The organism is Streptomyces sp. NPDC006193 (assembly GCF_040613915.1).
Taxonomy (GTDB): Bacteria; Actinomycetota; Actinomycetes; order Streptomycetales; family Streptomycetaceae; genus Streptomyces.
This window is the reverse complement of the sequence record NZ_JBEXTB010000026.1, coordinates 1-55,325: the sequence shown is the minus strand read 5'-3', so window position 1 is coordinate 55,325 and position 55,325 is coordinate 1. Positions and strand designations below refer to the sequence as shown.

The following is a 55,325-nucleotide window of genomic DNA, read 5'->3' as shown; positions in this document are numbered from 1 at the left end:
GGGCGCCTCGATGTCCTTCTTCGACCTCACGAAGGTGCGGCCCTCGCCCCAGGGGATGCCGATGCCGGGATCCAGGGCGTCGACGTCGATCATCCGGCCTGGCCGGTACTCGCACGAGCACAGGTAGCTCATGCAGGTGTCGTCGCTCAGCGCCAGGAACGCGTGCCCGATCCCCTCCGCCATGAAGATGCCGGTCCCCGAGCGCGCGTCCAGCCGGGTCAGTTCGAACTCCCCGAAGGTCGGTGAGCCCACCCGCAGATCGACCACCGCGTCCAGGACCGCGCCGCGCACACAGGTGATCAGCTTGGCCTCGCCCGGGGGCACCGCAGTGGCGTGGATGCCGCGCAGGCTGCCTTCGCGGGAGACCGAGTAGGTGGCCTGGACGGGCGTGAACGGCCTGCCCGCCGCCGCGCCGAGCGCCTCGTGCCGGAACAGTTCGTGCACCGACCCGCGCCGGTCCCGGAACGGTTCGGGGTCGATCCGGAAGACGTCGGGGATCTTCAATGCCGTGAACCTCATGCGCCCCCGCCCGCCTCGACAGGCCGCCCGGCGGGCTCCGACAGCGCCCCGCTGTCCTCCAGCGCCAGCCACCACGGGTTGTCCCTGGCCCAGTCGACGGTGCGGCGCAGCCCCTCCTGCAGCGGGGTGACGGCCCGCCAGCCCAGCAGCGCGGCCGCCTTGCGGGTGTCCGGGATCCGCCGCTGCAGGTCCTGGTAGCCCGCGCTCAGCCGCCGCGCGGTGTCGACCGGCGCGATGGGCCCGTCGAAACCGGCCAACCGGGCGATCAGCGCCACCACGTCCGCCACCGTCGTCTCGTGCGTGCCGCCGAGATTGAAGGTCTCCCCGACGGCGGCCGGATCCGCGCCGGCGCGCAGGGTGCCCTCCACCACGTCGTCGACGTAGGTGAAGCACCGGGTCTGCGACCCGCCGTCGTACACGACCAGCGGCCTGCCGTTCAGCGCGCGGTGCACGCTGCGGCTGACGATGTACGCCGGCCGCTGGCCGGGACCGTAGGCGTTGAAGTAGCGGACGATGGTCGCCGCCAGGCCGTGCTGGCGGCCGTAGGCGAGGGTGAGGTGCTCGGCCAGGGCCTTGCTGGTGGAGTAGCTCCAGCGGTCGGCGGACGTGGGGCCCAGGACCCTGTCCGCCTCCTCCGACCAGGGCACCGCCGGGTTCTTGCCGAACACCTCGCTGGTACTGGCCACCACCACCCGGGCGTCCGCGCGCACCGCGAGGTCCAGGACGTTGCGGGTCCCGGTGAAGTTGACGTCGATCACGTCCAGCGGGCGGGCGAGGTACTGGTCGACCCCGACCACCGCCGCCAGGTGGTAGACGACGTCCACCCCCGGCCCGATCACCGACGCCAGCCGGCCGGCGTCCCGGACGTCCCCCGGCACGACGACGGCGTCCAGGCCCTCCAGGTTCCGCGCCCGCGAAGCGCCGTCGAAGACGACGACGTCGTCCCCCCGGGCGACGAGCCGCCGCACCAGACGGCTCCCGACGAATCCGCACCCACCGGTCACTACCACGCGTGCCATGCACTACCGCCCGATTCCTCGATAGACGTATCCGAGCTGCCGCAGCGATGCGATCTTCTGCTTGGAGTAGTAGGCCCGGCCGTCCAGGACGAGACACCGCCCGGCCACCGGCAGGGCGGCGAAGTCCAGCGACTCGAAGACGGTGTGCAGGGCCAGCACGGCCACACAGTCCGCCCCCCGCACCGTCTCCTCGACCGTGGCCGACAGCCCGAACCCCAGCAGCTTCTTGGCCTCCGCCGCATCCACCAGCGGATCGTGCACCCGCACCTGGACCCCGGCCGCGCGCAGCGCCTCCACCACGGCGGCCACCGGAGTGCCCCGCAGATCGCCGGTGTTGTTCTTGAACGCCATGCCGAGCACCGCCACGGTGGCCTGCGCCGGATCCTTGCCCAGCCCCCTCAGCTCGTCGAGGATCGTCCGCGCGGTGAACAAAGGCATGCCGTCGTTGACCCGGCGCCCCGCCGGCGCGGTCAGGATCTCCAGCGCCCGGCTCCGCGCGGCCTGCCACACCATCCACGGGTCCTTGGTGAGGCAGGACCCGCCGACCCCCGCGCTGGGCAGCAGGATGTTCACGTAACCGTTGTTCTTGGGGATGGTGTTGGCGGCCGCGATCACGTCCAGCACGTCGACGCCGTACAGCGAGCAGAACTTCGCCAGCTCGTTGGCCAGCGCGATGTTCAGGTCGATCCACCAGTTGTCCGCCAGTTTCACGATCTCCGCGGCCTCCAGCGAATCCTGCGGGAGCACCCGGACACCGAACGCCGCCGCCCAGAAGTCGGCGGCCGCCTCCGTACTGGCCCTGTCCAGGCCGCCCACCACGATGGGAAAACTGCGCAGTTCGCTCAGCGCGGTGCCCTCGGCGAGCCGCTCCGGGGTGAACGCCAGACGAAAGTCCGCGCCGGCCTTCAGCCCGCCGCCCTCCAGCAGCGGCAGCACCAGATTCCTCGTCACCCCGGGCGGCACGGTGCTCTTGAGGATCACCAGCTGGCCGCGCCGCAGGTGCCGGCCCAGCTCCGAGCAGGCGGTGCGCAGCTGCTCGTCGGCGAGCGAGCCGTCCTCCCACACCGGCGTCCCCACCGTGATCAGGACGACGTCCGCGGCGGAGACGTCCGCGTAGTCGGTGGTCCCGCGCAGTCTGCCCTCGCGCACCGCGCGCTGCAGCAGCCCGGCGAGGTCGCTCTCCTGGAACCGGCAGATTCCGGCCATCAGATTGCTGATCAGCCCGGCGTCCAGGTCCAGACCCACCACGTCCCATCCGGCGTCCGCCAGGGTCCCGGCGACACACGAACCGACGTACCCGAGACCGACGACGGCCACCGTGCTCTTGGCAAGCGCCTTCACTCCAGAACCACCGCCGATGCGTTCAGGCAGGCGAGCAGGGTGCGCGCCTGTATGCCGAGGTAATGGCCGTGCTGGACCAGCGAGCTGAGCTGGCCCATGGTGACCCAGCGGTAGTCCGACGGCGCGGCGAACGGCTCCTTGACGTCCACCACCATGTAGCGGCTCTGGGCGTTGAGGAACCGGCCGCCCTCCTCGGAGTGGATCGCCGAGTACAGCACCGCGCCCGGGTCCGCGGACCGCACCAGGTCCGCGAACGGGGGCAGCTGCTGCGGAGGGGAGGGATCGCCGGCGGTGTACTGCACCGTCGGCCCGATCTCCACGCCGTTGGCGAAGCCGCCCTCGGGCCGGGCGTGGGCGAGCACATGGACGACGCCCTCGACGCGGCAGGCGAGGAAACAGAACACGTCCTGGGCGCACGGCTGCAGCAGCGGCTGGGTCCACGAGGCCACCTCACGGCTGCTGGCCTGCACCGACACCCCGACCAGACGGAAGAACCGCTGGTCGCGGTGCTCGATGGACGTGTCGGTGCGGTGCCAGTCGGCGACCTCGTGCATCGGCGCGAGCCGGGAGTCCACCGCATACCGTGCCCGCACCCCGGCGAACCAGGACAGGACCTCGACGTCGCTGTGCAGGGCGCCCCGCTCCGCCCGCTCGACCGGGATGCACGACAGCACCGAGCGGGAGTCCATGTTGATGACGTCGTCGTGATGGAGCAGCTCACCGATCTGCCCCAGCGTCAGCCAGCAGAAGTCCTCGTGCAGCGGCACATCGTCCCACGTCTGCACGATCATGTTGCGGTTCCTCTTGTGGTAGAACCACTCGCCCTGCTCGGACTGGATCACATCGGCCAGCACCGTGCTCCTGGCGGTGTCCGCGAAGTACTCCACGTACTTGACGGGCGAACCGCGGTGCACACCGGTGTAGTTGCTCCAGGTGGCCTGCACGGTCGGCGACAGCTGCACCACATTGCAGTTGCCCGGCTCCATCTTGGCCTGCATCAGCACGTGGGGCACGCCGTCGAACTCCTTCACCAGCAGCCCCAGGATCGCCACCTCCGGCTGGTTGATGACCGGCTGCGACCAGGTCTTCACCGGGCTGCCGCCGACCCGGTCCTCGACCCGGGCGTGCATGCCCTCCACGGTGAAGAACCGCCCGCTGCGATGCCGCAGGTTGCCCGTGGCCTCGTCGAAGGCCCAGCCGTCCATCTCGGAGATGGGAATGCGCTCCACCCGGAAGTCGTGCGCCCGGGCCCGCTCCTTGATCCAGTCCAGGACCTGGGCCGTGGACAGGTGCGCCCCCTGCACGGTGGCGGCCGACACCGCCAGCCGGTGCGCCGCCGCCGGATCACAACGCCGGCGGAGCGCTGCTGCACTGTCCGGCCGCGCCGCGGGGCGACCGTTCTGCGAGGTACTGCTCTTCATACCGTCCATCCGGCTCTCTCTGGGTACGGAAGGGGAAGTCGGCGAGGTCACACGGCGGGCACCGCAGAAGAACCGGCGGGCAGGTCCGCGGCTGTCAGCCGCCCCTGACGCACCAGCCGCTCCAGCACGGGCACCAGCCGAGCCGGAGCCGGCTTGGCCTCGATGTCCTCGCGCAGCACACGGGCGGCCATGCGGAACTCCTCGGTGAGCACCGTGCGGGCGCCCTCCTCGACCTCCTCCGGCGAGGCGGTCAGACCCGGCACCGACACCAGCGCGCCGGTGGCCTCCATCCGACGGCCGAAGACGATCTGGTCCGGGCTCAGCGACAGCGCCAGCTGCGGCACACCGGCCGCGGCCGCGGTCATCGTCGCCCCCGCACCGCCGTGGTGGATCAGCGCGTCACAGCTCTCCAGCAGCGTGTGCAGAGGGAAGCCGCACAGCACCCGCACCCCGTCGGGCAGGTCGCCCAGCGCGGCGACCTCCTCCTCGCCGGCCGTGACGACGACCTCCCGGCCGAGCCGGGCCGCGACCTCGACGGCGGTGCGCAGCACCGGAACCCCGGTGCCGTACATGGCGGTGGCCGAGTAACCCCACAGCACACAGATCCGGCCCCGCCCGGCAGGAGGCCGAAGCAGCCACGACGGAACACCGCCGGGCCCGTTGTACGGCACGAACCGCACCGGCACCGGCAGCGTGCTGCCGTGCGGCGGCACCGCCGCGCTCGGCGAGGGATCGACCACGTATGCGATCTCCTCACGCCGGAACTCGGCGAGCCCGTGACGGGCGAACGACTGCGTCGGATCGTCCAGGCCCATGTCGATCGGCGGCTCCGTCTCGGCGGCGCCGTACAGCCCGAGCGAGTGGTACAGCGACGGCGCACCGGCCAGTTCGGCGGCGAGCGCCCCCTCGGGGGTGAGCACGTCGTACACCACCAGATCGGGACGCCAGGAGCGGGCCAGGCCGGCCGCCGCGTCGTAGCTGCGGCGCAGCGCCGCGAAGACCTCCCCCATGAAACGCTCCGACGCCGAGGCGACGTCGAACTCCTCCAGGGAGCGGACCGGCTTGCCGGTGTCCGGGTGCAGCGGCATCCCCGGCAGCGCCCGCCGCCCCTCCACCGCCTCCTGATACCGCGTCAGCCGCGCCCAGTACGTCAGGTCGGGACCGTCCAGCACGCCGACCGGCACCAGCCCGGCGCCCGCGACCGCGGCCGCCTGACCCGGCGGGCAGGCCACCCTGACCTCATGGCCGGCCGCCTGCAGCGCCCAGCCCAGAGGGATCATGCAGTAGTAGTGGCCTCCCCAGTCGGAGGCCGTGAACAGCACCCGCACGCCCCCTCCTCACCTCGCGTTTCGAGTTCTGCGCAGGTCCTCACGGAAGGCCAGGCACTGCTCGTACGTGGGGAGGATCCCGCGCTCCAGCGCCTCCTCCAGCGTCGGCGCCGCCCGGTACTTCTCCGCCACGATCGGCTCCTCGGCAAGCCCCCAGGGCAGGCCGATGCGCCGGTCGAACGGCGTGATGATGAACTCCTGCTCCGGCATGTACGACGCGGAGCACTGGTAGAAGACGCAACTGTTCTCCACCAGCGCCAGAAAGGCGTGGCCGAGCCCCTCGGAGATGTACAAGGAGTTGCTCGCCTGGGCGTCCAGCCAGGTCACCTCGTACTTCCCGAACGTCGGCGAGCCGACGCGCAGGTCCACCACCATGTCCAGCACCGACCCCCGCACACAGGTGACGATCTTCGCCTGGCCCGGCGGCACGTTCGTGCTGTGGATCCCGCGGATCCCGCCCCGGCGGGTGACCGAGCAGTTGGTCTGCTCGATGATCACGGGATGCCCGACGGCCTCGGCGAGCACGTCCCGCCGGAAAGACTCGTAGAAGTGGCCCCGCTCGTCCTCATGCCTCTCGGCCGAGACAAGGAAGACTCCCGGAAGGCTTCGTTCTTGGACCTTCATGCGCCGGACCCTAGGCGCTGCCGTTGGAGGGGTGATGGGGAAGCGGTCGAACCCCGCGCCGGGCGCCCGCCGACCGCTCCCACGCCTGCTCGAGGCGGCTTCGAGAGCCTGCTGCGATCCTCCGCGCCACACGGAGCAGGTACGGAGGAACCCCATGCGCGTGCTCTTCACCGTCGCCGGCTGGACCGGGCACTACTACTGCATGGTCCCGCTCGGCTGGGCCCTGCGCAGCGCCGGCCACGAGGTACGGGTGGCCTGCCCGCCCGAACTGGCCGACAGCGTCGCCCGCAGCGGGCTCACCCCCGTGCCGCTGCTGCGCGGCCCGGATCTGATGAGCCTGGCCCGCTTCTCCCACCTGCTGAAATCCGCCGAGGACCGGCGCGTGCTGCCCGGACTGCCGCTGCCCCTGCACCCGCTGACCGGACGGCCGCTGAACGACCTCGCCGACGTCGACGTCCGAGCGGTGGGCGCCGCCCTGTGGGAGGACCTCGCGGCCGCCCACCGCGCCAGCGCCGACGCCGCGGTGGCCCTCGCCCGCGCCTGGCGCCCCGACCTCGTCTGCTACAGCCTCATGTCCCAGGAGGGCCCGCTGGCGGCCCGGGCCGCAGGCGTGCCCGCCGTGTTCGCCTGCCCCGGCTACTTCGGAGCCGCCGAACGCGGCACGGAGCTGGACCTGGGCCCCGACGACCCGACCGGCTCCTTCGTCCGGCACGGGCTGCGGCCCTGGCAGCGCGAGCAGACCGAGTACGTCATCGACCCCACACCGCGCCGGCCCGCACTCGCCCACGGCGACGCGACCGTCCTGCCGGTCGCCTACGTCCCCTACAACGGGCCCGCGACCGCACCGCCGCCGTGGGCGCGGGAACCGGCACGCGGCCGGCGGGTCTGCCTCGTGTGGGGCAAATCCGCGCCGGCCATCTTCGGCGGCGACGTCCCCGCCCTGCGCGCGGCCGTACGCGCCGTCGCCGACGCGGGCGCGCACCTGGCCGTCACCGCGCCCCCGGAACAGGTCGCCGCACTGGGCGACCTGCCCGAAGGCACCCTCGTCGCGCCCGGCCTGCCCTTCCAGCTCCTCCTGGAGGACTGCGCGGCGGTCATCCACCACGGCAGCGCCTGCACCCTGATGACCGCCGCGGTGGCCGGGGTGCCCCAACTGGTGCTGCCGCTGTCCGACGACGCCATCGAGACCGCCCGGCGCGGCACCGCGAGCGGCACCTCGGTGTCCGTGCCCGCCCTGACCGCCACCGGGGAGCAGATACGCCACGCGGTGCACACCGTGCTCTCCCCCCCGCTGCGCACCGCCGCGCAGGCACTGCGCGACGACCTGCTGGCCAGACCCGCACCCGCCGCGCTCGTCCCCCGCCTGGAGGCGGTGGCCGCGCGATGACCTCCCCGCGACGCGACCCGGCCGCCCACCCGGACGACGCCCACCCGGACGACGCCCACCGGCGCCGCCGGGTGCTGGTGCTGGGCGGCACCGGCTACATCGGACGTCACGTCTGCGCGGCCTTCGCCGCGCACGGCCACCACGTCTCGGCCGTCGCCCGGCAGCTCCGCCCCCTCCCCGCCGGCTGCCGGCTGACGACCATGGACCTCGCCTCCGCCTCCACCGAGGCGATCGGCCGGCTCTTCGCACAGCAACGCCCGGACTGGGTGGTCAACGCCACCGGCATGGTCTGGGGCATGGACGAGCAGGCGATGCTGGCCACCAACACCCGCCTCACCGAGCGGATCGTGCAGGTGCTCGGCACCGCACCCTCCTCCCCGCGGCTGGTGCAGTTCGGCTCCACCCGCGAGTACGCCCCCGCCGCCCCCGGCACCTCCCTCGACGAGGACGCACCGCTCGGCCCCATCGACGCCTACGGCCGGTCCAAACTGGCCGCGACCCGGGCCGTCCTCACCGCATCCGCCTCCGGCCGGATAAGCGGCCTGGTCCTGCGGGTGGGCAATGTGGCCGGGCCCGGCGCACCCGCGGGCAGCCTCCTCGGACGGTGCGCCGGCCAGCTCCTCGCCGCCCTGGACAGCGGGCGGCCGCCGGTGCTGGACCTGCACCCGCTGCGGGCCCGGCGCGACTACCTCGACGTCCGGGACGTCGCCCAGGGCGTGCTCCTGGCCGCGCGAAGCCCCCTGAGCGGAACCGTCCTCAACCTCGGCAGCGGCACCGCCGTACCGGTACGGACCCTGGTGGACCTGCTGATCGAGGCCAGCGGCGTGCCCGCCCGGGTCGTCGAGCGGCTGCCCGACGGGTCCGGGCCCCCCACCCGCACCGACATCGTCTGGCAGCAGACGGACGCCGCACGCGCCGCCGCGATGCTGGGCTGGCGGCCGCGCCGGTCGCTGCGCGAAGCCGTCCGCGACTTCTGGCAGGAGGCGGTGACGTGCCCGGACCGGCGGCGCTGTCTGCGTCAGCCGTTCGAGGGGTAGAGGGACTCGGCCAGCCGGCGCTTGCCCTCCTGCAGCTCCCGGCGCCGCTGCGGCGCGAACCCGCCGGGCTCCGGCCTCGCCGGGATCATCGGCTCGCTCAGCAGCGACCAGCCGGAGCCGGCCTCGATCAGCGAGGTGTGCTTGACCCCGTAGTAGCCGGGGTTGATGTTCAGCGCGACGCCGCCCGCACCGCCGGCCGCGGCGACCAGATGCGGGTGGAACCGCGAGGAGATCCACGTCTGGCCGGGCGCCACCGGCAGACCCCCGGCGAGGACCTCCTGGAGCCGGTAGCGCCGCGACACCGGCAGGATCCGCTCGGCCAGCTCCAGGATCTTGTCGTCCTCACCGGGCAGACACTCCAGCACCCCGACCTCCTCCACCCCCCAGGCCCGCACGACACCGGCGAGGAAGCCCAGCAGCGGCTCGGACTCCACCTCCGACAGCTGCGACTGCACACTGATCATGACCGGCGGGGCGCCGTCCGCCGCACCGTACAGGTGATCGCCCAGAGAGAGGAACACATCGTCCCCGGTCGACGTGGTCCGCGCCGGCCCGAGCAGGGCCGCCGACGGCGCGTCACGGACGTCGATCACGTCGAAGTCGGCGGCGAGGGCCCGCAGCACCTCCCCGCTGCCCGGAGCCGCCGGGCACAGCCCCTGTCCCGTCATCGCGGCACGGCCGCCGGAATGCCGCACCGCGGCCGCCGCCGCGGCGGGCAGCCCGAGGAACGCCGGCCACAGGCCGTTCAGATATCCGCCGCCGACGATGTGGACCACGTCCGAGCGGCGCAGATCGGCGATCCCCTCCGCCAGATCCGCGGCCAGCTGCGGCTCGTCGATCACCTGCCGCACCCGGTCGGCCACCTGGCGGACGTCCGACGAACCGATGCGCAGGCACAACTGCCACAAGGTGTTGGTGAAACGCACCCGGGGGTGCAGCGCCGCCAGCCGCTCACGCGACCGCAACGGCTCCAGGCAGTCCAGGACGATCTCCGCCTGCGGCGCGGCCCGCTGCAGATGCCGCAGCCAGGTCGCGGCGATGAGCTCGTCGCCGTAGTTGGAGTTGCCGGCCGGGCTGACGAGGTAGTAGCGCTTCGCGGTGAGGGCCATGTGCTTCCTTCGGGGTCGGTCGGGTCGACGATCGGCTACCGGGGCGCGGGCGCGGCGGAACGGCCGGCCGGCAGGTCACCGGCCGCGGTGAGCCGGTCCAGCTCCCGCTGCCCCAGCCGGCCCGTCCGGGCCAGCTGCTCCAGGGCCGGGACCAGCTGCGCGGGAGTCGGCCGCGCCGCGATCTCGGCGGCCACCCGCTGCGCCGCCCGCCGGTAGGAGTCCTCCTGCAGGAGCGTGCGGACGGCGTCGCGCACCTCGCCGGCCCCGGCGGCCAGTCCCGGCAGGACCCGGGAGGCGCCGGTGGCGGCCATCCGGCCGCTGACCGTGCGCTGCTCGTCGTTGAGCGCCAGCGACAGCTGCGGGGTGCCGACGGCGGCGGCGTTCATCGCGGGGTTGGCGCTGCCGTGATGGATGACCAGGTCACTGAGGGCAAGCAGCAGGTGCAGCGGGAAGTTCCGCAGCACCCGGACGTTGTCCGGGAGCCCGTCCAGCGCCTCCACCTGCGCCGTGTTCGCCGCCAGGAAGACGGTCTGCGCCATGCCGGCGGCGGCGTCGACGGCGTGCCGCAGCACCGGCAGCCCGGTGCCGAACCCGCCGGTCGCCGAGTTGCCCCACAGGATGCACACCCGCTTCCCCGGCCCCGGGGACCGCAGCCAGTCGGGGATGTGCGCGGGACCGTTGTAGGGGACGTAGCGCAACGGCATGCGCAGCGCGTTCCCCACCGGCGGCGCCGCGGCCTGCGGGGAGACGTCGATGACGTACTCGATCTGCTCGCCGCTGAAGGCCGGCTGCCCGTACCGCGGCCAGGACCCGGAAGGGTCGCCGTCGCCGAGGTCCACGCCGGGCTCGGTCTCCACCGTTCCGATCAGGCCGAAGGGGAAGTAGACCGACGGCACGCCCAGCAGCCGGGCGGCCAGCGCCCCCTCGGCCGACATCAGGTCGAACACCACCAGGTCGGGCCGCCAGGAGCGGGCGTACCCGACCGCGCCGTCGTAGCTCCGCGCGATCGCCGCCGCGCACTCGGCCCAGTACGCGGGGCCTTCGGCGGCGATGTCGAAGTCGTCGAGACTGCGGACGGGTTCACCGGTCAGCGGGTGCGGCGGCAGGCCCGGCAGCGTCCACTGGCCGTCGACGGCCTCCTGGAAGTAGGCCATGCGCCGCATCACGTTCAGATCCAGGGTGTCCAGCACGGGCACGGCGGTCAGGCCCGACCGCGCGATCCCGTCGGCCGCGCAAGGGGCGACGGCCACCCGCACCTCGTGCCCGGCGGCCTGCAGCGCCCAGCCGAGGGGCACCATGCACGAGTAGTGCCCGGCCCAGGCCGAGACGGCGAAGAGAACCTTCATCGCACCTCTTTCTCGTATCGGATCGTCTCGAGCACCCGCACGACGTCCCCGGGCGCCGGCTGCCTGCCGATCTCCCCGCGCAGCCGCGCGGCCCCGTCGCGGTAGGAGGGCTTTGCCAGCAGCCGGCCCACCGCGTCCCTGACCCCCGCCGCGTCGGTCGCGGCCTCCTCCAGCCAGATGCCGGCACCGGTTTCGGCGAGCTTCTCGGTGTTCAGCCGCCCCTCGGGGATGCTGGTCACCCCCACCTGCGGGACACCCAAGGCGGCGGCCGTCATCAGCGTCCCCGTCCCCCCGGTGTGCACGATCGCCTCGCACCCCGACAGCAGCAGGTGCAGCGGCACCCAGCCCACCTTCCGGACCCGCGCCGGCAGGTCCCGCAGCGGCTTCAGCACCGCCTCGTCGGCCGCCCCGACGGTGACGACGACCTCCACGTCCAGCTCGGCCACCGCCTCGACATAGCCCCGGAAGGTCTCCACGACGCCGACCCCCAGCTTCTTCTGCTGGGTGGTGCCCCAGGTGACGCAGACCCGCGGCCGCCCGCCCGGCTCCCGCAGCCACTCGGGAAGCAGCCCCGGCCCGTTGTAGGGGATGTACCGCATCGCATGGCTGGGCACCGCGGCCCGCGCCGGGTCCGCCTCCGCCCAGCGCAGGCTCGGCGGCCGGGGATCGACCCAGGCCACCGGATGGATGCGCGGCTCGACCCCGAAACGCTCGAACAGCTCGGCGTACCCCGCACGCGGCACGACCCCCGTCCACAGGTCGGCCAGCTCCAGCCGCGGAACCCTCGCCATGCCGTACAGGTGACCGACCGTGGGAACACCCGTCACCTGACCCGCGACCGCGCCGGCGTAACTCACCGGATCGTGCACGATCAGATCCGGACGCCACCACCGGGCGAAACCGACCAGCCCGTCGACCATCGCCAGCGCCGTGTCGAACTGCAGCCGCGCCATGTTGTCCACCACCCGCGCATACGGGTCCCCGGCCGCCGCGTCCGCGTCCCGCGGCGCCAACGCCCCCTCGGCCAGCCGGGCGTCGAGATCGATGTCGGCGCCCACGCACACGCCCGGCAGTCCGGAGCCGTCGATGGCACCGGCCAGCGACGGAGTGCTCACCATCCGCACCTCATGACCGGCCAGCACACAGGCCCACGCCAGCGGCACCATCGGGAAGTAGTGGGCGCGAGCGGCGTAGGTGGTGAACAGGATGCGCATGCAGGTGCCCCCTGGCTGTCGTCCTCGACCTCGGATGAAACGTCCCGGGCGCGCCCGGACCGCCGGCCGCCCCGGCGCTCCGGCCCCGCGGCCCGGCCTCGCACACCGCGCGGGCGGCTACCGCTGCGCGACCGGCTCCGCGTGCGGGACCTCCTGCGCCCCCAGCGAACCGTTCGCGGCCAGCCGCTCCAGAGCCGGCACCAGCCGCGCCGGCGCCGGCCGGGCCAGCAGATCGGCCCGCAACCCGGCGGCGGCCGCGCGGTACGCCGGGCCGGTCAGGACCTCCTCGACGGCCCCGTGCACCTCCTCCCGGCGCGCGGTGAGCCCGGGCAGGGTCCTGGAGGCGCCCAGCGGGTCGATGCGCCGGCCGTAGGCGAAGTGGTCGTCGCTCAGCGCCAGACCCACCCGCGGGACCCCGGCCACCGCCGCGTTCATGACCGGATTGTCGCTGCCGTGGTCGATCAGCAGGTCGCTGCCGTCCAGCAGCAGATGAAGCGGATGGCCGCGCAACGTGTGCACGCGCGGCGGCAGCGGCCCCAGCGCGTCGATCTGCTCGCTCCCGGCGGTCAGCACGACGTCGAAGGCGCAGGACGCCGCGGCCTCCACCGCATACCCCAGCGCGGGCAGATCCGGCCCGAACAGCCGAGTGGCCGAGTTCCCCCACAGAATGCACACCCGCGGCCCCTCCCGCCGGGGCACCGACCCGGGCGCCGAAGCGGCCGGCCCGTTGTAGGGGACGTAGCGCACCGGCAGCCGCAGCGCGCCGGCCAGCGGGGGCACGGCACCGCTCGGCGACGGGTCGATGACGTACCGGATGCGGTCGCGCCCCCACGGCCCGACCCCGTAGCGCTCGAAGTGCTCCACCGGATCACCGGGGCTCAGGTCGAGCGCCTTCTCCGTCTCCACCGTGCCGAACAGCCCCGGCGCGCACAGCACCGACGGCACCGAGACGACCAGCGCCGCCAGCGCGCCCTCGGTGGCCATCACGTCGTGCACCACCAGATCCGGCCGCCACCGCCGCGCGAACTCCACCACGTTGTCGCAGCCCCGGCGGGTGGCCTCGGCCGCCTGCCGGAGGAACCTCGGCCCCTCCACGGCGACGTCCGGCTCACCCGGCTCGCCCATCGGACGGCCCGTGAAGGGGTTCAGCAGCGGGCCCCGCGGCTCCCGGACGCCCATCGAGATCTCGATGTGGTGGACCACCCGCGTCAGGACGGCCAGGTCCGGGCCGTCCGCGACCGCCACCGCCGTCAGTCCGGCCCGGCCCACCGCCTCGCGCTGGGACGGCTTGCAGGTGACCGCGACCTCGTGGCCCGCCGCCTGCAGCGCCCACCCCAGCGGCACCATGCAGAAATAGTGCCCGGGCCACTCGGACGTCGTGAACAGGACCCGCATGCGACCTTGCCTCCACTCCTCGGCAGGCGCCCAGACTCGCGGGCAGGGCTCGAAGGGTCCTCAAGCCTGTGTTGAGGCCGCCGCCCACACGCCCCGTGACATTTGTCCCGCCCACGTCCGTACAGACGGATCTACCGGGTGCCAGGCCCCCTTCCGTAGCGTCGTGATCATGAGCGAGACGACCGCGACACCACCGGCGGTGTCCTTCGAGAAAACCGTCAAGACCTACGGCGCCACACCCGCCGTCGACGGCTTCGACCTGCACATCGCGTGCGGCGAGACGGTGGCGCTGCTCGGACGCAACGGCGCCGGCAAGTCGACGGCCATCTCCCTGCTGCTCGGCCTGAACGAACCCGACGAGGGAACCGTGCAGCTCTTCGGCGCGCCGCCCCGGCACGCCGTACGCGCCGGCCGGGTGGGGGCGATGCTGCAGGAGACGCGGGCCGTGCCCCGGGTCACGGTCCGCGAACTGGTCGCCTTCGTGGCCGGCCGCTACCCCGACCCGATGCCGGTCGCCCAGGCCCTGCGGCACGCCGGGATCGCCGAACTGGCGGGCCGGCGCGTGGACCGCCTCTCCGGCGGCCAGGCGCAGCGCGTACGGTTCGCGGTCGCACTGGCCGGCAACCCCTCGCTCCTCGTGCTGGACGAACCGACCGCCGCCCTGGACGTGGAGGCCCGGCACGCCTTCTGGACCTCCATGCGCGCCTACGCCCGGCAGGGACGCACCGTGCTGTTCTCCACGCACTACCTGGAGGAGGCCGACGCCTACGCCGACCGGATCGTCGTCATCGACCACGGCCGGATCGTCGCGGACGGCACGAGCGAGGAGCTGAGGCGCTCGGCGGGCGACAGCGTCGTCCGGGTCGACCTGCAGGGCCGCGACGCCGCCGCCCTGCGGGCGCTGCCCGGCGTACGGGCGGTGGAGGTCCGCGACGGCCGGGCCCTGCTGCGCACCCACGACTCCGACGCGACCGTCGTCGCACTGGCCGGACTCGGCGCGATCCGCGGCCTGGAGGTCGCCCCGACCTCCCTGGACGACGCGTTCCTGGCGCTGACGGCCCGCTGCCCGGAGACGGTGTGATGCTGGACTACCTGCGACTGGAAGTACGCCGGACGCTGCGCGACACGGGCTTCGTGACGGGCGGTGTCGCCATGCCCCTGCTGATGTACCTGCTGTTCACCAACGTCAGCTCCGACCTGACCGGGGCGTGGAGGACGACGTACATGGTCGGCATGGCCGCCTACGGAGCGGTCGGCTCGGCGCTGAACGCCGGCGCGGGCGTCGCCGAGGACCGGGCCATCGGATGGCTGCGGCAGCTGCGGGTGACGCCGATGTCCCCCCGCGCGGTGGTCGCCGGCCGCGCCCTGACCGGGGCGGTGGTGGTGCTCCCGGCGATCGCCACGGTGCTGCTGGCCGGCGCACTGGTCAACGGCGTACGGCTGCACGTGTGGCAGTGGGTCCTCATCGCGCTGCTGCTGTGGCTCGGCTCGGTCCCCTTCACCCTCCTCGGCCTCGGCAACGGCTACGGCCTCAGCGCCCAGGCCACGGGTGTGGCGAACATGATCTGCAACATGGGGCTCGCGGTGATCGGCGGCCTCTGGTTCCCCGCCAGCGTGTTCCCGGGCTGGCTGCGCACGGTGTCCTCCTACACCCCGACCCACCGCTTCGCCGAACTCGGCACCTCCGTCGCCGCCGGCCGTGCGCCGGCCCCGGGCGGCGTGCTGCTCCTGGCGGCCTGGCTGCTGCTGTTCGGCGGGTATGCCGTCCTGTCGTACCGCCGGGCCGGACGGAGCACCTGAACGCATGAAGAACACCGTGAACGCCACCAAGAACCCGAAGCGCACGAAGAACGCCATGAACGCCACGAACAACACCAACAACACCAACAACACCAACAACACCAACAACACCAAGAACACGAAGAACACGAAGAACACGGGGGGCAGCAGGAACGCGGGGGAGACGGGGGAGACGGGGGGCGGGCGGGCCGGGGACCGCTCCGCGGGGGAGCGCACCACCGCGTGGACGGACGGGGAGCCGCTGGACGACACGCTGCCGTCCCCGACCGGCTTCAGCCTGCTGCCGTGGCTGCTGCTGGAGGCCGGCGCCGTCTCCGACCTCGTCCGGGGCGGCACCCCCGACCCGTGGGCCTGGGGACTGGGACTGCTGTGCGTCACGGCTCTCTACGTGCACATCGCGTTCCGGGCCGTCGTGAAGGAGACGCGCCAGGCCCCCGCCACCCGGGCGGCCCTCAGCGCCATGACGGGCCTGACCTGCGCGTTCGCCCTCGTCTACGGCGGCGACTGGCTGCTGCTCTTCCCCCTGGTCGGCCTTGCGACCGGCGCCGTCGTGCGCGGCCCCCACCTGCGCACCTTCAGCACGGCCGTGACCGCGCTGGCCGCCTGCGTCGCCTGCCGGCACGAGGGATGGCGCGGCCTGGAGATCGCGTACGGCACCTGGATCTCGGCCATGGTGATGGCCGCGATCCTGTCGCTCACCGAGGCCCTGCGGCAAGTGCGGGCCGCGCGCGAGGAACTGGCGCGGCACGCGGTGGACGAGGAACGGCTGCGGTTCTCCCGCGACCTGCACGACCTGCTCGGCCACACCCTGTCGGTGATCACGGTCAAGGCGGAGGCGGCTCGCCGGCTCGCCGACCGCGACGTGACGGCGGCGCTCGCCGAGATCGCCGACATCGAGTCGGTCGGCCGGCAGGCGCTGACCGAGATCCGCGAGGCGGTGACCGGCTACCGCGAGGGCAGCCTGGAGGCGGAACTGCAGCGCGCCCGCTCGGCCCTGACCGCGGCCGGCATCACCCCCCTCGTCCGCCGCTCGGGCCCGCCTCTGCAGTCCCGCACCGAGGCTCTCCTCGGCTGGGTGGTGCGCGAGGCGGTCACCAACGCCGTACGCCACAGCGGCGCCGGCCGCTGCGAGATCACCGTCGACAGCGCCCCCGACCGGGTCCGCCTCACCGTCGCCGACGACGGAGACGGCAAGGCGGCGGCCTCCGGCCCGCCCGGCACGGGACTGAGGGGTCTGACCGAGCGTCTCGCGGCGGCCGGCGGCTCCCTCAGCGCGGCCCCCTCGGCACGGGGCTTCACCGTCACCGCGGAACTGCCCGCCACGGCCGGACCGCCTGACGGCCTCGCTCCCGTGTCCGGCGCGCGCCGGCCGTAGGGGCGGGGCGCCGGCGGCAGGGACCGCGTCGCCGCCCGGCGCTTCGCCCGGGCGCCGAGCCGAAGCCGCGGCAGCCGGCCACTGCGCGCAGGCGACCGGCCGTGAGGCGCGGGCAGGCCGGTCAGGTGCCGCCCGGCCCCGGTGCGGCGATGAGGGAGGCGGACATCGCCTTGTTGACGGCGTCGATCCGCGACACCGCATCGAGTTTGGTGAAGGAATTACGCAAGTGACGTTTCACGGTTCCCTCGGCGATGCAGAGTTTCCTGGCGATCTGGCCGTTGGTCATGCCCTGGGCCACCAGCATGATCACCTCGTGCTCGCGTTCCGAGAGCTGCTTTCGCTCCGTCGGCCGGGAACCGGTCAGGCAGGCCGGGGAGACCGAGATGATGACCGACGGCGCATCGGCCTGTACGGCGTGGATGGTGGCGATCAGCACCAGTCGCGTGGTGCTCTTCAGAAGATAGGCGCGCACGCTCGGCCGGAGCGTCACTTCCTGGACGAGGACGGGATCGTCGTGTCTCGTCAGAATGATCACGCGTGATGCGGGGGACACCTTCTCGATGTCGGCGATACGATTCGTCACCGACCGCTCGGACAGGACGGCGTCCATGATGACGATGTCCGGCTGGGTGTCCCGAGCCACCTCGATTGCGGCAGGGAATAACTGCACGGCTCCGACGACGGTGAAATTCTCCTCCGCTTCGAGCGTCGAGCGCAGTGCTTCACAGAACAGCGTGTGCTCATCGATGATGAGAATCCTGGTCAGGCTGCTGTCGTCCGTCACGTCCCGCCCTCTTTCCTTCGTCGCATCGAAAATGTGACTCGTCACGCGACCAGGGACCAGTGATGTCACTGGTGCTGCCGGTGACCCCCGCCGCAGCCGGAAATCCGGCTGTGACGTGCGGTATGGCGCTACGAACCGCCGGCCGCCAGAAGCGCTGCCGCCCGCGCTGGATTCACCTCCGTCGGTTTTCTGGTCCTGTCGGGTCGACACCTGATCCGGATTCATTGCCGGCGGCCGCCTCACCGTGCGGCCGCGGTGACCGACGAGCTCTCCGCAAGGTCCGCATCGGCGTGCAGGGCGAGCCACCGGGTGGCTGGGAGGGAGAAATGCGCCTCACCCGCACACACGCGCCGTTCCGCTGCTCGGTGGTCATTGCCGAATGGAGTGGCAGGGCGGTGTGCGGACGTGGGGCCCTAAGGTCTGGCCGGAGCCGCCGGGAGGCGCTCACGTGATTTGCCGAGGATGCCCGTCATGAAGTCGCTGAGCGCGCGGGATGCGCAACACCGTCCCGATCCGTCGCTGGCGACCCGAATTGGCTGAATGTGCCCATGTGTCCCCCGGTATTGAAATTGCGGCTGGAGAACTCCAAGCCGTGACCACATGTGGCAGGATAGGTGTGGGTGCTGATGGAAACAAGTGTGCCAATCTGTTTCTTTGCGATACTTTAGAGGTCCAGCTTTTCCTGGTTTCGCCCGGACTCGGGCGGTTGATGCTGAGGGAAAGCGTCAGAAACCGCAGAGCGGTAGTCGCACACCGCGCCCGCACGCTGGATCCCCCCTGGACCTTCCCTGGACGCAGCCTCGAGCCCCCTTCCCGCCGGGCGGCGCGGACGCCGGGCAGCGGCCACGCCGACGGGCCCACGGGGCGCGGCCGCGGGGGAGCGCAAAAGGGGTGGGCGTCGCCGTGCGGTCGAGCCGATCGCGGCCGGTGGACGGCCGTCCTGATCTGCCCGCGTGACGCGAGGCCGTCCTCGTCGCGGTGAGCGGACTGCGCGCGAGCGGGCGACGACGCTGAGCGCGTGCCGCCGCCCCTGCCTCGCGCCGGCCGGCGCAGTGCCCGGCCCCGGCCGGGGGACTGCCCGAGGCCGGGGTGTTTCAGCCGGCGGCAGGGAGGTGCCGAGCGAAGCGGCGGACGGCCTCGGTGCAGGCGCCCCGGGTGTCGAAGGTTCGCCGGGTGCCGCGCCCGCGGGAATCGACTCGACGCGGGCGTGCGGGTTCGCGCGGGCGACGTCGGCGGCCGCCGGCCGGCCAGGCCGCAGCCGGGAGAACCGGCAGGCCATGCGGATGCGGGTGCGGCGAGCGGGTCGGCAGGGAGGACCGGTGGGCGGCCCGGGCGGCCCTCCCGGCCCTTCCGGCAGGGCTGCAGGGTGCACCTGCCCGTCCGTGTCGAGGGTCACCGGACGCACGACGGCCCTGGCACTGTCCTGCGGCGTCCTTCCGGCGCCGAATGCCGCGGCCAGGTCGTTGCGGCCAGGTCGGTCGTTGCGGCCAGGTCGGTCGCGGCCGGTCGGTCGCGGCGGCGCCGGGCCACCGCGTCGGCGCCCGGGCCCGCCGGTGTCCGCCGGAACCGCTCCGGGCGGGCGTGAGCCCGGACCGCGCGGGGGGTGTCGGTCGGGCGTGACGGTGTTCAGCCGCACGACCCGTCCGGGCCGGTGCCGGCCGACCGGCTGTGCGACGCCGCGGCCGTCGCTGGCGCGCCCCGCCACCGGCACGGGTCCGCGAGGCGGCCGGCCCGGACGCACCGGGTGCGTGCGGGGCGGTCAGGACGGCTGCACGTGGTCGAAGAGGGCGAGGGCCTGGGCCGGGTCCGGGCTCACGAGGCGTTCCAGACCGGCCGTCGTGATCTTCGCCCACCTGGCGGCCCGTGCCCACATCCGCTCCTCGAAGGCGCGGACGGCCCCGTCCGGATCCTCCGGGCCGGCGGCGATGGACTCGGCGAGTTCGGCGCCGTCCAGCAGCGCGAGGTTCGCGCCCGCCCCCAGCGGAGGCATCAGATGGGCGGCGTCGCCCAGGAGCGTCACCCCGGGGACATGGGCCCAGGTGTGGGACACGGGCAGGACGTAGCAGGGGCGGTGGACGAACGCGGCGCCGTGGCGCAGGAGGTCCAGGACGGGAGCGGCCCAGCCGTCGAACAGGTCCAGCAGGTGCGAGCGCACCGCCTCGACGTCGGCCGGGTCCAGGTCCGCGTGCCAGTCCAGCGGCGCGCGGAACTGGGCGTACACCCTGACGTGGCCGCCGCTGCTGCGCTGGGCGACGAGCGCGCGGTTCACGCCGTACACCCCCACGGAACCGTCGCCGATCAACCGGGCGAGGCCGGGGTGGCGGGTGTCGACGTCGTCCAGGGAGGTCTCGACCGAGGTGACGCCGGTGTAGTGCGGTGTCACCGGCGACAGCGCCGGGCGGACCCGCGACCAGGCGCCGTCCGCGCCGACCACGAGGTCGAACGCCTCCTGCCGCCCGTCCGCGCAATGGACCACCACGCCCTCCCGGGTCCCCGGCACCACCCGCGTCACGGCCCGCCCCCACTGGACGTCGAGAGGACCGAGCAGCAGGTCACGGAGCTGGCCGCGGTCGATCTCGGGATTGGCGCGGTCCTGCGGGCCGGGGCGCCAGTCGCGCAGGACGGTCCCGTCCGTGTCCAGGACGCGCATGGCCTGCCCCTCCGGACGGGACAGCGCCCGGAACTCCGCCAGCAGCCCCGCCTTGTCCAGCGCGAGCTGGCCCAGCCCCTCGTGCAGGTCCAGCGTGCCGCCCGGGGGACGCGCGTCGGGGGCGGGGTCGCGTTCGAGGACGGTGACGGGGTGGCCGTGCCGGTGCAGCACACGGGCGAAGGCAAGCCCGGCGGGACCGCTCCCGACCACGGCGATACGATGTCTCATGTCGATACACTGTATTGACGGGCTACGGTGTATCGCAAGGGATACTTGTGACCATGACTGTGTGGGACCGGCCGGAACCGCCGCCTCGCCCCGTGCCGCTCGACCGGCAGCGGATCGTCGCCGCCGCCATCGCGCTGGCCGACGAGGGCGGGCTGGAGGCGGTGTCGCTGCGCAAGGTCGCCGCCCGGCTGAACGCCGGCCCGATGCGGCTGTACGGACACATCTCCACCAAGCAGGAGCTGTTCGACCTCATGGTGGACGAGGTCCAGGCCGAGATCCTCCCCGAGGAGCCGCCCGGTGACTGGCGGGAGGCGCTGCGCACCCTCGCCCACCGCACCAGGCGTGCCGCCCTGCGTCACGACTGGCTGGCCGACCTGCTCGGCGGCCGCCCGACCCTGGGCCCGAACGGCCTCGCCGTCACCGAGGCCACCCTCGCCGCCCTCGACGGCCTCGCCGACACCGACACCGTCATGCGCGCCGTGGAGACGGTCAGCGCCTACGTCACCGGCGCGATCCGGCGCGAGAGCGCGAACCTGCGGGCCGAACGCGCCACGGGCCTGTCCGAGCGCGACTGGCAGCGCGCCTTCGGCCCGCACGTGACGAGGATGCTGGCCACGGGCCGCTTCCCGGCGCTGGCCAAGGCCGTGCACGACGGCACGGACGTCGACGCCGAGACGACCTTCGCGACCGGCCTGGAGTGGGTCCTCGACGCCGTGGCCGCCCGGCTCACCCCGCCGCCGGAGTGACCCGCCCCCCACCCCGGCAGCACACTCCCGCACGACGTGGAAGCCGTCCGATCTCCCGGCGGCGACGGGGGTGCCGCGGCGCTCGGGGAGCGCCGCGGCACGGTCGCCTCCCGCAGGTCAGCTCGCGTTGGTGAAGGTCAGCTCCAGCGTCGCGTAGTCCTTGCCGCCGTTCTCCTTGTTCTTCAGATACACCGTGTGCGACACGGACTCCCCGGCGGCCACCAGGATCCTCAGGTCCCTGACCTCGCCGTCCAGGTCGGTGGTGGTGTCCTTGGTGCCCTCGTAGAAGAGGGCGTCCGCCCCGAACAGCACCGTGCCCTTGTCGTCCACGATCTGGGCGAAGGCGTGCAGCTCCACGCGGATCTCGCCGCCGCAGTAGGTCCGCCACCACTCGTTGGGCCCGTACGTGCCGTCCGTCCAGCGGACCTCGTTGATCTCGCCGGTGCAGTACGTGCCCGCCGACCAGCCCTCGTCGTCGCGGATGGTGAACGGCCCGCTGATCACGGCCTTGCGCAGGCTGCCCGCGAGAGCGGTCCCGCCGTCGGCCGCGGACGCGGCCGAGGCGGTCAAGGCGGGCCCGGCGACGACGCCGAGGGCCGCCGCCGCCACGGCGAGGACACGGGCCGATCGGCTGACGCCGTTTCTGATGCCACGGTGGTTGGTGTTACGCATGTCGGGCGATTCCCCCCTGGTGAGTCGGTGCGTTTCCAGCAGTGCGTCCCGAAGACGTGCTGCCGCGCCGGAACCGGCGCGCCACGGGCGGGATCACCTCATCGCGCGTAGACCGCGGACCGCCGGCCCGGCAGGACCACTGTCGCACCGGGCCCGTCCCGCCTTCATGAGGCAGGCGTCCCGAGGCCGCGCGGGACATCCGTCCCGGCCGGGCCCGAGCGGGCGGGCGTGCCACGTCCGCCTCCGCCCCGGTCAGGGCCCGCCCAGACCCGCCCGCCGGGCCCGGACGATCGCCTCCCCACGGCTCGCGGCCTGCAGTTTGGTGAGAATGTTGGACAGGTGGTTGCGGACGGTCTTCTGACTGAGGACCAGATGCCGGGAGACCGCCCGGTTGTCCAGGCCCCTGGCCACCAGGTCCAGCACCTGCCGCTCCCGCGCCGTCAGTCCGCCCAGCCCGTCCGGCGCAGCACCGCCGGCCGCCGCCCCGGTCAGCTGGGCCACGGCCCGGCCGGCCACCGCGGGGCCCAGGATCACCTCGCCGTTGGCGACCGCCCGCACCGCACGCTCGACCTCGGCAGGGCCCGCGCCCTTGAGCAGGTATCCGCGGGCCCCGGCCCGTATCGAGGCGAACACCGACGCGTCGTCGTCCAGCATCGTCACGACCAGCACGGCGGTGCCGGGCCGCAGCCGCAGGATCTCCCGGGTGGCCTCGACACCGTCCGCACCCGGCTCGCCCAGGTGCAGATCCATCACCACGACGTCGGGCCGGTGCGCTGCGACCGCCGCGACCGCGCCGCCGGCGGTGTCCGCCTCGCCCGCCACCACGATCCCGGGCAGGGAGCCGAGCAGCGCGGCCATCCCCATCCGGAACACCGGATGGTCGTCCACCACCAGGACCCGCACCGTCTCCTCGCCGCCCGGCCCGCGCACCTCGCGGTCATCGCCCTCGCCCCGCGCCCGCACCGCCTCCTCGCCGCCCGGCCCCCGCACCTGGCGGTCATCGCCCCGCGCCCGTACCACGTCCTCGCCGTCCCGCTCCCCACCCGCGTCCGCGCCCACGTCAGACCACCCGCTCCTTCGCCGCCGCCCGCACAGGAACCCGCAGCACCAGACGCGTGCCCCGGCCGCCGGCCCCCGAGCCCCACTCCACCGTTCCCCCCACTTCCTCGGCGCGTTCCCGGACCGAACAGGTCCCGACACCGGGGCGGTGCGCCGCCCCCATGCCGCAGCCGTCGTCCTCCACCACCACCGTCAGCGACCGGCCGCCGCCGGCCAGTTCCACCACACAGGTACGGGCCCGGGCGTGCCGGGAGACGTTGCGGACGGCCTCCGCGACGATCGCGTACGCCGCCCCCGCCACCCGCGGCGGCACCTGCCCGACGCCGCCGTCGCGCACCGTCACGGCGAGCCCGTCGGCCTCGTACCGCATGACCAGCTCCCTCACGGCCCCCGCCAGACCCAGCTCGGCCAGAACGGGAGGGACCAGGCCGCGCGCCAGCACCCGGACGTCCTCCGCGCACGCCTCCACCTCCGCGCGCAGCCGCACCAGCAGACCGCCGGCCGCGTCCGGCTCGTCCAGGAGCAGGTTGCGGGCCGCCGCCAGACCGAGCCCGACACCGGCCAGCGCCGGACCGATCTGGTCGTGCAGTTCACGGCGCAGGGCACGCCGTTCGTCGTCGCGGGCGGCGGCCAGACGGCCCCGGGACTCGCGCAGCGCCCTGGTGACGGCGGCCAGGTGCACGGCGGTCGCCACGACCCGGGCCACCTCCTCCAGGCAGGCCCGGGCGCGCCGGTCGAGGCGTTCACCGGGCCGGGCCGCCACGCTGAGGGCGCCGACGGTCCGCCCGCGCACCACCAGCGGCAGCTCGACACCGTCCGAGCCGTGGGCGGACGGATCCGCCGCCACCGCCAGCGGCTCGCCGCGGACGTCCAGCACCCGCACGGAGCCCAGGTTCAACGACGCGGCCAGACTCGCGGCCATGCCGGTCAGCGCCTCCTCGTCGTTGGCCGCACCGCCCAGATGCCGCCCGACGCGGCTCAGCGTGGGCGCCGTCCCCTCACCGTGCACCAACCGGTCCACGCGGCGCTGCAACCAGCCGCGTGCGGGCTGCGCACCGGCCGCCAGGGCCGCCGTCGTCACACCCCGGACAGCTGCGCCGTCCTCGGGCAGCGCCGCCCCCAGCACCGCGACCACCAGGACGTACCCGCCCACCAGCATTCCGGTCAGCAGCAACCAGACCAGGGTGCGGCTGACCGCGAGATCGATGCCCCACAGCCGCTGCCGCAGCACGGCGACGAGCACGGCCGCGGGAAAGAACGCCTGCGACGCGAGGTGGGCGAGCGGCGTGAACAGGACGACGGCCCGCCCCGTGCCGTCCGGCCACACCACCAGGGGCAGGAAGGTCACCGCGATCAACGCGGTGCCGATCGCCAGCCAGCCCAGCCCGCGCGCGGCGGGATCCCGGTGGCGCCGGAGGGCGGCATGCCCCGCGGCCAGCAGCCCGAGCACCACCACGGCCGCGAACAGCCACCGCAGCGCGGGCGCGGCGAACCGGGCCCACACCGCATGCCGTACCGCCAGCGGCGCGAACGACGCCCCGCCGTCCGGCCACGGCCACGGGTCCGTCAGGCGGACCGCCACCACCGCCACGGTGACCCCGGCCCCGGCGAGGACCGCCGCCCGCGCCGCCCGCCCGGGCCGTTCCGCCGACACCAGGTACGGCACCACCAGCACCAGCGCCAGGGTTCCCGGCACCCACGCCACGTTCTGCAGCACAGCCCAGGACGGCGGCACCCGCGCCCCGTCCGCCATGACCAGGTCCCCGAGCGGCGCCGCGACCGCCGCCACCCCGCCCCCGACCGCCGTCAGCGCCACCCACCACGCCACCGGATGGGCGCGCCGGCTCAGCACCACCCCCGCCACCAGCCCGTAGACCACCGCGTCGGCGGCATCCACGACGAGATACCAGCGGTCCGCGCTCCACGGCCCCCCGGCCGCCCCGGCCAGCACACCCGCAGCCGCAGCCAGCCCCCACGCCGTGACCGTCACCGCGGCCGCCACCCCGCGCCGCCCCCGCGCCGCCCCCGTCGTTTCCCCCATCGCCCCAGACTCCCAGGAGCTGCGATCGATGTCACCGCCCGGCCCGGACACGCCGGCCGCACGCCCCGCAGCCGGCGGAGCCAGGCCGGCGCCCTCAGTGCCCACCCCCTCCGTGCCGCCATCGCCCACCTGGAGGAACGCCGGAATACAACGCGTGCACGATTCCGTACGGTCGGTGGCAGAGCCGGGAGATGCCCGGCCATCACGGTCGGGAGGCACGCCATGCGCCGCATCAGCTCGTCACTCGCCACACTCACCGCCGCCGGCCTGCTCACGTTCGCTGTGCCCGACGCGGCCTTCGCCGCGAACGGCTACCTCGTGATCGACGGCGTCCGCTACCCCAACCCGAGAGGCTGCTTCGAGATCCCCCGCCTGTCGACGGTCACCAACCTCACGGACATACCCGCCCTGGTCCACAACGTCCCTGCCTGCGCCAACGGATTCATCCAGGTCATCCCTCCCGGAACGGCGGTGCAGGTGCCCGGGACACACAGCATCTTCATGGGCTGACCAGCGGACCGGGCCTCCGCCCCTCCACCCCACCCCCGAGCCGTCCCCGCACGAGCCCCACACGGCAGAAGCCCCCGACAGCACCCCGCACTCCGGCAGCACCCGTGGAAGACGGCATCCCCCCTGCGCCGGCGCGCCGTACACGCCGCTGCTCCGGGCCCGCCCGCGCCGAGCCCCTGCCCGCCCTCGTCCCCGCCGGCGCCGTCCGGCCGCCGCGCCGCTGCCAACCGCGTCCGGCCCGCTGGTCATCCGGCCGTAGCCGCCCGCGTCGGCCGTCGCGTCCTGCCCCCGTCGCGCCTCGGCCGGCCCCGCGCGACCGACGGCGCCCGCCGTGCCGCTGCCCGCCGCCTGGCCGCTGTCCCGCCGCCGTGCCGCCGTCCGACCGCCGGGTCCGGCCGCGCGCCGTACCGGCCCCGGCTCCCTGCCCGTGCTGCTCCCTGCCGTGCTGCCCCCTGCCGCGCCGCTCGCCGGTGCGGCCCGCCGCCGCCCGCCGACCGCCGTCCCGGACCGGCCGCTCCCGGCCGACGCGGGCGGACCGGCCGCGCCCCGGCCTTCGGCCCCGGAGCCGGGGGAGTGGCGGACCCCTCCCGCCCGCTGCCGTCGGGCGCCCGCTTGCGCGGGCGGTCGCGGGCGCCCTGCCACGAGCCGACGGCGGTTCTGGAAGGCGACCACGGCATTTCGCGAAGGGCGCCCGCTTTCGGCTCCGTCCGGTGTCCACGGGCCGGCGCGCGGGGCCGGGCTGCGCTGCGGGGCGGCCGCGCTGGGCCGAGCCCTCCTGGCAGCATGCTTTCGTGACGAACGTACGTGATCAGCGTCCCTCCGAGGCCACCGTCGACTTCCTCCGTTCGGCGTTCCCGCCGCAATGGCGCGAGCCGGCGCTCGCAGAGGAGGCCGTCGCCGAGTGGGAGCGGGAGAACCGGCTCGTCCTCCCCGAGCCGTACCGGACCTTCATCACGAAGATCAGCAACGGCTCCCGCCTCGGCCCCGCCGGCGACGGCGGTCTGCAGCCGCTCGGCCGGCTGCCCGGTGCGTGGCCCGACCTCGGCCCGCGGCAGCCGGGCGAGCCGTTCCCCCTGGAGGCGGCCTGGGGCTGGGAGGACGACGAGAGCGTCGCCCCCGAGGGCGACCCGCGGATCGACGCCGTGTTCACCAAGGGATCCGTCGTTCTCGGATCCGAGGACGGGCAGTCGTTCTGGCTCCTGATCACCACCGGCCGCCGCCGCGGCGAGGTGTGGATGGTCGCCGACGTCGGCGCCGTCCCGGCGCCCGGCGACCGGGTGGGGCTTCGAGGAGTGGGTGCGGCACTGGCACACCGGCGCCGGCTGGTGGGACTGACCACCCACTCCGGCCCGCCGCGGACCGTCCGGACCGTCGTCGGCTGGACACGCCGGCATCCGCCGCCCGCCCCCGTGGACGCAGCCGGACCGCCCTCGGTTCCCCGCGCTCACCGCGCTCACCGAACCTCGGGAGAAGCAGGCGACGCCGACGTCGGCCGCTGGGCGATCCACGCGAAGGCGTACTTCTTCCGCTCCAGCCCGGCGGCGGCCTGGCCGGACACCCTCGGCGAGCACGCGCCGCACCCGCTGCCGGCCGACGAGACACCCTGTGCGGTCGGCCGCCCCGTTCCCTGCGCGCCGGCGGCCGGGCGCACCGCACCCGCCGTCTCCGCTTGTAACAGACGTGTACGAGAGAGGGGCCGGGCGAAACGATGAGCCGGCCGGGCGCCTCTTGGTACGCAGAGAAGCTCGCCCGTACCGACGGGCGGCACCCCGACCGATACGAAGGACGGCACCATGCGCGCCAACACGATCACCATCGCGGCCCTGGCCGTCGCCGCAGGCCTCTCGCTCACCGCCTGCCAGAGCGACGACGACGCCGCGGGCCGCAGCAACTTACCCGCCGCGTCCGCATCCACTCCTTCCGGCAACCACGCGGAACCGGATGGTTCGGCCCGCAGCGCCGCCACGTACTCCGCCGCGAAGAACCCGGGCCGGGCACGGGGCACGATCGCCGCAACCGGCTCCTCCGCGAACGCCGAGGCCGGCAAGTGCCGCACCGACGGGCTGGACATCACGGCCAGGGACAGCACCATCGACGGCGACCCGGAGGGTTCCGTCGCGGTGGAGTTCACCAACACCGGCGGCCGGGACTGCACCCTCTCCGGGTATGCGGGCGTCGACCTCACCACCAACGCGGGCACGCTGTCCGCCAAGCGCACCGGTCAGCCGGCAGAACCGACCCTCCTCAAGAAGGGGAAGTCGGTGGCCTTCACCATCACCTACCCGGTCAACGACTCGGGCGGCTCCGGGATCCGCATCACGGGGCTGGTGGTGACCCCGCCGGACGAGACCACATCGGTCTCCCTGAAATGGCCGGGCGCCGCCACGCTGCCCGTCACGGACGGCTCCGGCTCCCCGGTGCGGGTCGGTCCCATCGGAAGCGCCGGCCAGGGCGGCTGACCCGCACCGCCACCACCGAGACCCGCACGGCGGTCTTCTGCCCTCACCCTTCACCGGGCTCGTTCCGCCCTTGGCCGGGCGCTCACGGCGCGCCGGCGCGTGCATCGCTCCGGGAGTGGGGGAGGGCGGCCCGCCACGCGGCCTGCCGCGCCGGAACCCGGGCTCGCGGACCCGGCCGGGGCCGAAGCACCGGCCCGTGCCGTCGGGCCCAGGTGCGGGGATCGGGGCGTGCCGGGCTCGGGCGCGCCGGACTCGGGGCGGCCCGGGCTCGGGGCGCGCCGTGGGTCTCGGGTCCCGCGCCCGGGTGGAAGAGCCGGCGTCACCGGGGTCAGGATCCGGCGGCGGACGCGTGGCGGGCCAACTCGGCGGCCGGCCGTCGCATGACCGCGCGGTGGGCGCGCCGCACCGTGGCCCGGTCGACGGGCGCCGGCAGACGGTCGGCGTCGTTCCGGCCGCAGCACTGGGCGGCGTGCGGGACACACCGGCCGGCGGGGTGGTCCGCGCCCGCTGCACGGAGCCCAAGAGCGCGGTGACTGCCTTTCCGGTGCGGCGGCGGATGCGGCCCCGCACCGGTCCGCCGGCTGCCCGGCCCGGCGCTCAGGCGTCCAAGGCTCGAACGCGCAGGACGACCTTGATGGCACGCCACAACCTCGCCGTGGTCCTGCGGAAGGCGGGGCGCCTGGACGAGACGGTGGAGATCTGGAAGGCCTGCGTCCCCGAGTTCGACGCGTCCGTCGGCGTCACGGACCCGGACACGCTGGACGTGCGCCGGTCACTGGCGGCGGCACTCGAGGAGCAGGCCGGGCTGGACACGTCCGGTATGAGCCTGGAGGAGGCGGAGCGCACGATCGAACAGCTCTCCGGGAAGCCCGGCGGCATCACCCAACGGCATCTGGCGGTACTGGTGCAGCGGGCGACCCTGCTCCGCGACCAGGGGCGAACGGACGAGGCGGAGTCCGCCTTCCGGGAAGCCATCGACCTGGGCGACAGGGAGGTCGGCCCGGGGCACCCCCTCGTCGTCTCGGCCCACTACCGGCTCGCCCTCCTTCATCACCTCCGCGGCCGGGACGACCTCGCGCTGGCGGTCGCCGAACGCAGTCTGCGCAACAGCGAGCGGTCCCTCGGCAGGACACACGACGAGACCTTGGTGACCGTCACCTTCGTCCTGTCCCTGCTCGCGAGACACAGGCGGGTGGCCGAACTGCAGCAGATGATCGAGGAGTGGCTCGCGGACATCATCGTGGGCTGGGGTTTCTCCCATCCGGTGGTCCGCGAACTGGCCAGGAACCGGTCCGGTCTGGCCCTCTACGGAGCCGAGTGGGCCGGGTCGGCAGACGCCCCTTGAGGGCGCCGCGTGCTCGCCGACGGACGCGGCCCGGCCCGCGGGGCAGCGCGCCGCCGGCCACCACAGCCACACGCGCCGGGCGGCCGGGGGAGCCCGGCCGGCACGACATGCAGCAGGACGCCGCCGGGGCCGCACACGGCCTGGTCGAACAGGGGCAGCCTGCTGGGCCGTGCAACCGTGCGGGCACCGGCTCAGACGACCAGGACCCGGCGCCCGCGTGTGTGACCGGCCTGGCTGTCGATGTGCGCGGCCGCGGCCTCGGCGAGCGGGTACGACCTCTCGACCGGGATGTGGAGCTTTCCCCGCGAGATGAGGTCGACGGCCTCGGCCAGCGCATCCGGCACGCTCCCGGCCACCCCGGAGAACCGGACGCCGAGCCTGGGCGCATCGAGATCGGCGATGGAGATCACCCGCTGCGGGTCCCCGGTCAGCTCGACGAGCTCGCGGATCACGCCCGAACCGGCCAGATCGAGGGCCGCGTCGACCCGGCCGAGCCGCCGCACCCGCCCGACCCAGCCCTCGCCGTATGTCGTGGCGAGGGCGCCCAAGCTCCGCAGATAGTCCTGGTTCGCGGCCCCGGCGGTGCCGATCACCGTGATCCCGCGGTCACGGGCGATCTGCAGCACCGCCGACCCGACTCCCCCCGACGCACCGCTGACCAGCAGCGTCTGCCCAGGCTGCACACCCACCTCGCGGACGATGCGCAGCGCGGTCTCCACCACGGAGGGATACCCGGCCGCCTCTTCGAACGTCAGCCCCTCGGGCATACGGGCCCAGGCCGACAGCACGGCGAACTCGGCATACGTGCTCGAACCTTCGCCGAACACCCGGTCGCCGGCCTCGACCCCTTCGACGCCCTCGCCGACCTCGTCCACCACCCCGGAGGCGTCCAGCCCGACTCCGGAGGGCAACTCGACCGGATGGGCCCCCAGGACCTGGCCCTCACGGACCCTCCAGTCGGCGGGGTTCACGCCCGCCGCCCGCACGGCGATACGTATCCGGCCGGGGCCCGCATGGGGCTCCTCGGCATCGATGAGACGCAGAACGTCCGGGCCGCCGAACTCGGCGAAGCTCACCATCTTCATACGGGGACCATAACACTAACCGTTAGCTTTTTGGACCTGCTTCAGATTCGCACTTGATAGCGTTGGCGCATGACCGTGCCGACCGGGCGCCGTGAGCGCAAGAAGGCCGCGACCCGCCAGAAGATCGCTGACACCGCCCTGCGCCTCTTCCTGGAACGCGGGTACGACGCGGTGGGCATCCGCGAAGTGGCCGCCGAGGCAGACGTGGCCGTCACCACGCTCTTCTCCCACTTCGCCTCCAAAGAGGCTCTGGTCTTCGAACAGGACGAAGACTTCGAGCAACGCCTCGCACAAGCGGTCACCGGCCGGGCGCCGCACGAGCCGCTCATCCCCGCACTGCGCCGCGAGATCCACGCCCTGGTGCGCCACTGCACGGGGGACGACGCCGCCCCGGTCCGGCGCCTGATCGACGCATCACCCGCCCTGCGGAAGTACGAGGAGTCGATGAGACTGCGCCACGCGGAGACGCTGGCCACCGCAATCGCCGCCGATCCCGGCCTGTCACGGACCGCAACGGCGAGCCGGGCGATCGCGAGGTTCGTGATCGACGCCTATTCACTGGCCCGTGAAGCGGCCGAACCGGAAGCCGCGGTGGACGAGATCTTCCGGATGGTCGAGGCAGCCTGGGAAGCCACCTCCCCTTCTCGCCGCACCTGAGGAACGGCCCTTGCGTGGTTCACGCTGCCCCGGGTGAGGAGCTTCAGCTCGCCGTCGGCCCGAAACAGGAAGCAGGCGACCCCGGTGAAGGCGGGGCCTTCTCCCTCGCGGTCGGTGACGCGACGTCAGGCAGGAGCCGGGCGGCGGCCGCCTTCCCCTCGTGTCCCGGTGAGCCGAGCCGGTGGTCGAGCGCGGCACCGACGGCGGGGCAGTTCGCGCGGATGACGTCGAGGAAGGCGTTCAGCGCCGGGGAGCGGTCCCCGGTTCGGAAGGACAGGACCAGATCGGGCAGAGGCGTGCGCGGGGTCACCTCGCTGAACCAGGTGCCCCGTCGCGGGGCCGTCAGCATGCGGGAGGGCCCCAGACCGACGCCCACCCCGCAGGCGGCGAGTCCGATGATGGTGTGGATGTCCCTCGCGACGGTCGCGCCGGAGAGCGCCGGGGAGTCCGTGCCCAGCAGGGCCCGCAGCCCGGTGACGACGGCGGGCTCGTCCTCGCCCGACGCCACGATCAGCGGCTGCCGCCGCAACTGCTCCACATCCACCGACGACTGGCCGGCGTACGGATGCGTGCTGCTCACGACCGCGACCAGGTGGTCATGACCGATCGGGACCGATACCAACTGCTCGGCACCGATGCCCCGTGGCCGGCCGAGGCCGATCGCCACGTCCAGTTCGCCGGCGACGAGCGCGGCCGTGCTGCGGCTGGTCGCCATCTCGTGCAGTTCCAGCCGCACCTCGGGCCGTTCACGACCGAACCGGCCCAGGACGTCCGGCAGGGGATCGAGCAGCGCCGAGGCGATGAACCCCAGGCGCAACCGCCCCGTCTCGCCGCGTGCCGCCCTGGCCGCCTCGACCGAGGCTGCCGTGATCTCGTCGAGCGCCCTGCGCGCACGGGAGAGGAAGGCCGCGCCCGCAGCCGTCGGGAACACCCCCCGACGGGTGCGATCGAACAAGCGGGCGCCCACCTCCCGTTCGAGGTCGGCGATCTGCCTGGACAGCGGAGGCTGCGCGATACCCAGCGCACCGGCCGCCCGGCCGAAGTGCTCATGCTCGGCGAGAGCCAGCGCGTACCGCAGGTGCCGCGCCTCCACGCCAGCCTCCCGGACATACCTCGAAAGTATCGTCGACCAGCTTGCCGCATCTTTCCCTGGATGACCGGGACCGGGTCGCATGGAATGCAGCCATGACTGATCATTCCTGCACGGACACCGTCTTCGTCCTCGTGCACGGGGCCTGGCACGGCTCCGGACAGTGGGCGGCGACGCAGCGCGCACTCGCCGCACGCGGTGCCGCGAGCATCGCCGTCGACCTGCCGGGGCACGGCTTCGACGCGCCACTGCCCGACGGATACCTGCGGCCGGGCCAGCCGGGCCTGGCGACCGAGAGGTCCGCGCTCGCCACCGTGACGATGGACGACAGCGCCGAAGCCGTGCTGGACACGCTGCGCCAGGCCCGCCGCCACCGCCGTGTCGTGCTCGTCGCACACAGCGCGGGCGGCGGCCCCGCGTCGCTGGCCGCCGAGCGCGCACCCGAACTCGTCGACGAGATCGTCTACCTCACGGCCTTCGTGCCCGCCGCACGCCCCCGGTTCTTCGACTATCTCGGCTCACCCGAGAACGCCACGGCACGAGGCCAGAGCCTCAACCTGGGCGACCCCGAAGAACTGGGCGCCGTACGGATCAACCCGCTCTCACAGGATCCCGCCTACGTCGAGGAACTGCGGCAGACGTACTACCACGACACGCCCTTGGACCGCTTCGACCGCTGGCGCTCGGCGCTGAGCCCCGATCTGCCGCTCGCCATCCCCGCCACCCCGGTCATCGTGACCCCGCTCCGGTGGGGGCGCGTCCCGCGGACCTTCCTGCGCTGCGCGGACGACCGGGCGCTGCCGGCGGCCGTGCAGGATCTGATGATCGCGGAAGCCGACCGGGCCATGCCCGAAAACCCGTTCACCGTGCGCACCCTCCCGGGCAGCCACAGCCCGTTCGCCACCCGCCCCCGTGAACTCGCCGCGGCTCTGCTGCCGTGACCGGCACCCCCCCTCCTGCTGCCGGCGGTTTTCGACACCACTCACCTCCGACCGCCCCCGCCTGTCGAGGGCCGGGGCGCGGCAGGGCGCTCGGGGCGGTTGGCGGCTGCCGGCCGGGGGCGGTACCCGGGCGGCGAAGCCGAGCAACGTCACCCCGCAGGTCCGCGCCGACACCCACGCCGCGATCACCGTGACGCCCAAGGCCCCCACGTGCCCCATCCGGCGCACAACGTCCAGCCTGTCCACGGGTGCTCGTTCGCGGCCGGGGCCGGCAGATCGACAAGAGCGCGGCCAGCCGCGGAGGGCCCCACCGGGGCGGGGCCGAAGCAGTCGGCCGCCGTCGGCACGTCGTGGCGGGTGTGGGCGTCGAGGTACGTCCGGATGCGGACGGGCAGGCCAAGAAGGCCGTTCGGGGTCATGCGGGTGCTCTCCTGGGTGCGGGGCGGGGTCACAGGGTGGGGACGGTGCCGCCGTCGATGGTGTGCTCGGCGCCCGTGATGGCGGCGGCGCGGTCGCAGACGAGGAAGGCGACCAGCTCGGCCACCTCCTCGGGGCGTGCCGGGCGGCCGAGGGGGATGCCACCGAGCGAGGCCAGCACCTGGTCCCAGGCCGCGGCCCGGTCGATGCCCTGTGCGTCGGCGATGCGGGCGACCAGGGCCGTGGTGCCCTCCGTCGCGATCGCCCCCGGGGAGACGACGTTGACCCGTACTCCGTGCGGGGCCAGTTCCCGGGCGAGGCCCTTGCTGTACGTGGTCAGCGCGGCCTTGGCGGCGGCGTAGCCGAGTGTGGCGTCGGGCAGGGGCAGCCGGCGCTGGATGGAGGAGACGTGGACGACGGCGCCCCGGCCCGCGTCCCGCATCGCCGGGAGCAGTGCGCGATCGAGGCGTACGGCGGCCAGCAGGTTGAGGGCGAGCTCGTCCTGCCAGTGGGCGTCGGTGAGGGCGGCGAAACCGCCGGCCGGCGCGTGCGAGCCGCCGAGCGTGTGCACGACGACGTCCGGGGTGCCGAGCCGGTCGCGTACCGCCGAGACCACGGTCTCGACGCCGTCCGGCGTGGTCAGGTCGGCCGTGACGAAGAGCGGGTCGGCCACCGCGGTCGCGGGCGCCGTGCGGGCCGTCGGAAGCACGGTGGCGCCGGCCGCACGCAGGCGGGCCGTGATCGCGGCGCCGGTGCCCCGTCCGGCGCCGGTGACGACGGCGAGACGCCCCGCGAGATCGGAGCAGACGGAAGGAGTGCTGGTCATGTGCCGGAGCGTGCCGCCTCCCGCAGCACCCGGGTCAAGCGCTGCACTCTCCCCCTGCGGGAGGGTGCACAGTAGGGGCGTGCTGACGATCGGCGAGTTCTCCCGGCTGACCCACCTGAGCATCCGTACGCTGCGCCGCTACCACGAGGCCGGGCTGCTGGAGCCCGCGCACGTGGACCCGTCGAGCGGCTACCGGTACTACGACCCCGGCCAGATCCCCAGCGCACAGGTCATCTCCCGGCTGCGGGAACTCAACGTACCGCTCGCCGACGTCCGGCGGATCCTGCTCACCCCGGACCCGACCGTGCGCGCGCACCTGGTGGGCGAGCACCTCCAGCGACTCCAGGACCAGCTGTCGCGGACCCAGGCGGCCGTCGCGTCGCTGCGACGGCTGCTGCGCCCCGAACCGGCCGGTGTCGCCGTCGAGCTGCGCCACGCGCCCGCGCGGCGCGTGGCCGCGGTGCGGGGCACGGTCACCCACGAGGAGGTGCTGTCCTGGTACGCGGGCGCGATGGCCGAGCTGGACGCCGTCATCGACGCGCCCACGGGCCCCGCGGGCGGCCTCTACGACAACGCGCTGTTCAGCGAGGGCCGCGGGGACGTGCTCGTGTACGTCCCGGTCGCCGTGCCCGTGCCGGACCTGGGACGCGTCCACGACACCGAGCTGCCGCCCGCCGAGCTGGCGGTCACCGTGCACCCGGGGGCCCACGACACCATCGACGTCACCTACGGCGAGCTGGGCAGGTGGGTCGCCGACCACGCCCTCGCCGTGGCCGGGCCGGTGCGCGAGACCTACCTCGTGGGCCCGCGCGACACCCCGGCTGCCGAGCAGTGGCGCACCGAGATCGGCTGGCCGGTGTTCCGGGTCGCCGGTGCCGGCCCCCGCCCGGTCTGAGTCCGGCACGGCCCGGCGGGGGCGCTGGGTCGACAGCCCCACGCCGCCGCTTGCTGCTGCTGTCCGTGCGCTCTCGGGCGCGGTTTCGAACAGCCCCCACTGCGTCACGGCCTGGGGCATCTCGGCCCCCACGAGGGCGAAGGACGCATCGGCGAACAGACGCCCGGCCGGCACTGTCTCGTCTGCTCCCGCCTCATCGGCCAGGTGGATCTGCTGCCCTGCCAGAGCGATGACCTGCCAGGTGCTCTTTCGGAAGCGGACATGCGCTCCGACCTGCGGCACCGGCCGCCCGCCACGCCGCCGCTCACCGGCCGCCCTCACTGTCCTGGCCACCGGTGCTGACGAGAACATGTGCGTTGAGCGGGACGTCCACAGGTGCGGTGAGGTGTCCGTGCCTCAGGGCGTGGAAGACGGCGGGGAGGACTTCGATCGGGTCGCCGACCGCTTCGGTGCCCTCGATCAGCGGCCGGGGCCGCACGCGCGCACGCCGCCGGCTCGACCCCGCACAGCTCGACAAGCACACCCCGCCCGGCTTCGTTGAGCACGATCGCCGCATCGGCCCGTACACCGCCGCCGTCGTTGCGGGCGGGGGAGTTGCGGCACGTCCACAGCCGCAGCACACCGGCAGCCGGCAGGCCGTAGCGGTCCGCGGCCCGGCTGATCAGTGGCGAGGTCAGCTCCCCGGCCGGCGGCACAGTCCGTAACGCTCCTGCTCTCACAGCTCTCCCCGACGCCCTGTCCTGCTTCCGCCCCGGCCTACAGCTCGAACTGCAGGTCGGCAATGTCCGGCCTCCGTGCCTGCCGCGGCATCGCGCCGGGCGGTGCCGGGGAGCGGGGGTTCGGGGGCCGGCGAAGGCCCCCGGCGGCCATCCGCCCCAGCCAGTTCAATGCGACGGGGCGTGCAGCAGAGAGTCGGGCAGGTAGGCGGACCGGACGCCCAACTGCCATCCGTGTGCAACGGAGGCAAGCGTGGCCATCGCAACCGTCCTGACCGGCAGCAGGGTGCCGGGGGCCGGGTCCGTGCCGACGTGTGCGCGGTGCTCCAGCAGTTGTCCGGCAAGGGCCTGCTCAAAGGCCCCCTGATCGTCGTTGAGCAGGGTCCGAAGCAGGTGCTGGTCCGGGTCCAGGGCACCGGCCGCGTCGAGCCGCTCAGCGGCCCGGGCTCGCGCGTCGGGGTCGGGCTTGTGCAGCGGGACGGAGCCGGGAACGGCCCCGGGCACTGGCCCGTGAACGACGGTGAGGTAGTCGCACAGCGCGTCCATCTCGGCGAGGTCGGCCGCAGTGGATACCGACTCCCGCGTCGAGCAGGGCACCCCGTCGCGGATGGCGGGCGCGTAGTCCTCGCGCAGCAGGGGACCGATGACCCGACTGCGCTCCCACATCAGTCCGCTGATCACGCACAGGGCGAAAGCCTGGACCCAGGTCTGCGCCGTGGTCGCCGGTGAGGCCGGTTCCCAGGCCTCCTCGTAGTGGATCTCCTGGCTGGTGAGCGTGTCGTCCACGAGGGGGAGGGGGACGTCCCAGTCGCCGTCGGGGAAGGTGCCCAGCGCCAGCTCACCGAGAGCACACTCCGCGGCGGTGATCAGGACCTTCCGCGACCACGGCGCCTCCAGGGCGGGATCTGCCAGAGTACGAGCGCCGGCGAGCTCCAGGAGGTCGCCGCGCATCTCTCGGAGTCCCTGCCGCAGGGGACGGATGCCGTGGTGGCGCAGGTCGGCCCAGTGCTCGAAAGCCCGGTGCACCCCGCGCTCGAGGGTGTCCTCTATCCGCTTTCCGGCCACGTCGTGACCGGCCACGTTCTTGATCGTCATATCGGTCATCCTGGCAGCGGGGACTGACAGCCCAGCAGTGGGTCACAGGCCTCGGGGAAGGTGGCGCGCGTCCCGGGTCAGGCGCCGCCGAGGGCGTAGCTGGCGTCCTGCGGCACCGCGAAGGCGAGCGTCCAGGGCTTGTGATCCGGGGGGGGGACCACCCGGCCCGGTGCATCCGCGTAATCGACTCCGGGCCTGAAGCGGTACGGCCCCCGGATGACTTCCTCGGCTTCAGCACGCTGCTCGGGTGTCAGACCGGTCATGTGGTGTGTCCGGGAGCCCAAGAAGCGGGCTGCGGTGAGGTCATCTTCGAGGCTGCTGATGCGTGCTTGTAGGGAGGTGTTCTCGACGGTGGCCTCTTCGAGCCGGCGGGCCAGTTGATCGCTGTGGCGGGTGAGGCTGTCGGTTGGGGTCGTCAGCTCTGGAGTGTGGAGGGTGTCGAGTTGTTGGCCGAACTGGTGCTGTAGGGCGCCCTGGAGCTGGTCGCGCTCGGCACGCAGTTGTCGGCTCTCTTGGCGGGCGAGGTCCAGTTCGGCGCGCAGAGTGACGAGAGCCGCTGCGGGTGTGCTGCGCGGGGCGGGGATGGTGCGGACTTGGCGGACCTGGGCACCTTCCGTGTGCTCGCGGATGCCGACGGACGACGAGCGCGGCGTCACCGGCGGCCAGGACCAGGCGCTGGAGTTCTGCGGGATCGAGCGCTTCGGACTTCCGTTGCACCGGCCGCCGCTCGTCGAGCCCGTGCCGTCGGGCAAAGGCCGACGGCTGCGGATCCTCCCTGCCGGGGGAGCTGACTGGACTCCCGCCGCATGTGACCGCGGGCTGCGGAAGAAATCTCGATCGACATCTCACATCTCATCGTTCGACAGCGTCTACAGGTCGGCGCGCACGATGAGACAAGGGAACTCTTTGTGCTCCTAGTCGCGCTTCCGGCACCTGTGGCCGTCGGGAACATCTTTGCAGAAGCATCATCCGCACGGCAGGAGAAACAGTGAGAAGCGACATCTCTGTAATTGCAGGATCTCTTTCGACATTGATATTCGCAATATCGACGATGCCGATGATTTTAAAGGCTGTACGCACGCGCGATCTTTCCTCTTACAGTGGCGGAAACCTCGTTCTCAGCAATGCGGGGAATGTCATCTATGCCATCTATATTTTTGACCTTCCGATCGGGCCGGTCTGGGCGCTTTACGGCTTCAATCTGTCGGTGAGCATGGTCATGTTGGCCCTGTGGCTTCGCTACAGGGCGCAGCGCCGAACATCCTCGCCAGGCATGGGCTCATATCGCGATGACTTTCGACATGGCAGCGACAAGTCATCTCGGCTCGAAGTTTCCTACGCTGCCGCTCGTCGGACGACAAACCAGCGCTGACCTGCCTCAGCAGCACGAGAATTCGGCCTTTCGATCGCGACTGTTTCACAGACTGTTGCTCTGCGTATTCAGTCGTAGGAATCGGTGCCAGGCCGATCCGCCTTCGTCGCGCGTCTCGGCAGAGCGGTCGGCACCGGCTCCACATGAGATCTCACGTTCTGCGGGTGGCACCCGTCTACAGGTCAAGAGAGAGGAGCGGCAGATGAACACCCGACACGTCGTGATCGAGACGCACCTGGGGCCGATCACGATCGTCGCCAAGGACGAGACGATCACCGGCCTGTACTTCAGACATCATGTCCGCCGGTCAGCGCACGAGACGTTCGGACCCGAGGCCGGCGACTCGACGGACGCGCTGCTGGGCGAAGCGGTCCGCCAGCTGCGCGATTACCTGGCGGGAGGGCGCAGGCAGTTCGATCTCCGCTCGCGGCCGAGGGCGACTCGTTCCAGCATGCCGTCTGGGACATCGTGAAGAGCATCCAGTGCGGAGACACGACTACCTACGGCCACATCGCCCAGCAGGTCGGAAGCCCCGGTCTCGCGCAAAGGGTCGGCCGAGCGGTGGGCGCGAATCCGCTGTGCATCTTCGTTCCGTGTCACCGCGTCGTCGGCGCCGGTGGGGCCCTGACGGGGTACGCCGGCGGGCTAAGGCGCAAGCAGGCACTGCTGGAGCTCGAGGAGCCGCCTGCGCGCGATGCCGGACGGTTGTTCTGACCGTGTCTTTCATGTTTGCCACCGCACGTACGTCTTCAATGGGATGGACATGAAACAACCGTTCGAGAGCGTGGTTGCGCAGCACGGTGCCACCGTGCTGCGCGTCTGCCGGGTCGTCCTCGGCCCGCATGATGCGGACGACGCGTGGTCCGAGACCTTCCTCTCCGCTATGCGCGCCTATCCCGATCTGCCGGAAACGGCGAACGTGGAGGCGTGGCTGGTGACGATCGCGCACCGGAAGGCGATCGACGTGCTGCGTGCCGCGAAGAAAAATGCCCTGCCGGTCGACGAAGTGCCGGAAAAGCCGACAGGGCAGGGCCTCTCGAACGTCGAAGCCGTCGGGCTGTGGGCCGCAGTGAAGGAATTGCCCAGCAAGCAGCGTCAAGCCATCGCCTACCGATATGTGGCGGGACTGGCGTACGCCGAGATCGCGGAGATCCTCGGCGGCACCGTCACGGCGGCCCGAAGAGCCGCTGCCGACGGACTCAACAACCTCAGGAAACATTATCCGGGCGCGATCACGAAAGGAGCATCATCATGAGCGACGAGCACAACGATGACGACCTCGCCGTCCTGCTGTCGACGCCCGTGGACGACGGCACTCTCCGTCGCCTCCACCGCCGTCTGGAGCAGGCCGCAGAGCAAGCCGACCTGATCGACGTCGCTTACACGACCATCGACTCGCCCGTCGGCAAGCTGCTGCTCGCCGCCACCCCGAAGGGCCTGGTCCGTGTGGCGTACGCCGGTGAGGACCATGACCAGGTTCTGGAAGCCCTCGGCCACAAGCTCAGCCCGCGGATCCTGCACGCCCCGAAGCGGCTGGAGAAGGCGGCCCGCGAAATCGATGAATACTTCGCCGGGCGCCGCCGGGCCTTCGACGTGCCACTGGACCTGTCCCTGTCACGCGGGTTCCGGCGCTTGGTGCAGACGCATCTGCCCGAGATCGGGTACGGACAAACCTGCAGCTACCGTGACATGGCCGAACTCGTCGGCAGCCCCAAGGCTGTCCGGGCGGTGGGCACGGCCTGCGCGACCAATCCGCTGCCGATCGTCGTGCCGTGCCACCGCGTGCTGCGCACCGACGGCACCCTGGGCGGCTACATCGGCGGACTCACAGCCAAGACCACGCTGCTGGAACTGGAGGCCGCGGTATGAGCACCACGGAAGCGGCCGGGCAGACGACGGACCGGTGGCACCGTCGCGTCGAGTCCGGCGACTGGAAGGCGATCACCGCGGAGGTCAACGAGTACGGCGGCGCGCTGCTGCCGCAGTTGCTGACCTTCGAGGAAACCGTGGAGATCAGGGAGCTGTACGAGCAGGACGATCTGTTCCGCAGCACGATCGACATGGGCCGGCACCGTTTCGGTGAGGGCCAGTACCGGTACTTCAACGCGCCGTACCCGGAACCGATCGAACGGCTCAAGCAGGCGCTGTACCCGAAACTGCTGCCCATCGCCCGCGACTGGTGGACCAAACTCCGCCGCCCCGCGCCATGGCCGGACTCGTTCGACGACTGGCTGCAGATGTGCCACGACGGCGGCCAGACGAAGTCCACGGCGATCCTGCTGCGCTACAGGAACAAGGACTGGAACGCCCTGCACCGCGATCTGTACGGTGACCTCGTATTTCCGCTGCAGGTGGTGATCAATCTCAACGAGCCCGGCGTGGATCACACGGGCGGTGAATTCCTGCTTCTGGAACAGCGCCCGCGCGCCCAGTCCAGGGGCACGTCCACGCTGCTGCCGCACGGCCACGGATACCTGTTCACCACCCGCGACCGGCCCGTCAGGTCCGCTCGCGGATGGTCCGCCGCGCCGGTCCGCCACGGCGTGTCCGCCCTCCGGTCCGGCAGACGTCACACCCTTGCTCTCGTCTTCCACGACGCCGCATGAACGACACGAGGAACACCTACACCCTTCTCGGAGCCGACGGCCGTCCCTACCGGTCGCCACTCAAGGGCAAGTGGGGCGGCCACCGCGGCTCGAAGATCTACGGACGACTCGACTGCCCCGCCGCACTGCGCGCCATCGCCCGCGGCGGCTATGTGAAGCACCGGGTCTTCTTCAGCGACGAGGCCACGGCAGTCGCCGCCGGATTCCGCCCTTGCGGTGCCTGCTGCAGAACCCGCTATCAGCGCTGGAGGGCAGCCCGGGAGAACAACCGACCATGGACCCCCTGAGCAGCCCCCTGCTGAAGAGGCAGGCGAACTACGACGCAGACCTGACGGCCACGGCCACCGAGGTCGCGGCCCTCGCCCGACTGGCTCGCGCCCGCCGCGCCCACACCATCGTGATCGGCTCCGGCCGCACTGCGCACGCCCTTGCAACCTCGCACCTGATCGCATCGGCCTTCGACCGCGCAGGAGGCACCGTCCTCGCTGCGATCTCCTGGCCCGAAACCGGGGCCTCCTGGCTGCGCCACGCATCACGGTTCGCCGACGCAGACCCCGACCTCTGGGTCATGGCCGGCCCGGCGACCGGCTGGGCGCAGATGACCCGGCGGCTGCTGTGGTCGACCCCCTGGAGCCCCGAACGCACCCTCGCGACGGCCGCGATCGGAGATCCGCGCACGCTCGCACTCGTCGGCCTGACCCATCTGAACGGCCTGGCCGGCACGACCGACCACGGCACCAGCTGGCTCGTCGAGGACGACTCCCTCCAGCACCACATCAGCACGGAGAACAGATCATGACAGCGGGCGCCGTACCCGAAGAAGCGGCCGAGCCGGTCTGGACGGCCGTCGGCCGGCAGATCGCCCGCGACAGCCGCTTCAGTCAGCCGTACCGGGGCGTAGTGCCCGGCGTATGCGGGTGTCGGCGGTGCGGTCGTCGGCGATGTGGCTGTTGTGAGCTTGGGCGGGTTCTCGTGCGAGGGCCGGCCCGGCCTGCTGGGTGTCGAGCTGGGCGAGCACGCCGACGTGGAGTTCGTAGTCCGCGGGGTGGTCGCCGACTAGAGTCAGCAGAGTGTCGACGGCGACACCGGCGGCTCCGGCGGCGACCCGGGCCGCGAGCTTGCACCACCCGGGTGGTGGCGGCGTCGTCCATCGACCAGGCCGGGACGCCGGCCAGTCCCTCGAGGTCGTCGAGGACCGAGCACAGGAACGCCTCGATCGGATGTCCCGATCGAGAGATCTCAATGCGTCCGGTGTGCTCGGCGCTGGGACCGTTCCAGCACCGCCACCGACGGTCTTGACCGAGAATCCGGCTCAACCGCAGGGATCGGGGACAACCCGACGTACGCGGAAGCCTGTGGACGACTCGTGGTCATCTCCACCGAGCGGACCCGGAGCGCGCCGCCGCGCCGGCTACCCCAGCGCGAGGACCAGGCCCGCTGCGACCAGCCCTGCCGCCGTCACGCCGTGGACGCCGAAGGCGGTCGCGCGCCTCCCGCCGCGGGCGAGCACGATGACGGCGTCGGCGACCGGGGTGAGCGCGGCGGCGACCACCAGCCACCCCAGCACCGTGGTGCCCCCGGCCGCCCAGGCCACCAGCAGCACCACGCCGGAGGTGATGTCGCGGACGCCCTTGGTCGCGGCCAGGGCGCGCACGTCGTCCGGACGGACGCCGAAGTCGAGGGTCGCCCGCTGCGGGGCGAGGAGGAACCGGGTGCCGAGGACGATGATGGCGACACAGGCCAGGACGGTCAGGGAGAGGGCGGCGAGGTGCATGGGAGATCCTTCGACGACGTTAACTTGCGCTGTTATATAACGACGCTAGCATGGAGTCATGTCTCCCAGACCAGCACCGGACCTCGACGCCCGCCGCGAGCAGATCAGCCGCACCGCCCGAGCCCTGGCCGAGTCGGAGGGCTGGGCCGCAGTCACGATGCGTCGCCTCGCCGGCGAACTCGGCGTCACGCAGCCGGTCCTCTACTCGGCGTTCGCCAGCCGCCAGACACTCATCGACGCGGTGGCGCTGGACGGCTTCACCGAGCTGGCCTCGGCCCTCGAAGCGGTGCAGGCCGTGCCGCTGGCACGGATGCGGGCCTACCTCGACTTCGCCGCCGCCCACCCCCGGCTGTACGAGGCGATGTTCTCGCTGCCCTCGGAGCTCGCCTTCGCCGTCGACGACAACCCCGCACCGCTGCGGCGCGCGTTCACCGCCCTCCGCGACGTCGTCCCCGACGCCGACGGCACCCGGGCGGAGGTTGTCTGGTCGCTCCTGCACGGCCTGGTCACCCTGCAGGCCGCCGGACGCCTGACCCCCGGCCAGGCCGAGGCCCGACTCGCCCTGGCACACCGCATGGCTACGCAGCCGCCCCCGCGGGAGGACCTCTCGTGAGCAGCACCCTCGTCGGTCCGGACTCGGCCGAGTACGCCGCCGCGACCCGACCGAGCAACTCCGTCACCCCGCAGCAGCCCGCCCGGGTCGCCCCGGTGGCCGGACCCGACGACATCGCCCGCGCCCTCGAAGAGGTAGCCACCCTCGCAAGAACCTCAGGAGAGCTCCTGCAGATCGTGCCCCAGGCCACCGGCCACGGGGCCGGCGCGCCGGTCGGCGCCGGGGCGGTCCTGCTCGACACCTCGCGGCTCACCGACGTGGTGATCGACCCGTCCTCGCGCACCGCCACCGTCGGAGCCGGTGCGACCTGGTCGGCCGTGAACACCGCCGCCGAACGACACGGCCTGCTCGGGCTCGCCGGCTCGGCCCCCACCGTCTCGGTCTCCGGATACACCTTCGGAGGCGGTGTCGGGTGGCTGGTCCGGCGCGACGGGCTGGCCAGCGGGTCGCTGCGTGCCGTCCGCTACGTCGACGGCAGCGGCCGATCCCGCACCGCCACCGACGACGCCCCCGACACGGTCGACCGGGAGGCCCTGTGGGCCTTCCGCGGCGCAGGCGGGGTCGGGATCGCCCACACCCTGGAGCTCGACCTCGTGCCGGCGCCGGACCTGCACGCCGGCGCCCTGCTCTGGCACGTCGAGTCGCTCCCGGAGCTCCTCGCCGCGTGGGCGGCCACCGTCAGGGCCCTGCCGATCAGCGTCTCGTGCAGCATCTCGGTGCTCCACGTGCCGCCGCTCCCCCTGTTCCCGCCCGCGCTGCACGGCAGGGTCGCGGTCCACCTCGCGATCGCCGACCCCGACGGCCCCGACGCGGCCGCGCCCCTCCTCCGGGCGATGCGAGCCGCCGCCGAGCCCGTCTCCGACACCTGGGGCCCGAGCGACGCGGCCCGACTGGCCCGCATCCACCTCGACCCCCCGGTCGCGACCCCGGCCGTCGGTGACGCCCGCTGGCTGGTCGCCTCGACCCCCGACATCGCCGAGGCGCTGCTGTCCACCGCGGCGGGCGACGACTCCGCGCTCGTCCTGCTGGAGATCCGGCACGTCGCGGGCGCCCCGGCCCGCCGACCCGGGGCGGTCGTGACTCCGGCCGGGGACTTCGTCGGCCACGCCGTCGGGACGCTCGACCGCGCCTCCCGCGAAGAGATCGAGGCGGCATTCGCGCGGGCGCGGTCACTGTGGGCAGCCGCCGACGCGGGCTCGACCCCGGGCTCCTGGATCGACGGCGCGGCGGGCGTGCCCGACGCGCTCCCCGCGGACGCTCGCCGTCGGGCGTCCGAGATCGCGGACGCCGTCGACCCGAGCAGGCGGATCCGTCGGTCACGGCTGCTCGGCTGAGCCCCAGGTCCGGCCCAGGCCCGACGCGCGCGGTCGGCGGAGCAGAGGAACGACTCACCGCCGTCGCGGGCGAGGGCCCAGCCGACCCGGATCACCGCGGCCCGATGCTGCCGCTGCTCCTGGACGCCGCCGCGCGCAGCACCGAACGCGGCCCGGCCTGCGCCGCCTGGGCCGCAGACGTGTGGGTGCCGGCTTCCCAGCTGGCGGTCAAGCAGGGCCGACACCGCAGCCACCCGATCCGGCGACCCCATGGGGTGCTCGCCGCCGCGACCCCGCACCGGCCGTACGGACGGGACCCTGATCCTGCTCCAGAAGGCGCGTCCTCACCGGCCCGCCACCGCCCGCAACTTCGCCGCCCAGGCCGAGGAGAACACCCCCCGCCTCGCCCGCCACCCGCGCACAGCCGTCCCCGGGAGCTGACCGCGGCCACTGCGCCCGTACGGGATCGGGATCTACCGCCCACTCGGCGACGTCGACACCGCCCAGGCCCGCGCCCACAAGGTGCCGCCAGCGCCCGGCATTGTCCCGGGCGACGTCGGCGCCGACTTCCACCACCAGCTCCGGTCGGGTCGCGCGCGTTACGGCGTGCACAGCTGCACGTGCCCGCACGTGCACACGAGCCGGGACGTGCGGCGGGGGCGGTCCGGGGGCCGGGGCCGGCGGGTGCGGCGGAACGGGTTCCCGAGCGCCGCTGGCGGCTGGTGGGGGCGGTTCAAGGCGCGGACGCCCACACCCGCAGACACCCGCCCGCGTGAGGCGCTGCCCGGCCAGGGCCGGCCCCGGTGGGGCGGGCTGCGGAGGCGCCGGGGGCGGTCCGGGAGGGGTCCAACGCGTGCCGCGCGTGACGCGTGCCGCGCCCGCCCGCGTGAGGGCGCTGCCCGGCCGGGGTGGTCCGGGGCAGGCGGTCACCGCCGGGTGTCGCCCCGGTGCTGCCGGCGTCCGTACGGCGAGGGCGAGAGCGGCGATGACGAACGCGAGGGGCACGTTGACCCAGAAGACGGCGCGCCATCCCAGATGAGCCACGAGAACACCGCCCAGGAGCGGACCGGACCCTGCCGCCGCCGCACAGGTGGCCGCCACGCTCCAGGGAGGACAGCCAGCGGGCGCGCGAAGCCGCCCACGGCCCCCGACCACAGCTCGCCCCGGCGACGGCCCCGCCGCAGCCCACCCAGCAACCCGGCACCCACCACACGCCGGGCCGAACCACAGGAGGAGTCACGTGAGCACCCCGGAAGAACGCCCCAACCCCGACGACGCACTCGCCCGCGCTCGTGCCGCCCGCGAGCAGATGGCCGCTGCGCTCAACGAGGACCAGGAGCCCGACGAGCCTCTGGGTCGGCAGCCGATCCGGAAGCGGCCCCGGAAGCCGAAGTCGAAGGCGGCGAAGAAGGAGGAGCTGCGTAAGCAGCGGAAGCGACTCCGCGAAGCCGGGAAGCGCCGCCTCGCCGCCGCGCAGTCGCGCCGGCCCCGCTCCCGGCAGAACCGGATCGGCAACGCGGCCGCGCGCCGCGATGCCCGCGCCCTGTCCCGAGTGCGGCACTTCACCGCCTGGCTGTGGTGACGATGCCGGACACCCTCCACCCCACCGGGTGAAGCCCGCTGAGTGGAGCCCATCCGATGGACTCCATCGAGTGGAGTCGGGTGGAGCCCACCCGCTGGGCCTCTTCAGAGTGGACGCCACCGAGTGGACTCCCCTCTGATGCGCACCGCGATCTCCGCCACCGCGCCAGGTGCGCACCACCAGGCGATGGTCGGCACCCTCGCGCGCCCCGGCGCACCGCATCGGTGCGCGCACCGTCGACCGGCCCCCTTGACCAGGTGCAGCCTCACGCGCGTCGGCACCCCTTGACCAGGTAGCCGCCCGGCACGTTTCTCCTTGACACAACACGCTCCGGCCGCCGATCAGGCCGCGGTCGAGGGGGCTCGTGATAGAGGAGGCCCATGCGCACCTGGTGCGGCGCGGTGGTGCGCATGGTGCGGTGGACCTGCCCGGCGGTGGTGCGCACCACCGCCGATTTCGGCGCGCACTACGCGATGGTCAGGCGCACCGGGCGCGAGCCGTTCGGTGCGGGGTGCGCATCGAGGGTCTGCCCTACGCCGACGGCCTCCAACTGGCGCAGGACATCGGCGACGTTCTCGTGGTCCTCGGTGAGGAACTGCGCGGCGAAGTCGATGACCGCGCGGGCGATGCCCTCCGCCGCATCCGGCCCGGCCTGCGTCCAGATCCGCAGCGAGGTCACGAAGACACGCCCGAGGGCCTCCAGGGCGAAGAGGTCCTCGCACGGCTCGCCGGCGTCCGGGCCAGGCAGCGCGGTGACCGGGACGAGCGGGATCAGCGGCTTCGCGATCTCCCACAGCCCGTCCGCAACAATCCAACTCCATGTACCCCGCCCCATGACCGGCTCAACGAGCCCTCACCCCATGGGACATGGTCTTAGAAAGCACCGGTTGCCTTGCCTGCGAGGTAGGGCATCGGTGTATCGCGCAGCGGCCACTCGGTCTCGTCGACGACAGCGGCAAGCGGATGCACGCCTACGCCGGAGCACGGTCCGACGGGCACGCCCCGCGGGAGGCGCCACCGCCGAGACCGTGCCCCGGCCGTACCGCTACGCGGGTGCGTACGTCGACCCGGCGGCCCTGTACAAGATGGGAGCCCCCTACTACGACTCCGCCCTCGGCCGCTCCGCCCAGTCCCACCCGTCCGGCCAGGACCGCCGCTGCGGCGGCGGCCATGATGGTGCCCGCCTCCCGTACGCGTGCTGATCCCTTCTCCGGGGCGCATCCCCCGTGAGAGCTACAGCAGTTGTCCATCTGCGGGCGATTCGCTGACGGGGACGGGTTTCTAGCGTGGTTGTCAGGTCGCAACCTGCGCGACCGCTGACAGGGGAGGCCACATGAGTACGTCCACCGCACGGCACGCCGACGGCCCCGGCCCGGACACGGTTTTCCACGCCCCCGACGCCCCCGACGCCCGCGGCGGCCGTCTCGGCCGCATCGTCCGCTCTCCGCTCGGTTGGATGCTGACGGGCCTGGTCGGCGTCGGCCTGGTCTCGTCCCTGACCGCCACGGGTCCTGGTCCGGTGCCGGTGCTGGGCGCGGTGGCCGCGGTGGCCGTGTACTGGCTGGTCATGCGTCGTGTCGCGCGATGCTCGACTCCGGAGATCGCCCGGCGGGGAGCCGGCCGGGAAGCGCTGTACGGCGGCGCGATCGGTCTGGGTTTCGTCGTGGTGTCCGCCGTGCTGATCACGGTGTCGGGGGGCTACTCGTTCTCCTGGGCTGGCCATGGCGTCATGGCGGTCCTCTCATCTGCGGTCATGGTGCAGATCGCCGCCGCGGTCACCGAGGAGTTGCTGTTCCGCGGTCTCGCGCTGCAGGCGCTGGAGCGGCTGTGGGGCAGCCGGGCGGCCATCGTGATCACCGGGCTGTTCTTCGGCATCGCCCATCTGGGCGCTCCGGGCGCCAGCGCGTGGAGCGCGTTGGCCATCGCTTCCGAGGCGGGCGTGATGCTCGGCGCGGCGTTTTTGTGGCGGCGTAACATCTGGTTCGTCGCGGGGCTGCACTTCGCCTGGAACACCGCCGAGCAGCTGCTCGGCATCCCGGTCTCCGGGCACGCCTCCAAGGGCCTGTTCACCGTCGACGTGCACGGTTCCGCCGTGTTGACCGGCGGTGGCTTCGGCCTCGAGGCGGCGCTGGTGCCCGTCGTCATCGGTGTGCTGCTCGCCGTCCGCATGTTCGTCCTCGCCCGCCGCGGCGGCAGGTTGCTGCCCCGCCGATCCGCACGACGCATCCAGGCCGGCTGACCGGAGGAGACGGTAGTGATATCCCGCCAGGCGCCCTCCAGCAGCCGTGCGCTGCTGGGGGCGGCGTTCGAGCGGTGGCAGGAGCGGGACGGCTTCCTCAAGGACGGCGTCCTCGCCCTGCTGCTGGCCCTGTTGGCGTTCGTGCCGACCCTGTCCACCATCGGAGGGCAGATCGGGGATCTGCCCGAGCGGCCGGCGAATGCGCTGAGTATCGCGCTGATCCTGGCCCAGACCCTGCCGCTGGCGGCCCGCCGGCGATGGCCCGCGCTCTGTCTAGCTGTCGTCGCGGCCGCGTTCGCCGTATATCAGGCGCTGGGCTTCGCGACGACGGTGGCGAGTTGGGGGCTGTATCTGGCCCTGTACTCGGCCGGAGCTCACCAGGTTCGCTTCCGCCGGCATCTGGCGGGCGTGGTGAGCGCGGGCTACGGGGTACTGGCCCTCGTCCTGGACCACCTCGGCTCACCGCAGACCATCGCTGACTATCTCGCCTTCTATCTCACGGTGGCCGCGTTCTGGCTGGTGGGCAGCACCGTGCGCGCACGGCGGGCGGGGGAGGAGCAGCGGCGGCGGCTGACCGCCGAAGTGGCCGCGGCCGCAGAGCGGGCACGCATCGCCGGCGAGCTGCACGACGTGGTCACCCATCATGTGACGGCCATGGTGGTCCAGGCGGACGCGGCACAGTTCCTGCTCACCACCGCACCGGACAAAGCCGGCGAAGGACTTGCGGCCGTCAGCGACACCGGCCGCCGGGCGCTGACAGAGCTGCGCTACCTGCTCGGCGTGCTGGAAGCGACCAGCCAGTCAGCCTCCGCCGGCCCGGCGCGCGCGGACCGGGCACCCACCCTGGGCCGGCTCGCAGACCTGGTCGAACAGGCCCGCAGGTCGGGCCTGCCGGTCGAGTTCGATGAGCAGGGCGAGCGGCGGGCGCAGCGCCTGGACGTGGAGCTGGCCGCCTACCGGGTGGTGCAGGAGGCGCTCACCAACGCGATGAAACACGCCGCGGGGCAGCCGACACAGGTCCTCGTCCGGTACGGCGAGGAACGTATCGACATCAAGGTGACCACCGACGGGCCCACCGCCCTGCCGCCGGCCGCAGCCGCCGCGCACGAACCGGCCCCGGTCGGCGGGCGTGGACTTGCGGGCCTGCGTGCACGGGCGCGGACGGTCGATGGTGAACTGGAGGCCGGACCCCGGCCCGAAGGCGGGTTCGAGGTCCGCGCCACCATTCCCTCCAAGCCCGCATCGGAGTGACCCCGTGAGCGATGCGCCGCCACCGATCCGTGTGCTCGTCTGCGACGACCAGGCACTGGTGCGCACCGGCTACGTCACCATCTTCTCCGCCCAGCCCGACATGGAGGTCGTCGCAGAGGCCGAGAACGGGCACGAGGCGGTCCAGGCCGCCAGGCGCCTGCGTCCCGATGTGGTGGTGATGGACATCCGGATGCCCCTGCTCGACGGCATCCAGGCGACCCGGCAACTGGCCGGCCCCGACGCCGAGGCACCGCCGAAGGTGCTGGTCGTCACCACCTTCAACGTCGACGCCTACGTCTACGACGCCCTGCGTGCCGGGGCCAGCGGCTTCCTCCTCAAGGACGCGCCCCCGGCGGAGCTGGTGAACGGTATCCGGACGGTCGCCCGGGGCGAGTCCCTGCTGGCCCCCGCCGTCACCCGCCAGCTCATCGGCCACTTCGCCGAACACCTGCACCCGGCCGATGCATCCCGGCCGGCCAGACAGGACGTGGTACGGGCCCTGACCCCACGCGAGCTGCAAGTGCTCCGGCAGATCGCCGAGGGGCTGTCGAACGCGGAGATCGCCGCACAGCTCTTCATCACCCCCGAGACGGTCAAGACCTACGTGTCGAGGATCCTGGCCAAACTCGGCCTGCGCGACCGGGTCCAGGCCGTCGTCCTCGCCTACCGGATCGGCCTGGTGTCCGCCACAGGCTGACCCCACACGCTCGTCCGACTGGACCCCGAGGGGGTACGACGCACACCGACCGCCGGTCTTGTGCGACCGGCCTGCACGGCCGAGCCACCAAAGCCTCGCGCAGTTCCCGCACGAACGTTCCTCGGCATGAGCACGATCAATCACAGGCCTCTGGATCCCCACCGAACCCGGATCCGTTCCTCAGTTGCCGCTGCCGGGCAGCACCCAAACTTCGCACAGGCGCTGTGGGTGCGGATCGGGCCCGGGGGCGAACGCCGCACACAGCGGGCGGCGAGCAGCCAGTGGCAGACGATCAAGTGCAAGCGCTTCCTGCTGCTCCTGGACGGGCTTGCGGAACCGCCGCGACGAGTGGAGGAGTTGTGGGTGCGTCACCTGTAGCGGTACCTGATGCCGAGGCGGCAGATGCGCCGGGGAATGTCCGCCCGCGGAAATTGCAGGATCTGCTCCGGATCGTGTGCGTCCTGCCCGGTCAGGACCGGCTGGACGGTGCCGTGGCGGACTACGCCGGGCAGCCCGGCCACGGCGTGGACGTCCAGCTGACTGCTCGCCCCGGGGCGCCGCAGCTTCTCCAGGAGGCTCCCGGCAGAAACCTGCTGCGTGGTGACCAAGCGGAGCAGCGGCAGCGGCGCGTCCCCGAGGATCTCCAAGGCATCGCACCAGGAATTGACAGAACGCCACAGATCAGCACTGGTGGAGTCGATCTCTCCCTGACCGCCATGATGCTTGGACTGCACAAGCTCGACAGGAACTGACCCGTGCAGCAGGTCAATGTCGTCCAGCATCTCCATGCGCAGCGTGGCCTCTGCGTCCTTCAACCACCGCTGCGCCAGCTCCACCAACACCCACTCGCACTGGTAGAGGTAGCCCAGCGTCTGGCCACCCGCTGAGCGGGGCATCTCCTCTGTCACGAAGCGCGTCACTCTGGACACAGCCAGCAACTGGATGAGAACACACTCATAAGATCGCACATCGGTGCAAATCTCCGCTGACTCCGATTCCCGTACGCAACCCCTATGCCCACTCCACTCCCAATTCCCGTAGTGCGGCGCGCTGTTCTTGGTCTAGCCGGTCGCGTCTGGCGCGGGTGTTGGAGACCCAAACGCCGAGCCTGACGGCCACGGGCTCGGTCCCGCCGTCGACTGAGATCTCTTCGCTGTGGCTACGTGGGACGGGCCGCTGGGCGCCTTCCCGCTCGACCCACTGGGCAAGGGCCGTCAGGCCGCGCTGAAATGCCTGCTGGGCCTTGCTGGGGCCCTTCACCGTGCGCCTGGTCGCCGGGGCGGCAGAGGACTTCTCCAGCGGCTTGATGCCCAACGTGGACAATCGCTCCTGCTGCTCGGTCGACAGCTGCGCCCAGACGGCCGGCTGCTTCTGCTGCTGGAGCCACTTGCCCAGGTCGTCGCCGTCAAAGGTGACGCCGGGCGCGATGTCGGGGAGGCGGCCGTCGGCTTCCACCAGGTCGGTGAGGATGCGGTAGTGGCGTTGCCAGTTGAGCGGCCAGGGGCAGTTCCAGTCGGGGTCGATCGCGGCAAGCTGCGCCGCACGCACGGCGGCTCGCTCTGGGTTCTTGCCGAGGCCGTTCTTCGCCCCTTTGCGGCGGAGGTTGGCCATGTGCTGCCCGATCGGCACCTCCACCCCGTCGGCGGGGTCGGTCCACACAGCGTCCTGGCGCGGGGCGAGGTGTCCGGTGGCGCGCCGGTACGAGCGGAGCGCGGCGAGCTTCGCTTCCCAGGCCTCCTCGCCGGGCTCCCACACCATCCCGGCCTCCGGCAAGTCGAGCAGCTCCTTGCGGTGAGGATCGAGTTCACCGGCGCGCAGGGTCTTGCGCTGCTGGTGCACCCACCGCCCCAGCGGGAAGTCCTCGGTGACGCCGACCTCGACCTCGGTGTCGTACGGGACGGCGTACAAGCCCGTGATCCCGTTCTCCCGGCGCCAGCGCAGCAGCGCCTCATACCCCTCCAGCCACGCCAGCGACTCCGGCCGGTAGACCCGGGTGCGCAGGAACGCCGCGATGGTGGCGGCGTCGCGCGGGCTGGAGAAGTGCAGCAGCGCGGACTCGGCCGCGGCGTCAGCACCGTCCTGCTCCTGGCCCTCGCCGTCACCCTCGCCGCCGGCCCCGACGATCCGCCCTTCCTCGTCGCGCCGGACATGGACCTTGCGCTTGCCGCTCGTGAGGGCGCGGGAGGCGAGCTGCTCGACCAGACGCTCATCATGCGAGCGCAGGCCCTGGAGCACCGCTACAAGGGGGCGGAAGCTGGCGGAGGCGACCATGTCCTGCGGATCCTCGCCGGGCTGGAGGAAGACCGGCACGATGATCCGCGCGACCTTGGTGGAGCCGTCGCGGTTCAACCTGAGCGCCCGGCCGATGTTCTGCACGATCTCCACCTGCGAGCCGCGGGTGTCGGCGAAGCAGATCGCCTCCACACCCCGCTCGCCGGTGATGTCCACGCCCTCCCCGAGCACCCGCACCGAGGCGAGGAACGCCCGGTGCACGCGCCGGTTGTTGGCGTCGATGCCGTTGGCGAACTGCCGCAGGATTTCGCGCCGCTCGCTGACAAGGTGGTCGCCGCACAGCCATGCCGACCACATGCGGTCCGGGGGTACGTGGCGGCCGGCCTCCAGCTCGTAGAACTCTGCATCGATCGATGACGGGGGGATCTTGTCCGCGGCGGCCAGGTCGGCGTCGGAGACGTCGTTGACGTACAGCTCTGCAGCGGTCTCCGGCAGCTTCTCCGCGAACGCGGCGGCTTCCTCCACCTTCTGATGGAACGTCATAACCGTACGCAGGTTGTACGCCGCGGCGTGCTCCAGGAGCGCCGTCTGCAGGAGCGCCATGCGCCGGCCCCGCAGCGCCTCGTCCGACTCCCCGAGAACGGGGGAGGGGTCGCGGATCTCCAGCACGTCGATCTCGAATCCGGCGAGGATGCCCCGCTCGATCGCCTCGCTCAGCCCGAGCTCGGCGATCCAGGGGCCGTAGGTCTGGGAATCCTGGCCCATCGACGCCAGCACCAGCTCCTCGCCGTCCGCGCCCTTCTGGGGCCGGGGCGCCGCCAAGATGCGTGGGGTCGCGGTCAAGTAGAGCCGGAAGTCCGCCCGGATCCGCTGGTTGTCGTGGATCGCGGCCCACGGCCGACCAAGATCACCGGCGGTGCCGTGGGCCTCGTCCACGATCGCGAGGTCGAAGCCTGCCATCTGCTGCCCGTAGAGCCGCTCCCCGCCCGCCAGAGCGGCCTCCAGCGGCCCGCGAACCCTCCGCCGACCCGTCGGGTCCTCCGGGTCCTCGCGGTCCACCAACGAGGCGTACGTGGCGAACACGACCACCGGCCCGGACCCGGCCCACAGGGCGAGCTGGATAGGGTTGGTGGTGGTGCGCACGCCCAGCTCGTTGAGCACCGGGTCGTTCTCCAGCGAGCACACCGCCACCATCGGAGAGCGGTGGCCCACCAGGCGCCACGCCTCGGCGGTCTGCACGAGCAGGTCCAGGGTCGGCACCGTGACGAGGATCCGGCCGCCCGGGAAGCACTCCAGCGCGCACGCGGCCGCAGTGATCGTCTTGCCCGAACCGGTCGCTGACACGATCGTGCCCCGAGCACCCTCCGGGGGCACAGATGATCTTGCAGGGAAGCCCACCCATTTACGGAAAGCCGCCTTCTGGTCAACCTGGTGTTCCTTGAGCTGAATACCCGGCATTTCAAAATCCTCCCCTGACTCGTTTCCTGACCGCTTCGGAAAATCACCGGGACGGCATGAAGGGCGGGACTGGCACCGTACCGTCCTCGCCCATCACGACCCGCTCGGCGAGCTGCGCCAGGACCTGGGCGGGCATGAGCCCAGCCCGATCGACCGCCGCCCGGATCAGCCGGCTAGGCGCGGCAGACAGCCACAGCTCCGCCCGCAGCTCATCCGCCTCCTCCCGCCGCCGCGCCTCGAAGGCGGCCTTGGCCGCGAGAGCACTGTCACGCCGTTCTGTGCGCTCCTGAGTCCACGTGGAGCCTTGGGTGTCCCGCTCCAGCTCGTACGCGCCCCAACCGGCCTGAGCCATCAAGTCCCTGACGCGCTGCCACTCCACATGCTTTGCCTCCCAGATGGCAGCCAGCCGTTCCGGGTCCGTCTCTAACTCGGAGAAGGAACCGCCCCGCCTCAACTGCTCCGCCGTCTCACGCTTGCGGGCAGCAGCCTCCGCGACCTTCTCCGCAACGGCGGTCATATCGAGACCGTTTGCCTGTCGCCTAATCTGATCCCGCGCCACATCCTGAGCACTCCACATGCGGTTTCCCTTTTCCTGTCACCGAGCCCCGGCCCGGTCCGGGTGGTTGGGGGGTGTCTGGTGTTTCCGCCAACGGTACATACTGCATCAGTCTGATGCACGCGGTACACTGGAACCCACACGAACGAGCGCCCCCCACCCTCGTAGCCAGCCCGGCCCGCGTCAGCGGGCCCCAACGGTTCTGGAGGCGCAGCCGGAAGGACCGTCAGGCGGGGGAGCGCAGCGGACCCGCCCGGGAGTGCGGAGCACTCCCCAACTCCCGTACTGTAGGCCCCACTAAGCGCACCGTCACACCCCGAGTGGCCCGGCCGCGCATCGCGCGGCCCGCCGGGCGCGCAGCGGCCGGCCCCACCGGCCCCTGGAGCGCAGCGGAGGGGGGCGCCCGCGCATCGCGCGGGCGCGCGGGAGCGCAGCGACCGCCCCCGATCGGGAGAGCGGGGGGGGGGGGGAGAGGGTAGGGGGGGGGGTGGTTTTGTGGGG

55 protein-coding genes (1 of these 55 running past the window's edge) are annotated in these 55,325 nt (G+C 72.9%); 29 read left to right on the top strand and 26 right to left on the bottom strand.

The annotated features are described in order from the left end of the window. The 6 genes from rfbC to ABZ261_RS22270 all read right to left on the bottom strand — a co-directional run. Positions 1-519 carry the 5' portion of a dTDP-4-dehydrorhamnose 3,5-epimerase gene (gene rfbC / locus ABZ261_RS22295; RefSeq protein WP_356861757.1) on the bottom strand. It extends 114 nt beyond the left edge of the window, so only the first 519 of its 633 coding nucleotides appear in the window; the start codon lies at positions 517-519; its stop codon lies beyond the left edge, outside the window. Continuing rightward, positions 516-1,538 carry an NAD-dependent epimerase/dehydratase family protein gene (locus tag ABZ261_RS22290; protein WP_356861755.1) on the bottom strand — a complete coding sequence of 341 codons (1,023 nt, stop codon included), beginning with the start codon at positions 1,536-1,538 and terminating at the stop codon, positions 516-518. Before ABZ261_RS22290 ends, rfbC begins: the two co-directional genes overlap by 4 nt. Before the next feature lie 3 nt (positions 1,539-1,541). Continuing rightward, entirely contained in the window at positions 1,542-2,879 is a 1,338-nt protein-coding gene (locus ABZ261_RS22285; RefSeq protein ID WP_356861753.1) for a nucleotide sugar dehydrogenase, read from the bottom strand. Then, complete coding sequence (locus ABZ261_RS22280) at positions 2,876-4,198, bottom strand: NDP-hexose 2,3-dehydratase family protein (RefSeq protein ID WP_356861751.1); 1,323 nt, start codon at positions 4,196-4,198, stop codon at positions 2,876-2,878. Before ABZ261_RS22280 ends, ABZ261_RS22285 begins: the two co-directional genes overlap by 4 nt. A 149-nt stretch (positions 4,199-4,347) precedes the next feature. Further along, positions 4,348-5,628, bottom strand: a complete 1,281-nt coding sequence (locus ABZ261_RS22275) for a nucleotide disphospho-sugar-binding domain-containing protein (protein WP_356861749.1) — start codon at positions 5,626-5,628, stop codon at positions 4,348-4,350. A 9-nt stretch (positions 5,629-5,637) separates the two neighbouring features. Beyond that, on the bottom strand, positions 5,638-6,252 hold the full coding sequence (locus ABZ261_RS22270; RefSeq protein WP_356861747.1) for a dTDP-4-dehydrorhamnose 3,5-epimerase family protein: 615 nt from the start codon (positions 6,250-6,252) through the stop codon (positions 5,638-5,640). 154 nt (positions 6,253-6,406) lie between these two features. Here ABZ261_RS22270 and ABZ261_RS22265 point away from each other — a divergent pair, with 154 nt between their 5' ends. Next, positions 6,407-7,639, top strand: a complete 1,233-nt coding sequence (locus ABZ261_RS22265; protein WP_356861745.1) for a nucleotide disphospho-sugar-binding domain-containing protein — start codon at positions 6,407-6,409, stop codon at positions 7,637-7,639. Next, positions 7,636-8,676 carry an NAD(P)-dependent oxidoreductase gene (locus ABZ261_RS22260; RefSeq protein WP_356861743.1) on the top strand — a complete coding sequence of 347 codons (1,041 nt, stop codon included), beginning with the start codon at positions 7,636-7,638 and terminating at the stop codon, positions 8,674-8,676. The genes ABZ261_RS22265 and ABZ261_RS22260 overlap by 4 nt, the downstream gene beginning before the upstream one ends. Here ABZ261_RS22260 and ABZ261_RS22255 read toward each other — a convergent pair. The 4 genes from ABZ261_RS22255 to ABZ261_RS22240 all read right to left on the bottom strand — a co-directional run bounded on the left by ABZ261_RS22255 (position 8,658) and on the right by ABZ261_RS22240 (position 13,740). Further along, a complete protein-coding gene (locus ABZ261_RS22255; RefSeq protein ID WP_356861741.1) occupies positions 8,658-9,785 on the bottom strand; it encodes a polysaccharide pyruvyl transferase family protein in 1,128 nt (375 codons plus the stop codon). The two genes, ABZ261_RS22260 and ABZ261_RS22255, sit on opposite strands and share 19 nt — an antisense overlap. A 35-nt stretch (positions 9,786-9,820) precedes the next feature. Beyond that, the gene (locus ABZ261_RS22250) at positions 9,821-11,131 is read right to left on the bottom strand and encodes a nucleotide disphospho-sugar-binding domain-containing protein (protein WP_356861739.1); all 1,311 of its coding nucleotides are present in this window, start codon (positions 11,129-11,131) and stop codon (positions 9,821-9,823) included. Next, the gene (locus ABZ261_RS22245) at positions 11,128-12,345 is read right to left on the bottom strand and encodes a nucleotide disphospho-sugar-binding domain-containing protein (protein ID WP_356861737.1); all 1,218 of its coding nucleotides are present in this window, start codon (positions 12,343-12,345) and stop codon (positions 11,128-11,130) included. Before ABZ261_RS22245 ends, ABZ261_RS22250 begins: the two co-directional genes overlap by 4 nt. A 117-nt stretch (positions 12,346-12,462) precedes the next feature. Next, positions 12,463-13,740, bottom strand: a complete 1,278-nt coding sequence (locus ABZ261_RS22240; protein ID WP_356861736.1) for a nucleotide disphospho-sugar-binding domain-containing protein — start codon at positions 13,738-13,740, stop codon at positions 12,463-12,465. A 169-nt stretch (positions 13,741-13,909) separates the two neighbouring features. Here ABZ261_RS22240 and ABZ261_RS22235 point away from each other — a divergent pair, with 169 nt between their 5' ends. From ABZ261_RS22235 to ABZ261_RS22225, 3 genes are read left to right on the top strand one after another with little or no spacing between them, the layout of a single operon-like run. Further along, the gene (locus ABZ261_RS22235) at positions 13,910-14,821 is read left to right on the top strand and encodes an ABC transporter ATP-binding protein (protein ID WP_356861734.1); all 912 of its coding nucleotides are present in this window, start codon (positions 13,910-13,912) and stop codon (positions 14,819-14,821) included. Next, entirely contained in the window at positions 14,821-15,540 is a 720-nt protein-coding gene (locus ABZ261_RS22230; protein ID WP_356861732.1) for an ABC transporter permease, read from the top strand. Before ABZ261_RS22235 ends, ABZ261_RS22230 begins: the two co-directional genes overlap by 1 nt. Positions 15,541-15,544: 4 nt before the next feature. After that, positions 15,545-16,915, top strand: a complete 1,371-nt coding sequence (locus ABZ261_RS22225) for a sensor histidine kinase (RefSeq protein ID WP_356861730.1) — start codon at positions 15,545-15,547, stop codon at positions 16,913-16,915. A gap of 121 nt (positions 16,916-17,036) precedes the next feature. Here the strand turns inward: ABZ261_RS22225 and ABZ261_RS22220 are convergent, their stop codons facing one another. After that, positions 17,037-17,699, bottom strand: coding sequence for a response regulator transcription factor (locus tag ABZ261_RS22220; RefSeq protein ID WP_356861728.1), 663 nt, complete (start codon positions 17,697-17,699; stop codon positions 17,037-17,039). 1,759 nt (positions 17,700-19,458) lie between these two features. Then, complete coding sequence (locus ABZ261_RS22215; protein ID WP_356861726.1) at positions 19,459-20,577, bottom strand: NAD(P)/FAD-dependent oxidoreductase; 1,119 nt, start codon at positions 20,575-20,577, stop codon at positions 19,459-19,461. A 53-nt stretch (positions 20,578-20,630) separates the two neighbouring features. On the opposite strand from ABZ261_RS22215, the gene ABZ261_RS22210 reads away from it, so the two are divergent. Then, the gene (locus tag ABZ261_RS22210; protein WP_356861724.1) at positions 20,631-21,323 is read left to right on the top strand and encodes a TetR/AcrR family transcriptional regulator C-terminal domain-containing protein; all 693 of its coding nucleotides are present in this window, start codon (positions 20,631-20,633) and stop codon (positions 21,321-21,323) included. 117 nt (positions 21,324-21,440) lie between these two features. Here ABZ261_RS22210 and ABZ261_RS22205 read toward each other — a convergent pair whose 3' ends face one another. The 3 genes from ABZ261_RS22205 to ABZ261_RS22195 all read right to left on the bottom strand — a co-directional run bounded on the left by ABZ261_RS22205 (position 21,441) and on the right by ABZ261_RS22195 (position 25,095). Beyond that, positions 21,441-21,995 (bottom strand): hypothetical protein, encoded by a 555-nt coding sequence (locus ABZ261_RS22205; protein ID WP_356861722.1) that lies wholly within the window; start codon positions 21,993-21,995, stop codon positions 21,441-21,443. 252 nt (positions 21,996-22,247) lie between these two features. Further along, positions 22,248-23,054, bottom strand: a complete 807-nt coding sequence (locus tag ABZ261_RS22200; protein ID WP_356861720.1) for a response regulator transcription factor — start codon at positions 23,052-23,054, stop codon at positions 22,248-22,250. A 1-nt stretch (position 23,055) separates the two neighbouring features. Beyond that, positions 23,056-25,095 (bottom strand): histidine kinase, encoded by a 2,040-nt coding sequence (locus tag ABZ261_RS22195; protein WP_356861718.1) that lies wholly within the window; start codon positions 25,093-25,095, stop codon positions 23,056-23,058. A 222-nt stretch (positions 25,096-25,317) separates the two neighbouring features. On the opposite strand from ABZ261_RS22195, the gene ABZ261_RS22190 reads away from it, so the two are divergent. The 4 genes from ABZ261_RS22190 (at position 25,318) to ABZ261_RS22175 (ending at position 29,409) form a co-directional block, all read left to right on the top strand. Then, a complete protein-coding gene (locus ABZ261_RS22190; RefSeq protein WP_356861716.1) occupies positions 25,318-25,605 on the top strand; it encodes a hypothetical protein in 288 nt (95 codons plus the stop codon). 791 nt (positions 25,606-26,396) lie between these two features. Then, complete coding sequence (locus ABZ261_RS22185) at positions 26,397-27,317, top strand: SMI1/KNR4 family protein (RefSeq protein WP_356861714.1); 921 nt, start codon at positions 26,397-26,399, stop codon at positions 27,315-27,317. A gap of 81 nt (positions 27,318-27,398) precedes the next feature. Next, positions 27,399-28,064, top strand: a complete 666-nt coding sequence (locus ABZ261_RS22180) for a DUF4232 domain-containing protein (RefSeq protein ID WP_356861712.1) — start codon at positions 27,399-27,401, stop codon at positions 28,062-28,064. A 634-nt stretch (positions 28,065-28,698) separates the two neighbouring features. Continuing rightward, complete coding sequence (locus ABZ261_RS22175) at positions 28,699-29,409, top strand: tetratricopeptide repeat protein (protein ID WP_356861710.1); 711 nt, start codon at positions 28,699-28,701, stop codon at positions 29,407-29,409. A gap of 191 nt (positions 29,410-29,600) precedes the next feature. On the opposite strand, the gene ABZ261_RS22170 is transcribed toward ABZ261_RS22175, so the two are convergent. Next, on the bottom strand, positions 29,601-30,494 hold the full coding sequence (locus tag ABZ261_RS22170) for an NADP-dependent oxidoreductase (RefSeq protein ID WP_356861708.1): 894 nt from the start codon (positions 30,492-30,494) through the stop codon (positions 29,601-29,603). A gap of 69 nt (positions 30,495-30,563) precedes the next feature. Between ABZ261_RS22170 and ABZ261_RS22165 the strand changes: the two genes are divergently transcribed. Beyond that, positions 30,564-31,151 (top strand): helix-turn-helix domain-containing protein, encoded by a 588-nt coding sequence (locus ABZ261_RS22165; RefSeq protein WP_356861706.1) that lies wholly within the window; start codon positions 30,564-30,566, stop codon positions 31,149-31,151. Between the two features lie 43 nt (positions 31,152-31,194). Here ABZ261_RS22165 and ABZ261_RS22160 read toward each other — a convergent pair whose 3' ends face one another. Then, positions 31,195-32,244 (bottom strand): LysR family transcriptional regulator, encoded by a 1,050-nt coding sequence (locus ABZ261_RS22160; protein WP_356861704.1) that lies wholly within the window; start codon positions 32,242-32,244, stop codon positions 31,195-31,197. 92 nt (positions 32,245-32,336) lie between these two features. Between ABZ261_RS22160 and ABZ261_RS22155 the strand changes: the two genes are divergently transcribed. After that, complete coding sequence (locus ABZ261_RS22155) at positions 32,337-33,182, top strand: alpha/beta fold hydrolase (RefSeq protein ID WP_356861702.1); 846 nt, start codon at positions 32,337-32,339, stop codon at positions 33,180-33,182. Positions 33,183-33,630: 448 nt separating this feature from the next. Here the strand turns inward: ABZ261_RS22155 and ABZ261_RS22150 are convergent, their stop codons facing one another. Next, a complete protein-coding gene (locus ABZ261_RS22150; RefSeq protein ID WP_356861700.1) occupies positions 33,631-34,425 on the bottom strand; it encodes an SDR family oxidoreductase in 795 nt (264 codons plus the stop codon). 79 nt (positions 34,426-34,504) lie between these two features. Between ABZ261_RS22150 and ABZ261_RS22145 the strand changes: the two genes are divergently transcribed. Then, a complete protein-coding gene (locus ABZ261_RS22145) occupies positions 34,505-35,320 on the top strand; it encodes a MerR family transcriptional regulator (protein ID WP_356861698.1) in 816 nt (271 codons plus the stop codon). Between the two features lie 884 nt (positions 35,321-36,204). Here the strand turns inward: ABZ261_RS22145 and ABZ261_RS22140 are convergent. Further along, the gene (locus ABZ261_RS22140) at positions 36,205-37,131 is read right to left on the bottom strand and encodes an immunity 49 family protein (RefSeq protein ID WP_356861696.1); all 927 of its coding nucleotides are present in this window, start codon (positions 37,129-37,131) and stop codon (positions 36,205-36,207) included. Positions 37,132-37,208: 77 nt separating this feature from the next. Further along, positions 37,209-37,883, bottom strand: a complete 675-nt coding sequence (locus ABZ261_RS22135) for a hypothetical protein (RefSeq protein WP_356861694.1) — start codon at positions 37,881-37,883, stop codon at positions 37,209-37,211. A gap of 236 nt (positions 37,884-38,119) precedes the next feature. On the opposite strand from ABZ261_RS22135, the gene ABZ261_RS22130 reads away from it, so the two are divergent. From ABZ261_RS22130 to ABZ261_RS22095, 8 genes are all read left to right on the top strand, one after another. Then, positions 38,120-38,503 carry a hypothetical protein gene (locus ABZ261_RS22130; RefSeq protein WP_356861692.1) on the top strand — a complete coding sequence of 128 codons (384 nt, stop codon included), beginning with the start codon at positions 38,120-38,122 and terminating at the stop codon, positions 38,501-38,503. A 202-nt stretch (positions 38,504-38,705) separates the two neighbouring features. Beyond that, complete coding sequence (locus ABZ261_RS22125; RefSeq protein WP_356861690.1) at positions 38,706-38,975, top strand: hypothetical protein; 270 nt, start codon at positions 38,706-38,708, stop codon at positions 38,973-38,975. After that, a complete protein-coding gene (locus tag ABZ261_RS22120) occupies positions 38,972-39,217 on the top strand; it encodes an MGMT family protein (protein WP_356861688.1) in 246 nt (81 codons plus the stop codon). Before ABZ261_RS22125 ends, ABZ261_RS22120 begins: the two co-directional genes overlap by 4 nt. Positions 39,218-39,266: 49 nt before the next feature. Further along, positions 39,267-39,758 carry an RNA polymerase sigma factor gene (locus ABZ261_RS22115; RefSeq protein ID WP_356861686.1) on the top strand — a complete coding sequence of 164 codons (492 nt, stop codon included), beginning with the start codon at positions 39,267-39,269 and terminating at the stop codon, positions 39,756-39,758. After that, a complete protein-coding gene (locus tag ABZ261_RS22110; RefSeq protein ID WP_356861684.1) occupies positions 39,755-40,372 on the top strand; it encodes a methylated-DNA--[protein]-cysteine S-methyltransferase in 618 nt (205 codons plus the stop codon). The genes ABZ261_RS22115 and ABZ261_RS22110 overlap by 4 nt, the downstream gene beginning before the upstream one ends. Next, positions 40,369-41,109, top strand: coding sequence for a 2OG-Fe(II) oxygenase (locus tag ABZ261_RS22105; RefSeq protein ID WP_356861682.1), 741 nt, complete (start codon positions 40,369-40,371; stop codon positions 41,107-41,109). Before ABZ261_RS22110 ends, ABZ261_RS22105 begins: the two co-directional genes overlap by 4 nt. Next, positions 41,106-41,396 carry an Ada metal-binding domain-containing protein gene (locus tag ABZ261_RS22100; protein WP_356861680.1) on the top strand — a complete coding sequence of 97 codons (291 nt, stop codon included), beginning with the start codon at positions 41,106-41,108 and terminating at the stop codon, positions 41,394-41,396. Before ABZ261_RS22105 ends, ABZ261_RS22100 begins: the two co-directional genes overlap by 4 nt. After that, positions 41,384-41,908 (top strand): hypothetical protein, encoded by a 525-nt coding sequence (locus ABZ261_RS22095; RefSeq protein ID WP_356861678.1) that lies wholly within the window; start codon positions 41,384-41,386, stop codon positions 41,906-41,908. The genes ABZ261_RS22100 and ABZ261_RS22095 overlap by 13 nt, the downstream gene beginning before the upstream one ends. 612 nt (positions 41,909-42,520) lie before the next feature. Here ABZ261_RS22095 and ABZ261_RS22090 read toward each other — a convergent pair. Beyond that, positions 42,521-42,883, bottom strand: a complete 363-nt coding sequence (locus ABZ261_RS22090) for a DUF4267 domain-containing protein (RefSeq protein WP_356861676.1) — start codon at positions 42,881-42,883, stop codon at positions 42,521-42,523. 58 nt (positions 42,884-42,941) lie between these two features. Here ABZ261_RS22090 and ABZ261_RS22085 point away from each other — a divergent pair, with 58 nt between their 5' ends. After that, a complete protein-coding gene (locus tag ABZ261_RS22085) occupies positions 42,942-43,496 on the top strand; it encodes a TetR/AcrR family transcriptional regulator (protein ID WP_356861675.1) in 555 nt (184 codons plus the stop codon). Next, positions 43,493-44,830 (top strand): FAD-binding protein, encoded by a 1,338-nt coding sequence (locus ABZ261_RS22080; RefSeq protein ID WP_356861673.1) that lies wholly within the window; start codon positions 43,493-43,495, stop codon positions 44,828-44,830. Before ABZ261_RS22085 ends, ABZ261_RS22080 begins: the two co-directional genes overlap by 4 nt. A gap of 207 nt (positions 44,831-45,037) precedes the next feature. Here the strand turns inward: ABZ261_RS22080 and ABZ261_RS22075 are convergent, their stop codons facing one another. Continuing rightward, the gene (locus tag ABZ261_RS22075; protein ID WP_356861671.1) at positions 45,038-45,853 is read right to left on the bottom strand and encodes a hypothetical protein; all 816 of its coding nucleotides are present in this window, start codon (positions 45,851-45,853) and stop codon (positions 45,038-45,040) included. A 196-nt stretch (positions 45,854-46,049) separates the two neighbouring features. On the opposite strand from ABZ261_RS22075, the gene ABZ261_RS22070 reads away from it, so the two are divergent. Beyond that, complete coding sequence (locus ABZ261_RS22070) at positions 46,050-46,391, top strand: hypothetical protein (protein WP_356861669.1); 342 nt, start codon at positions 46,050-46,052, stop codon at positions 46,389-46,391. Between the two features lie 466 nt (positions 46,392-46,857). Here ABZ261_RS22070 and ABZ261_RS22065 read toward each other — a convergent pair whose 3' ends face one another. After that, positions 46,858-47,226 (bottom strand): hypothetical protein, encoded by a 369-nt coding sequence (locus ABZ261_RS22065; protein WP_356861667.1) that lies wholly within the window; start codon positions 47,224-47,226, stop codon positions 46,858-46,860. Positions 47,227-47,419: 193 nt separating this feature from the next. Between ABZ261_RS22065 and ABZ261_RS22060 the strand changes: the two genes are divergently transcribed. The 5 genes from ABZ261_RS22060 (at position 47,420) to ABZ261_RS22040 (ending at position 50,956) form a co-directional block, all read left to right on the top strand. Further along, complete coding sequence (locus ABZ261_RS22060) at positions 47,420-47,593, top strand: hypothetical protein (RefSeq protein ID WP_356861665.1); 174 nt, start codon at positions 47,420-47,422, stop codon at positions 47,591-47,593. A gap of 131 nt (positions 47,594-47,724) precedes the next feature. Continuing rightward, positions 47,725-48,630: a CPBP family intramembrane glutamic endopeptidase gene (locus ABZ261_RS22055; protein ID WP_356861663.1), complete on the top strand. Its 906-nt coding sequence runs from the start codon at positions 47,725-47,727 to the stop codon at positions 48,628-48,630. Between the two features lie 15 nt (positions 48,631-48,645). Next, positions 48,646-49,881, top strand: coding sequence for a histidine kinase (locus ABZ261_RS22050; protein WP_356861661.1), 1,236 nt, complete (start codon positions 48,646-48,648; stop codon positions 49,879-49,881). Positions 49,882-49,885: 4 nt separating this feature from the next. Beyond that, positions 49,886-50,578, top strand: a complete 693-nt coding sequence (locus tag ABZ261_RS22045; RefSeq protein ID WP_356861659.1) for a response regulator transcription factor — start codon at positions 49,886-49,888, stop codon at positions 50,576-50,578. A gap of 228 nt (positions 50,579-50,806) precedes the next feature. Further along, the gene (locus tag ABZ261_RS22040) at positions 50,807-50,956 is read left to right on the top strand and encodes a hypothetical protein (protein ID WP_356861657.1); all 150 of its coding nucleotides are present in this window, start codon (positions 50,807-50,809) and stop codon (positions 50,954-50,956) included. On the opposite strand, the gene ABZ261_RS22035 is transcribed toward ABZ261_RS22040, so the two are convergent. From ABZ261_RS22035 to ABZ261_RS22025, 3 genes are all read right to left on the bottom strand, one after another. Beyond that, positions 50,947-51,486, bottom strand: coding sequence for a hypothetical protein (locus tag ABZ261_RS22035; RefSeq protein WP_356861655.1), 540 nt, complete (start codon positions 51,484-51,486; stop codon positions 50,947-50,949). The genes ABZ261_RS22040 and ABZ261_RS22035 overlap by 10 nt on opposite strands. Before the next feature lie 103 nt (positions 51,487-51,589). After that, positions 51,590-54,268 (bottom strand): Helicase associated domain protein, encoded by a 2,679-nt coding sequence (locus ABZ261_RS22030; protein ID WP_356861653.1) that lies wholly within the window; start codon positions 54,266-54,268, stop codon positions 51,590-51,592. A 43-nt stretch (positions 54,269-54,311) separates the two neighbouring features. Continuing rightward, complete coding sequence (locus ABZ261_RS22025; protein WP_356861651.1) at positions 54,312-54,785, bottom strand: hypothetical protein; 474 nt, start codon at positions 54,783-54,785, stop codon at positions 54,312-54,314. Positions 54,786-55,325 lie beyond the last annotated feature (540 nt).

What these genes read in the sequence shown, in the direction of transcription:
- ABZ261_RS22115 (WP_356861686.1), top strand. Translation starts at nt 39,267, where the DNA reads ATGAAACAACCGTTCGAGAGCGTGGTTGCGCAGCACGGTGCCACCGTG.
- ABZ261_RS22175 (WP_356861710.1), top strand. Translation starts at nt 28,699, where the DNA reads ATGGCACGCCACAACCTCGCCGTGGTCCTGCGGAAGGCGGGGCGCCTG.
- ABZ261_RS22215 (WP_356861726.1), bottom strand. Translation starts at nt 20,577, where the DNA reads ATGAGACATCGTATCGCCGTGGTCGGGAGCGGTCCCGCCGGGCTTGCC.
- ABZ261_RS22100 (WP_356861680.1), top strand. Translation starts at nt 41,106, where the DNA reads ATGAACGACACGAGGAACACCTACACCCTTCTCGGAGCCGACGGCCGT.
- ABZ261_RS22245 (WP_356861737.1), bottom strand. Translation starts at nt 12,345, where the DNA reads ATGCGCATCCTGTTCACCACCTACGCCGCTCGCGCCCACTACTTCCCG.
- ABZ261_RS22170 (WP_356861708.1), bottom strand. Translation starts at nt 30,494, where the DNA reads ATGAAGATGGTGAGCTTCGCCGAGTTCGGCGGCCCGGACGTTCTGCGT.
- ABZ261_RS22250 (WP_356861739.1), bottom strand. Translation starts at nt 11,131, where the DNA reads ATGAAGGTTCTCTTCGCCGTCTCGGCCTGGGCCGGGCACTACTCGTGC.
- ABZ261_RS22025 (WP_356861651.1), bottom strand. Translation starts at nt 54,785, where the DNA reads ATGACCGCCGTTGCGGAGAAGGTCGCGGAGGCTGCTGCCCGCAAGCGT.
- ABZ261_RS22095 (WP_356861678.1), top strand. Translation starts at nt 41,384, where the DNA reads ATGGACCCCCTGAGCAGCCCCCTGCTGAAGAGGCAGGCGAACTACGAC.
- ABZ261_RS22165 (WP_356861706.1), top strand. Translation starts at nt 30,564, where the DNA reads ATGACCGTGCCGACCGGGCGCCGTGAGCGCAAGAAGGCCGCGACCCGC.
- ABZ261_RS22290 (WP_356861755.1), bottom strand. Translation starts at nt 1,538, where the DNA reads ATGGCACGCGTGGTAGTGACCGGTGGGTGCGGATTCGTCGGGAGCCGT.
- ABZ261_RS22230 (WP_356861732.1), top strand. Translation starts at nt 14,821, where the DNA reads ATGCTGGACTACCTGCGACTGGAAGTACGCCGGACGCTGCGCGACACG.
- ABZ261_RS22055 (WP_356861663.1), top strand. Translation starts at nt 47,725, where the DNA reads ATGAGTACGTCCACCGCACGGCACGCCGACGGCCCCGGCCCGGACACG.
- ABZ261_RS22085 (WP_356861675.1), top strand. Translation starts at nt 42,942, where the DNA reads ATGTCTCCCAGACCAGCACCGGACCTCGACGCCCGCCGCGAGCAGATC.
- ABZ261_RS22125 (WP_356861690.1), top strand. Translation starts at nt 38,706, where the DNA reads ATGAACACCCGACACGTCGTGATCGAGACGCACCTGGGGCCGATCACG.
- ABZ261_RS22155 (WP_356861702.1), top strand. Translation starts at nt 32,337, where the DNA reads ATGACTGATCATTCCTGCACGGACACCGTCTTCGTCCTCGTGCACGGG.
- ABZ261_RS22190 (WP_356861716.1), top strand. Translation starts at nt 25,318, where the DNA reads ATGCGCCGCATCAGCTCGTCACTCGCCACACTCACCGCCGCCGGCCTG.
- ABZ261_RS22105 (WP_356861682.1), top strand. Translation starts at nt 40,369, where the DNA reads ATGAGCACCACGGAAGCGGCCGGGCAGACGACGGACCGGTGGCACCGT.
- ABZ261_RS22090 (WP_356861676.1), bottom strand. Translation starts at nt 42,883, where the DNA reads ATGCACCTCGCCGCCCTCTCCCTGACCGTCCTGGCCTGTGTCGCCATC.
- ABZ261_RS22225 (WP_356861730.1), top strand. Translation starts at nt 15,545, where the DNA reads ATGAAGAACACCGTGAACGCCACCAAGAACCCGAAGCGCACGAAGAAC.
- ABZ261_RS22195 (WP_356861718.1), bottom strand. Translation starts at nt 25,095, where the DNA reads ATGGGGGAAACGACGGGGGCGGCGCGGGGGCGGCGCGGGGTGGCGGCC.
- ABZ261_RS22265 (WP_356861745.1), top strand. Translation starts at nt 6,407, where the DNA reads ATGCGCGTGCTCTTCACCGTCGCCGGCTGGACCGGGCACTACTACTGC.
- ABZ261_RS22065 (WP_356861667.1), bottom strand. Translation starts at nt 47,226, where the DNA reads ATGGGGCGGGGTACATGGAGTTGGATTGTTGCGGACGGGCTGTGGGAG.
- ABZ261_RS22255 (WP_356861741.1), bottom strand. Translation starts at nt 9,785, where the DNA reads ATGGCCCTCACCGCGAAGCGCTACTACCTCGTCAGCCCGGCCGGCAAC.
- ABZ261_RS22140 (WP_356861696.1), bottom strand. Translation starts at nt 37,131, where the DNA reads ATGACGATCAAGAACGTGGCCGGTCACGACGTGGCCGGAAAGCGGATA.
- ABZ261_RS22210 (WP_356861724.1), top strand. Translation starts at nt 20,631, where the DNA reads ATGACTGTGTGGGACCGGCCGGAACCGCCGCCTCGCCCCGTGCCGCTC.
- ABZ261_RS22205 (WP_356861722.1), bottom strand. Translation starts at nt 21,995, where the DNA reads ATGCGTAACACCAACCACCGTGGCATCAGAAACGGCGTCAGCCGATCG.
- ABZ261_RS22110 (WP_356861684.1), top strand. Translation starts at nt 39,755, where the DNA reads ATGAGCGACGAGCACAACGATGACGACCTCGCCGTCCTGCTGTCGACG.
- ABZ261_RS22150 (WP_356861700.1), bottom strand. Translation starts at nt 34,425, where the DNA reads ATGACCAGCACTCCTTCCGTCTGCTCCGATCTCGCGGGGCGTCTCGCC.
- ABZ261_RS22030 (WP_356861653.1), bottom strand. Translation starts at nt 54,268, where the DNA reads ATGCCGGGTATTCAGCTCAAGGAACACCAGGTTGACCAGAAGGCGGCT.
- ABZ261_RS22270 (WP_356861747.1), bottom strand. Translation starts at nt 6,252, where the DNA reads ATGAAGGTCCAAGAACGAAGCCTTCCGGGAGTCTTCCTTGTCTCGGCC.
- ABZ261_RS22235 (WP_356861734.1), top strand. Translation starts at nt 13,910, where the DNA reads ATGAGCGAGACGACCGCGACACCACCGGCGGTGTCCTTCGAGAAAACC.
- ABZ261_RS22180 (WP_356861712.1), top strand. Translation starts at nt 27,399, where the DNA reads ATGCGCGCCAACACGATCACCATCGCGGCCCTGGCCGTCGCCGCAGGC.
- ABZ261_RS22240 (WP_356861736.1), bottom strand. Translation starts at nt 13,740, where the DNA reads ATGCGGGTCCTGTTCACGACGTCCGAGTGGCCCGGGCACTATTTCTGC.
- ABZ261_RS22260 (WP_356861743.1), top strand. Translation starts at nt 7,636, where the DNA reads ATGACCTCCCCGCGACGCGACCCGGCCGCCCACCCGGACGACGCCCAC.